This window comes from Micromonospora sp. NPDC049102 (genome assembly GCF_043197485.1).
In the GTDB taxonomy this organism is placed as follows: Bacteria; Actinomycetota; Actinomycetes; order Mycobacteriales; family Micromonosporaceae; genus Micromonospora.
The window spans coordinates 226,432-271,857 of the sequence record NZ_JBICTE010000005.1 but is presented as its reverse complement, the minus strand read 5'-3'; the positions used below and the strand labels follow the sequence as shown (position 1 = coordinate 271,857).

Here is a 45,426-nt window from a genome sequence, read left to right as displayed (position 1 = left end):
CCGCCGAGCACGAGCAACTACACGCGATGACCCATCCGGTCACCGCGTCCCTGAAAACCAGCTAACCAACTCTCCATCAAACCCGGGGCTTGACACCGCACCATCTCGTGGCACAGCAGTAGTAACCGCGACGAACTGCTGCGGCGGGTTCTGGAGCACGTCGGCGGCGAACCCGCGGTCATCACCTTCCGGGCGTGAGGTCTGTCAGGCCGAATGAGAAACAATAATCATCGCTAATGTTCCCTGCAGGGCTCCTGCCTGGCGGGCGACAGGTGGTGACATTGCCGTCCCCGGCTGCGGTGCTCGGTCGGGAGCCGACCGCACCCGACCGGCACCGACGGCCGGATGCCCCGGGTGTTCCCGATCTGCACGACGGCCGCAGGACCGAGAGCGGGGCACCCGGCCGCATCTAGATCACAAGGAGACGAGCTCATCGCGTCACCGCAACTCCGTCCAATCGCACGTCACGTGGGATCGTCTGGTTGGGCTGTTACGGATCAAAGTTCGACTGGCCCTCCTGCACTATCGAGGTGCCGAAGGATCTGGCCGTACCACGTGGTGGTCCTGTCTCGCCGTCCACCAGGCCGAAGCGAGCGATAGCCGGTCCATGCCGCAAGGTCGGCGATCTGGACCCACTGGCTTGTGCTGGCGTGCCGGAAGAAGGGGTCCTCGATGAGGGCGCGGCTGCCGTTGGCGAGTACGCGGTGTGCACGGTTGTAGCTGCTGTTCGTGCCGTCGCCGTCCACGACGACGGCGCCGAAGGCGGCAGCATCGTGGAGGTCGGCGTCAAGATTGGCAATCATGCAGCCGTATAGATCCTGCTTGTCGCGTTCGAAGTCGCGTCCTCGGGCGTTGGTGCGGCGGTAGACGCTGCCGAGCGTGATCCCGGGCAGGGCAGCTATCGCGGCAAGACCCTCCTGGATGATGTTCAGGCCTCTCCAAGCCGCCCTGCCGGCAGGATCTTGCGCCCAGGTCCCCCGGCCGCCTGCCAATTCGGTGGCATGCAGCCGGATGTCGGCGGGGATGCCGTGGCGACGGTAGACCGCACCACGGAACCGTAACCATCGTTCCGTCGCGCAAGCCCACTGCGCTGGGTCGATCCGGATCCAGCTGAACGTGGCCAGGCCATGGGCTTCGCTACCGGAGTCGTCGACGTAGTAGAAGGCGAAGTTGGTGCCGGTCATAGTCATGTAGGTGCGCTCCGAACAGGGTGACGTGACGGTGATTGGGAGCGGTCAGCATTCGGAGCTGCGGGTTTCGAGCCACGCGTCGATGTCGCGCCTGCGGTAGCGGCGGTACTTGCCCACCTTGTACGACTTGGGTCCTTTGCCCGTGTAGTTCATGTAGTACAGGGTCTGGGGCTGCACATTCAGGTATCGAGCTGCCTGCTCGTGGGACCACATGCCCGCCTGCTCTTCTCGCATCATCAACTCGCTTGCCTAATTGGCAAGTGAGCCAGGCTCACTTGCTGGATGGGGAAGTAGAATGACCAGCGAGCTTGCAACTTGTCAACTGGGCGAGTAAAACTTACGAACATGACAAGTGAGCAGCTCGGCGAGGAGGCCACCCCGGGCGAGGTGGTGCGTCTACGCCTCAAGGAGATCCGGAAGAAGCGCCGACTGAACCCGGACAAGGCTGCCAAGTTGTACGGCGATCCGGCGATGTCGACGACTGTGTTGATGAACATCGAGGCGGGACGCCGCCGGACTCCGGTTACCGTGGACGAGCTGATGCGCTTCGCCTACGCGCTGGACGTTCCGCCAGAGGCTTTGCTGGTTCCCGGTGCCGACCGACGGGTGCAGGTCGCACCCGGTGTGGTGGTCGACTCGATTCGGCTGCTGCGGTGGATGCGCGGCGAGGAAGCTCTCGACGGCACTGACGCGGCGCACTACGAGGCGACGGCGGCCGAATCAGTCGAGCCATCCGGACGCGGCATCCCACAACAGCTACGCGACGACTTCCTCACCAGAGCGCAGGCCGCGTTCGACGGCTTCTTCGCCGACAGCGACGAGATCCGCCGCAAGACCCGCCAGCAGGTCCGCGAGGTCCTGGGCGAAGTCCGCACCGCCGCCGCCAACGGTGTACCCGCTGAGGAACTGCTCACGATGATCGACGGCTTCCTCGACCGGCTGGAGTAACCACCCGGCACCCACCGCTTCACTGCTTCTGACAGACCACTCGTGACCTGCGGCCTGGTCACGAGCCGATAGCCCGTACCCGACAAATCCGCGGCGCGCCATTCGCGTCGAGGGCCGATACCGCACACCCCCTTCAGCCCGCAGCCACTCCGGCCGCCGGGGCGATACCCCCTGTCCTCAACCCGCCCGCCGTGCGCGAGCCGGGGCGATGACGTGCGCCTCGACGCCAGCAAGCCTGCACCGCACCAAGGAGCCCCTCTCATGGCACGAGCATGGATTAAGCCCAGCACCGATGGTCCCGGCTACACCTGCTTCTGGATGGATCCAGACCGCCGGCAACGGCAGAGGTCGTTCCGGCGCAAGGTAGACGCGGAAAACTTCCGCACCCGCAAAGAGCGCGAACTCGACACCGGCACATACCTGGAGACCGAGCGAGGCGCCGAAACCGTCGCGGCACTATTCGAGCGGTGGGCCACCACCCGGGGCCTGGAAAACTCCAGTGTCAGGCAGTACCGCAGCATGCTCAACCAGGCGGTCCGGCCATACTTTAAGGCCAGGACGACCGGGGTGCTCAAGCTCGCCGACATCCAGGCGTGGATCTTGTGGATGCGTGACACCAAGAAGTACCAGCCGCAGACCATCCAGACCCGGTTCGGGTACCTCAGCTCCGCACTGCAGTGGGCGGTCGACAATGACGAACTCGGCCGCAACCCGGCCAAGCGGGCCAAGCTCCCCGGTCGCCGCGCCAATGTGCGTCGCGTGGTGAAAGAGAAGATCGTCGTCCCGACACGCGTCGAGATCGAAGCGCTGATCGCTGCCTTCGACCCTCGATACACCGCGATGGCATGGCTGATGGCTGGCTGCGGGCTACGCGTCGCTGAGGCGATGGGTCTGTGTTGCGACCAGATCGACTTCCGCCGGGGGCTGCTGCACGTCAACCGGCAGATCACCGAGGACGGCGAGAGCGACAGCGGCAAGAACGCCGGCCTGCATCTCAAGATGTACACCAAGCACCGCGATGCCGAGTCCCCCGGCCGGGCCGTGCCGCTTCCCAAGGTCGTCGCCGCGGTCCTACGCGCACACCTGAAGAAGTTCGGCACCGTCGCGTGGCAGAGCAGCCAGGGTCAGGTCCACCTGCTCTTTCCCAACCACAGCCGCACCGGCCTGCTGTACCAGTACTACTTCCGCAACCAGATCTGGCAGCCGGCACTCACCGAGTCGAAGGTGTCGTTCACCAAAACCCACGCGCTTCGGCACTTCTTCGCCTCCTCGATGCTCGGCAACGGGGTGCCGATCACCGACCTCGCAGTCTGGTTGGGCCACAGCAATTCCAAGGTCACCGACGAGTACTACGGCCACCTCATGCCCGAAGCGCCCGAACGCGGCAGAACCGCCATCGACACCGCAATGGCCACCCCCGCCGACGAATAAGGCTGCCGTTCAGACGGACCAGCCGGGCGTCGTCACTTCGATACGTGATCCTCAGGACCACGGTGACCAGCCAACGACGGCGACCCGAACACAGCAGGACCTGCCGATCCACAAACGTGGGGCAGGTCCGCCTTCCGACCGTAGCACCCGCTGACCGCACCCAGGTCCCGCCCGGCAGCACCCGCGGTGATAGCGGCCTGCCTTCGCGCAGCTTCGTCGTTGACGTTGGCCTGCTCCCGGGCGGGAGGCCGTGGGTGCGGTTGCTGGCCCTCGATCCTGACCGGCCGCGGCTGGCCCCGCAAGGCCCACCGTCGCAGCCGCGTCTGCGCGTCGTACGGAGCGTGGGTGGGCCTGTGCGGGGCTACGCCGATCGGCCGGCCGGGCGGATCGGGCCAACACCGCCCACCCGGCCGTTCCCGCGCCGGGTAGGGCGTCCTCGTGTTCGGGAAGGACGTTCTCTGTAATGACGACCACTCTGTTGTCCCGACCCGTATCGGACGAACTCAGCATCGCCGGGGTCACAGCACCTGCGAACCCCGCGGGCCCTACCCTCCGGGCCCAGTACCTCGACCCTCGTGACCTGGTCGATAACCCGCGTAACCTGCGCACAGACGTCGGTGACCTGAGCGATCTGACTGCCTCGATGACGGTTGTAGGAGTCCTCTGCCCCTTGGTAGCCATCCCGGCCCCGGACCAGCCGAACACGTTTCAGTTGATCATCGGGCACCGCCGGAAGTACGCGGCGATCGAGCTCGGCATGGAGCAGGTGCCGGTGTGGGTCGCCTCCGACGAAGGTGCTGCGGCGCAGATCGTCGCGCAGCTCGCCGAGAACGGCCACCGGGTGGGGCTGACCCCCACCGAGGAGGCTGAGGCGTTCCACCAGCTGACGTTGCTGGACTGGTCGCCCGAGCAGATCGCCACCGTGCGGGCGATCCCGACGGCCAAGGTGAAGCAGACCTTGAAGCTGCGGGAGTTGCCACAGGCGGCGCGCGGAGCCGCCGACGCCGGCACCCTGACACTGGAAGACGCCTCCGCGCTCACCGAATTCACCGAGGATCCGGCTGCCCTGGATCGAATCCTGAAGGGCACCGGGTCGGGTTGGGGATTCCGGCACGCCATCGCCGCCGAGCGCTCGAAGCGGACCTTCGCGGCGGCGAAGGAGCGGGCGAAGGCGGAGTTGGTGCTCGCCGGGGTGAAGGTGACGTCCAAGCCGAAGGGCTACCCCTACAGCGGTACGGCCGTGGCCGCCACGCAACTCGCCGACGCCAACGGCAACCCGCTCGCCCCAGAGATGTTTCCCACGTTGGCGGGGCTCGCAGCGTTCGTTGAGAAGATCGGCGACCATGCCCAGACGACTTTCTACTGTGCGGAGCCGGACCGGTATGGCTACCAGCGCCTGAGCTACGGCAGTCGTCGGGGGGGCACGGAAGAGGAGCGTGCCCGCCGGGAGGCGGCCGAACAGGCCCGCGCGGAGTACCTCGCCGGTCTGACGGTCGCGGCAGAGGTACGGCAGGAGTTCTATCGCACCGGGTACGGGTCGACGCGGGCGGTGAAGCGGCTCTTCCTGGAGGCGCTTCGGGCCACCGTCGTAGAGGGGCTGCGGTTCCACGACGTCGATGGCCTGTACGCAACCCTTGGTGGCGTAGACGGCGCCGCCGCCGCGATGGCTCGGGAGGACAAGCTGCGCCGCTGCCTGGTGGCGCAGTGGATCTGCGTCCAGGAACGCAACCTCGGCTACGCGACCCGCGACGAGACGTGGGCGTTGGATAACGAGGCGGCAGTGGCGTGGCTCGACCAGCTCGTCGCCGATGGCTACACCCTCTCCGAGGCGGAGACGACGCTGCGAGAGTCGTTGGGCAGTGACCCGCAGGGCGATGTGCCCGACATCGAAGCTCCCGACGGTGCCACGGCTGCGGATTCTGGGGACCCCGACGTCGGCGATGCCGACGCGGAGACCGAGCAGGTCGACAGTGCTGCCGATGACCTGATCGCTGCGCCACAAGCCGCGCAGCAGCCCGAGCCCGAGGCTACAGCGCCAGAGCCAACGGGCTCCGAGGCCGACGACCTAGCCGACTCCGATGAGCTGACCGATGTCGAGAAGCAGACCTCCGACGACGAGCCCATCAGCGACGAGTCCTGATCTGACTTCCCTTATCGGCGGGGGTCCACGCACTGCGCGCGGGCCCCTGCCGACTTTCGTGCCGACCCGACTCACATCGGGTGGGGCCAACCACCCAATCAGCCGCCGATGTGTTCGATTGGAGCCCTGTGTCACCTAACGCTGACCTGCTGTCCGAGGTCGATGACCGTGAGCGCCGTCTGGCGCTGATCCGCCAGCAGGAGATCCTGCTGGCGTTCGAGGAGTACGGGCCCGGCTATCACCGAGTCACCGGCGACGGCTGCCGGTACGTCGCTGAGATCGTCAACGCCACCCCCGCCGAGTGGGAGTGGATCTACACCCACGCCCGAACCCATCCCGAGGTGCTGACCCAGGCGAGTCCGGGCCGCAACCCCGGGCAGTGGCGACAGCTACGCCGCGAGCAGGGCGAAGTGGCGTTCCGCGCCGCCGACGCCGCGTTCACCGCCGGCGACACCGCCGCCGCACTGGACCACCTCGACGAGGCCCGCGCGCTCGGCACCGTCGGGCCCGAGCAGTGGGAGCGACTACGCCTGGCCGTCACCACCGCCGCTGACGCCGGCCGCTGACCCTCCAATGAACTCCCCACCCAGACTCTCCTCGAAGGGACCCACCCCTCATGTCTTCGATGATCACTGTTCCGGCGCACCGCAACGTCGACCTCGACCAGCTCCGCCGCATGCTCACCGACCAGTCCAACCGGGCACTGGACGTCAAGGCCGGCGCCGGGCGAATGCGTGCCGTCGGCGGCAGCCTCGTCCTGGACGGCACCGAACCGCAGCTCGACCCTGACGGCGTGACGATGACCTCCGGCACCTACAGCGTCAACGACGTCGCCACCGCCGGCCTCGCCGATAAGCTCGGCATCCCCGTCGCGTACCTACGGCGCCTCGCCGCCGAACACCCCGGTCTCTTCGACGACAACGTCAACGGCTGGCTTGCCCGCGACCCCCGCAGCTTCCTCATCCGCTGCCTGCGCAACGACACCGGCGGCGGCATCGTGCGAGCGGTCCTGTCCGACCGGTACCACCGCATCGACAACCTCGACGTACTCTTCGCCGCACTCGACGGGATCCGCCGCGCGAACGTGCGAGTCCAGTTCGCCGGCTGCGACCTCACCGACCGGCGGATGTACCTGCGGGTCTACTCCCCCCAGGTGCAGATCGCCGCGCCCCGCCTGCTGGCCCGCTACCGGTCCCCGTTTGACGGGCGGGCCGGCTCCGAACTGCCGATCGTCTCAGCCGGATTCCTGATCTCGAACTCCGAGACCGGGGCGGGCGCGTTCAGCATCGCTCCGTGGGTGCGCTTCGAGGTCTGCCGCAACGGCATGGTCATCCGCCGAAACGCCCTGCGCCGTGCCCACATCGGCTCCCGCATGACCGGCTCAGACGGGGTCGTAACCGCCTCCGAGGAGACCACCCGCCGCACCCTCGACCTGATCACCTCCCGCACCACCGACGCGGTCACCGCCTTCCTCGACGCGGACTACATCGCCGAGGTTCTGCGCGAGCTCGACACCGCCGCCGGCACCCCCGTCACCGACCCCAACACCACCCTCAAATTCGTTGGCCAGCGGCTGCGCTACAGCGAGGAACAGCAACGCGACATCCTCGCCCACTTCATCGCTGGCGCCGATCCCACCGCCGGAGGGGTCATGCACGCCGTCACCTCCGTCGCCCAGACCCTCTCCGACGCTGACGCCGCCCACGGTCTCGAGGCCACGGCTGTCCAGGCCCTGCACCTCGCCGCCACCACCGCCTAATCCCACCCCGTTGCACCGGCGTGACCGGACCTTCTGCGAGTCCGGGTACGCCGCGCACCCGCGCAAGGACCACCCCTCATGACCCACTTACCTCCTCGTCCCGCATGCGATGACGCCGACCAGCGGGATATCAACCCGGTGGTGATCACGGCCTGGAAGGAGTTCCAACGCGCCGTTGGAGCGGCCGTAGCGTACGGGCCCGCCCCCGTCGACCAGATTCTCTTCGCCGCTGATAAACCCGCCCTACTCACCGTGGTCGGTGACGACGGAACCACCTACCAGTTGACCTACGACGACAGCCGAGCAAGCACGTGGGTCGCCGCCGTCCGGTCACCTGGCGGTGGCCGTCGTCCGGGGCACCCCACTCGACGTCCCCGCCGAGGAGCCCAGTGAGACCCTTCGACAGCCGCCGCAGTGCCGCCGGCGGGAGGGAGTGAGCGTCGACTTGGAGGCCGTCGCGCACCTGGCGAGCAACGATCGGAAGGGGCCCGCGGGGTTCTCGCCACCCAGCACGCGCAGGCCGCGAAGGGAACGAGGATCGCCGCCGCGTTACAGCGTCAGCTCCGAACAGCCGAGCGGCAGCAGCACCTCGCGTCCCAGAACCGCGCCGCAGAGCGCCGCGAGGCCGAAGAGAGCCACCAACCTGTCCACGCACAAAGGCCTCAAGATCCACACATGGCGGCATGGCACAAGGTCCAACTCTGCTTCACCCCGACCTATGCCTCCTGGGCAAACCCATCCAGGCCCAGCCCGGGCCGCTACGCACCTCCATCGAGGCCGGCAAACCACGCAACCGCGCCGCCCTGCCCCGGGAACTGCAGTCGTACCTGGAGGCCTTGTTCTTCGCCTGGGCTGGCGCAACGCCAACGCCCGCCACCCGCACAGCCTGACCCCAACACCACGAACGTTCGTAGCCACGGCACCAACAAGCCCAGCCGCGACGGCCCAGCAACTGTTGCGACAGCACATATTATATCCCGATGGCCGCGCCCACAGCAGAGCAAGTTCCGACCTGGCTTACAGCCGCAATCGCGGCTCTTGCGGTGATTCTAGGGGCGGCGGCAACCGCGATAGCGACCATCATCGCCGCAAACAAAAAGGTTCGCGAGGTTGAGATTACCTACCTCCAACGACTTCAAGAGAGTTACCTTGAGAACGCCCGCGCGTACACCAACAGCATATATGTGCCGATCGCAATAGCGATGACCAGGCTACTCTCCGCGTTCGATCAGTTCCGACTAAACCGCGACGCGGATAGCGAGGACTCGGCATCACTTCTGAGATTCAAGGATGGGATGTCTGAATTCGTTGCGGAGATTGAGACTTTGCAGGCGCGTGGGGCTGCTGCCTTCTTAACTACAGCTCTCGAGGATGAGCTAGAGGCCTTCGTGTCGTTCGTGAGGAATTCGCGAGCCGCCACCTCGCCCAAAAGGCAGGCTATCGTCAGATTAAGCATGTTCGGTGTCAGCACCCAAGGCGCATTGCATTCCGACGTGACCATCCGCCAGGCATACCTGTTCAGCCAAATCAACATTCTTCAATTAGCGCCGGCCCGAGTGCATGTTCTTAAAGATCAAATGTTGGCCGCAGATCCCACATCTGAGGATTTCGAGACTGCGCTGATAGCAGGAATCGGCACCCTGCGTTTGTTAATCAAGGAAGTAACTCTGGGCACTCAGGCACGTCGATAGATCTGGGCCCGGATTGCCGCCTACATGAATGCGCATTACTGCTTCAACGCCGCCTGAATTCTGGCCCGAATATCACACAAGGATGACAACAAGAACTGATCCTGCTCCGACAAATAGCGACCCACTTTGGGCCGATTCGACAATTCGTCAATCTCTTCCGACAGAATGCGCATGAGAATGTCGGCCGCCTCATCGTAGCCTTTAGCAAATTCTTCAGCGACAAGCCGGGCCCCTGCCCCTCGTGCCACATCGCCCATAAAATCAATAAATCTCGACACGCTGCCCTCCGTGCTCCCGGTTGCGTTGCGACATCGACCAAACGCTACCTGAGGACGGGTTCAAACGGTCGCACCACCGACTTGGCAGTTCGGTGGGACAGGATTCCCGTGTGTGCCATACGTTGACCTTGAGTGATCGTGAAATAGTTTCTCCTGGCCCGGCTGAGGGTTCGTAATACAAGGAGATCGGCTGGAAAGTCGCTCGGAGCCCATCGGGGGTCTCCCGGGAACTGGCTCAGGCACGGCGGCCGTGCGCGGCGGCTGCGGACGACGTGCCGCAGCGGGCTACGCGAGTCCGGATGACGCCGGCCCGGTTCAATCCGTACAGGTTTCTTGTCACGGGTGTCAGCTGCTCGCTGCCCGCTACCGGCGGCTAGACCGGCTCGCGCTAATGCGCGCCGCCGCCCGACACACCGCCGGGCCCCGCTTGAAGCGTTGGGTGCACAGCAGATCCTGGTCCCAGATCAGATGAACTGCGGCACCAGCGGAGAGCTGGCCGCGGCCCCGCTGACGCGCCTATCGCGGTGAGCACCACTGTCCGGGTCCTCGCCGGTGAGCGGCGACGCCCGAAGCCGTAGTAGAGCGGCATCCCCTGCCGTGGTCCGGGCGACCACAGTCAGTCTCGTTTTCTACCCGTACTCGATCAAGGAGTTTGTCGTGTCTCATGTCCCCACCTTCACGGTACGGTCGCAGGCGGAGCTGCTGGGCCTGGTGCCCTACCTGCTGGGCTACCACCCCGAGCAGAGTCTCGTCGCCCTGTTCATGAAGGCCAACCGGAGAGTCGCCGTCGCGGCCCGGGTCGACCTAGCTGCCCCGATGGCGCAGGTCGTCGACGCCTTCCGCGACGTCGCCGATCGTGCCGCGGTGCAGACCCTCGTCCTCGTCGGCTACGGCAACCGGGACGTCGCGCCGACGGTCACGGCCGCAAGTGACGCCCTTGCCGCGCACCTCACCGTCAGCCAGACGCTCATGGTGGTGCCGAGCCGCTACTTCTGCCTCGACTGCCCCTGCGACGCCACCGACGGTGTCAGCTTCGACGCGAAGGCGACCGCGACCGCCGCCCAGTCGACCGTCGAGGGCCTCGTCGCGCTACCGAGTCGCGACGCCCTGCTCGCGCTCACCAATCCCGACCCGGCACAACAGGCCGCCGTCGCCGCAGCCATTGCCGCCCTTCAGCACGCCTCCGACGGGCCGGCGACGCTGCAAGCACTGCTCGGCCGGGCCCGGAACGGCCACCGCCTCACCGTCGAGCAAGCCGCCCGCATGGCAATCTTGCTGACCGATCAGCACAACCGGGAAACGGTACGGCGGGCCACGTCGGGGGCAATGTGGGAGCGGGATCTGTGGCTGGATCTGACCCGTCGCGTCCCCGACGAGTACGTCACCGCCCCGGCAGGCCTCGCCGCCTGGTGCACGTGGCGACTCGGCGACGAGACCCTCGCTCTCGCCGCAGCCCGGCGGGCACTCACCGTCGACCCACAGGACCGGATAAGCCGCATCGTGGCGCTCGCCGCTGGCAGGCACATACCCGCCCGCGACCTAGCCTTCCTCGGAGCCTGCGACTTCGACGCCGCGCGCGCCGACTGACGCGTTCCCCGTCGCGCCTCCGCACAGCCAGCCCTCCGGGCCGAAGCAACCATGCCCCGACCTTGATCCATCCCGCCCGCACCACTGCCTCTGGAGTACCTCGTGACGCCGCAAGCTGCCCTGACCAACACCGGCCTGACGCAGCACCATCGCACCCCGACAGTCTCCGACGACGGCAATCTGCGTTCGCACCACACGACGAACGGACAGCAACACCTCGACACGGCGATCGTCGACGCGCTCACGGCATTCCTCAACCGTGAAGCCGAGCCATCCGGCGCAGACGCGTTGGAACTGATGAGCAGCCTCATCGACAGCAGCGGCCGGCCGCTGCTCGACGAAACCTGGGACGTCACCGCCGCAGTCACCGAGGACCGATACGGCGTCTCGACCGCCACGATCACCGCCGGACCCGTCACCATCACCGTCACCCCGGTCCCCGGCACCGCTGCGCCGCTCAGCGTCGCGATCGCCACCGAGAACGGCGAGTACGTCAGCCTCGACCTCACGGTCAACCAGCACCCCGTCCACCATCCCGCCGTCCTGGTGCCATCCCCGGCCTCGACAGATCCGTCGGACCCGAACCGCACCCATGACCACCTGAGGACCCTCCGATGATCACCCCGCCCCGAGCCCACGGGCCGACTACCGCACCGCAGGCACCGCAATCCGAGCCTGTTCTCAACGCGGCTCTTCGTTACGCCACCGCCGGCATCCCCGTGATGCCCCTGCACACTCCCCAGCGTGCGCGTGGCTGCAGCTGCCGGCGGGCCCACGCCTGTCCTTCACCCGGCAAACACCCCAGGCTGCGATTCGGGCTGCGAGAGGCGTCCACCGACCCCGCTCTCGTACGGCAATGGTGGACGAGGTGGCCCGACGCGAACGTCGGACTCGCCACCGGCACCCTGCTCGACGTCTGCGACATCGACACCACAGACGGACTTCGAACGGTCACGACGATCCTCGACAACGCCCGCCTGACGGGGCCCGTCGTGCGAACCGGGTCCGGATGGCATCTCTGGTTCGCCGCGACAGGGCATGCCAACCGCGTCGGCGTGGTGCCCGGAGTGGACTGGCGTGGACGCGGTGGTCTCATCGTTGCACCGCCGTCGCTGCACCCCACCGACCGCCGGTACACCTTCACTCAACAGTTCGGCCGTGTTCTGCCGGACTGCCCACCAGCCTTACGGCGACTGCTGTCACCACCGCCGGTGCCGGTGCTAGCTACCGCATCACCGGCTGCGGCTATCTCGACGCGGCTCGAAGACCCTGACCGGTACGGGCTCGCCGCTCTCAACGGTGAGATCGGCAGGATCCTCGCCGCACCCCGGCCGCTCATCCGCGGCGGACAGCGGATCACCGCTGGCGGCCGGAACACGGCCTTGCACCTCGCGGCATTCCGTCTCGGACAACTCGCCGCGCACGACGGGCTAGAAGCACAGGTGGTGTGGCCCCGGCTCGCGGAAGCCGCGCACACCGTCGGTCTGTCGGCGGCTGAGGCTCGCGCGACGATCGCCTCCGGCTGGCGAGCCGGACTCCACCGACCCCGCGCGATTGCCTGGCGCCGACGCCGCGCTGGCTCGTCGCCCATCGCCCGCAGGCCGTAGCCCTGAACGCTCGTGCTGCGACGTCTTCCGGAACGCCCATGAGCGGCAGGCAAGGCCGTGACGAGCACCAACCGGGACCCACGGTTGAGAGCTGACGTGCACGACTCCGATGCTGTGGCCTGGCGCGGAGGATGTCCCGGACAAGTCGGAGGTCAGCTCTCCCACAGGCGTCAGCAGAACAGGGATTCGATAGAGCTGAAGCAGGATTGTCGCCGCTTCAAAAGGGCCGTGAAGGGAATGTCGGCGACCTTGCGACGACCAGCTACCCGAGCAGCTAGCCCAGGTTGTATGGGGCGACCCCGACCGGAAGCCGTCTATGGAATCCGCAATGCATCAGTCGTGGCACCTGTTACACAGTGCCGCGCCGCGTGGCCGTTTGACTGCCCGCTCCGCCTCCCCCCGAGTTCGACCCTGTTGGAAATCGGCTGTCCCTGCGGGAACCGCCCATCGGACGGCTGGCAGTTAGTCGTCCCGCGAGGTCGGCAGCAGCGTGGACGACTTCGGCCCGCCGCGCGGCGGGACACTCCTTAAGTGCTCGCTCAGCCACACATTGGACTACTGCCGCATCGCGCCACCGTACGATCACCCAGCTGATCGACGCCACGACCGAAGCCGCGCCCAGAGAGATAGCGGCGATCAGTGGGCTACTCATCGGCGCTTCCTCATCTCCGGCCCGAAGAGGCCAACCTGGCCGCGACAGCCACCAGTTCGTCCGTTTCGCAAAAGCCAGCGCAGCGTGTCATGGCCGAAGCTTGTCGAGCAGCGTGCCGTCTTCCAGACGCCAGGCTGTCCAGCCGTTTGCCGGTGAGCCGGCGCACGCAGTAGCAGCGTCCGAGGGAGATCGGTAGCGGCAACCCTCAACCTCAAGCTCACCCGAGGCCAGTACGGTGGCGATGAACCGCTGACGGAGACGGGGCCGAAGCCAGTAAAGGTGTTCCCCAACCTTAAGGTCACCGCGTTCGGGGCTTGGTGGCACGACGGACTCGAAGTCGCCCGTGCCATCGGTGCCCCCGTCCACCCGCTGTACCGGCTGACACCGCGCGGCGAATTCCCGTGGAGCGGTGTCAGCCATTGCCGTCACCACCTGGCGGGCCTCACGCTGACCGCGTCGCTCCTGCCGGCTTCAACACCGAATCCATGCCGGCGGCTCGCGGTGTCAGGTCACCTGCTGCGGCGTCAGCCCGTCGGGAGTCGAACGCGATGTCGGGCCCGGCTGTCCCGGATGAGGCGCACTGGCGGTGCTGGTGTCCCGGGTGGCGGCCGGGTGTCCGCTGCTGAGGGACCCGAAGGTCAGCCCACCCGGGCCGGGGCCGCTAAGCCCTTCCAAAACATCTTGGCCCCTTGTCTCGCTCCGCTCGACGCCAAGATCTTTTGGCCGGTTGCTTGCAGCCCCGGCCCCCGGGCGGGCTCTGACCGGCCCCGTCAGCGCGGCACCCCGGCGCCCCGGTCACCCGACCGGCCCGCCCGCCGCACACCAAGCGACAGGGAGCACGGTCATGCTGTTCAACTTCACCTTCGAAGGCAACCTCGCCGACGAGCCCGAGCTGCGCGTCACCCCCTCCGGCAAGGCCGTCTGCAAGCTGCGGGTCGGCCACAACACCCGCCGCCGCAGCAACGGCGGTGAGTGGACCAACGGGCCGACGATGTGGGTCACGGTCACCTGCTGGGAGAGCCTCGCCGAACGGTGCGCCGAGCACCTGCGCAAGGGCGACACGGTCATCGTCGAGGCCCGAGACGACCTCTCCGTCTGGGCCTACCAGTCACCCAACAGCGAGAAGCCGGCCGGGCAGTTGCAGGTCACCGCCGGCAACGTCGCGGTCTCGATGCGGTTCGCCGGCGCCCAGTCCGCCCGCACCGCCAAGGCCGAGCAGGTCGAGGACCCCTGGGCTGCCGGCGACCGCGAGCTTGAGCCCGCCTTATAGCCCTCACCGCAGGCGGGGCCGGCCGCGCCGGCCGGCCCCGCCCATCATCCCTCACCCGACCTGACTGTCTGGAGCGTCGTCATGTCCCTGTTCACCTGCATCGTCGAGGGCCGGCTCACCGCCTCACCGCAGATCGGCCACACCCGCGACGGCCGCGAGTACGTCCAGTTCCCGATCGTGCACCGCGACCGTTACCGCGATCACAGCGGCAAGTGGGTCGACACCCGCGCCATGTTCTTCGAGGTCATGTGCTGGGGAGACCTCGCCGCCCGGGCCCGCAACCTCACCCGCGGCGACCAAGTCCTCGTCGAAGCCGGCCAACTCCTGCCCTATCTCAACGACTCCGACATACCCAGCCTCAAAGTCCAGGCCCGCAACCTGTCGGTCTCCATGCGGTTCACCGACGCCCACGCCGGCACTGCGGTCAAGGCCCGCCGCGGCGACATCGTCACCACCCCCGACGGCGAGCAATACGCCGCGCACCTCTACCCCGAGGTCACCACCGACGCACAGCTCCTGCACCGCTGACCACCACATCGGGCGGGCCGCTGACCACGGCCCGCCCGGGGATCAGTCCATCCGCCTGGTCGAACACCGAACACCCGCCCGACGCCCCGGAGAACCTGTGATGACCCCTCCAGCCGGCCACCACCTTGCCGACGCCTATCGGGAGCTGGTCCGCGGCTGCGCAACGATCACCCAGGTCGTCTACGCGACCCACCCCCAGCCGGGAGCTTGCCTACCCCTGCCCGCGATCAGCCTCCCGCAGGACTCCGACGACGTACGCCGCCAAATCGACATGCTCACCGGCAACCTCTTCGACGAGCACGCCCAAGCGGTGAACCAACAGTGGCTCACCGCCACCCGAACCTGCACCCACCTGACGACAGACAACGTCATCGCCATCAGGGAGCTCTACTACGGCTGGTACCAACTCCTCGGCGCCCTCAACGCCCGAATGCAGAGCCAGCCCAGCCTCGGCGACGTCGAAAGACGCGCCGCCAACCTCGCCTACACGCTGGTGACCTACCTCCGCGCCTACCCCACCGCACCGGTCAGGCACCTGCGCCTACGGCTCACCGGACGACGCGCCCGCCCGTAGGAGAGGCCGCACATCGCCAACCCGCCCTGACCCGCTTGGGTCTCGCCGGTGTCCGTGGTGCGCGCTGGCCAGTCCCCAGTGGTGACCGACCCGGCCACGTCCGGCAAGCGCCGACCCCAACATCTTGGCCGGCTCGCTGCGCTCCCCGGACCGCTGCGCTCCCAAGATCTCGCGGCCTTCCCGCTTGCCCGCCGCCGGCCGCGGCCGGTCCCTCACCGTCCTGTCAGCGCGGCACCCCGGGCCCACCCGGGCAGCAGCGCACCAACCCGAACCGTCAGGAGGACTCACCCATGAGCGCCACTGCCACTCCCACTGCCCCGCAGCACCGCTCCCCCACCACGGCGTCCGTCAGCCGCCGGCTCGTGCTGGTCGGGCAGAAGGACGCCTACGACCCGTACAGCGCCGCCGACGCCGCCGAGTACCGGACTGTCCTGCGCTACGGCGACCGCTGACACGCCACGCGCGGCGGGGCCGAACTGTCGAGTCCGGCCTCGCCGCGCCATCACAGCCCTCTGCCCACCGCGCCCGCTGCGCCGTAGTGAAGGCCGCGCCCGACCTCATACCGTCGACAATGCCGGCTCCTCCTGCGAGGCCATCTCCCTGGGCTCATCGACGACGGCAGGCTGGTCGCCCACGGGGGTCGGGTGGTCGCTGGCGCGGGCGAGGGCGGCGCGTACCCCAGCGACAGGAAGCTCGATCATGGCCGCGATCTCCGCGACCGGCTCACCAAGTTTCCGAAGCCGGGCGACGGCCGCATCGGCTTCCCGGTCCAGCCCTCCTGCCCTGCTCTGTCCGGCAGCGAGGATCCGCTGAGCCCGAAGGCTCGCCTCGTCCCGCACCTGACCCGCGCGTGTCACCCGGTCGAAGTAGACCCGCACCGCCTCCGTCACGTTCGCCTCGTGCGCCGCGAGCCGCGCGACCCGCGCCGCCCGGACCTCCGACGCCTTCCGCGCCGCCATCCGATTCACACCCGCACCAGAAATTCGCTTAGCCATGCCGAAACCCTAGCCACCTGCACCCATTACCAACAAGGCCAAGTCGCAATTTCAAGCCACGTCAATCCAACCACAAACAACCGAAAAGAAAAGCCATCAAAACCCCGACACAACACCGCCTCACCAGCTAAAACGCAGATCTACAGCTTCGAGAGAGAACGCCGACACACCTCTTGCAGATGCTCTTGCCATGGATCGCCTGCGGCGGGTAGCGTCCCCTCTCCCCCTCAAATAAACGGCGACAAAATCGCGCGAACGAAGGCGGATGGGGGGCTAATTCGACGCAAGGGAAGGGGTGTGGTCGCTCAGTGATGACGTTGCATAAGCTGTCGGTCGGCGACGGCTACACCTACCTCACTCGGCACGTCGTCGGCGGAGACCGGGACCGGCTTCCCGGGCAGGACGCGACCGACTACTACACCGCCCCCGGCAACCCTCCCGGCCGGTGGGGCGGCCGAGGTCTGACCCCGCTCGGTCTGGCCGGGCAGGTGTCCGAGGAGCAGATGCGGCACCTGTTTGGCCAGGGGATGCACCCCGACGCCGATGCCATCATCGCCCGGCATCTCGCTACCCGTGTTCGGCCCGTCATGGACGATGGGGAGGTCGAACGGCTCACGCAGGAGGCGATCCGTCAGGCCACCCTCGGGCGCCGGTTCCCCGTCTACGCGACACTGCAGGACTTCGACACCCGTGTCGAGCAACGGCTCGACGTGGTGCGCGCCGAGACGGGCCGGGAGCCGACACAGGCCGAGACAGGCACGGTACGCGCCGAGGAGGCCCGCCGGGCCCGCGGTGCCGTCGCCGGCTACGACCTCGTCTTCACCCCCGTGAAGAGCCTCGTCCTGCTGTGGGCCCTCGACGAACGCGAGTGGGTCCGCGACACGGTGAAGGCGATCCACGAGCAGGCCCGCGACTCCGCGCTACAGCTGTTGGAGAAGCATGCGGCGTTTACCCGCAGCGGCGATACCGGGCAGGCGCAGCTGGACACCCGCGGCCTGGTCTACGCCATGTTCGACCACTACGACTCCCGCGACGGCGACCCGAACCTGCACACGCATGTCGCGATCAGCAACAAGATCCAGGGCGCGGATGGCAAGTGGCGCAGCCTTGACGGCGGCCCGTTGCACCGCGTCGCGGTCGCCGCGTCCGAGCACTACAACTCCACCGTCGAGACCCTCGCCATCCAACACCTCGGGGTGCAGTTCGCGGTCCGCCCTGACACCATGGGCAAGCGGCATCCGGTCCGTGAGGTAGCCGGTGTTCCGCGCGACGTGATCGGGGCATTCTCATCGCGGCGGTCGCAGATCGAGGCCCGCTACGAGCAGTTGGTCGTCGACTTCCGTCGCGCCCACGGCCGCGACCCCGACAACCAGGCCGCGTTCCGCCTCGCGGGCCAGGCCAACCTCGACACCCGCGGACCCAAACCCGCTCCCCGTTCCCTCGCCGCGCTGCGCGAGGAATGGACGACCCGACTGCACGCCGAACACGGCCAATCGGCCGCGCGATCCCTTGCCCAGGTAGTCACCGCCACCGGCCCCACCCACAGACACGAGACAGTTTCCACAACGTTATCCACAGACCAGATCGAGGCCCTCGCCGCTCTGGCCGTGCGGCAGGCGGAGGGATCCCGGTCGACGTGGACCGTGTGGAACCTACGCGCCGAAGCCGACCGGCTGCTGCGCGAACCACCCACCACCGTCGCCCCTCGCGGGCTGCGCTTCACCGATCGCCACGATCGCGCGGAGGTGCTGCAGCAGGTCGTCCACCAGGCCGTCACCGCGCTCTGCGTACCCGTGACATTCGAGCCGGACCTGGTCGAGCCGGCCGGGCTTCGCCGCGAGGACGGAACGTCGGTGTTCGTGCAGCACGGCGCCGCCCGCTACACCAGCCAGGCGATCCTCGACGCGGAACAACGCCTCCTCGACGCCGCCCGCACCCCCACGGTCCTGGGCTACGCGGCCCCCGCCGTGCAGGCGATGCTCGATGGTTACGAGGCCACCACCGGCACCACGCTCGGTGCCGGGCAGCGGGCCATGGTCGTCGCGTTCGCCACCAACGCGCGGATGATCGCCGTTGGGCTCGGCCCCGCTGGCGCCGGAAAGACCACCACCATGCGAGCGTACCAACACGTCGTCGCCGCCCACGGCCAGCGACTCATCCCCCTGGCCACCTCCGCCGCCGCGTCCGCCGTCCTCAGCGCCGACCTCGGCGTCCCCGCCGAAAACCTCCACAAGTTCGTCCACGAACACACCACCCACCGGCACGCCGACAGCACCTCCCCCACTGGGAAAGACTTCTTCCGGGTACGGCCCGGCGACGTCATCCTCGTCGACGAAGCCGGCCTCGCCGGCACCCACAACCTCGACGCCCTACGCGACATCGCCACCCGCCACGGCGCCCTCGTACGCCTGCTCGGAGACCACCGGCAACTCGCCGCCGTCGAGTCCGGCGGCGCACTGCGCCTGCTCGCAACGGAAGCCGGTGCCGTCGAACTCACCGCCCTGCACCGCTTCACCACCCCAGCCGAAGCCGACGCCACCCGCCGCCTCCGCGACGGCGACACCACCGCCCTCGACCACTACCAACGCAACTGCCGGATCCGCGGCGGCTCCTACGAGGCCATGGTCGAACAGGCCTACACCGCCTGGCACACCGACATGTCCGCAGGCTTGACCACCCTGATGTCGTCGTCCACCAGCGCCGGCGTCACCGCCCTGTCCGCCCGCGCCCGCGCCGACCGCGTCACCGCCGGTCAGGTCGAGCCTGACGGCGTCAACCTGCACGACGGCAACCGCGCCGGCTGCGGGGACTGGATCGTCACCCGCCTCAACAGCCGCACCATGACCAGCAACCGGGGCAAGGACTGGGTCCGCAACGGCGACGCCTGGACCGTCACCCACCGCCGCCCCGACGGGGCTCTCACCGTCAAACACCAGCAGCACGGCGGCACTCTCACCCTCCCCGCCGCCTATGTCGCCGCGCACGTCGAACTGCTCTACGCCACCACGGTCCACCGCGCCCAGGGCGCCACCGTCGACACCGCCCACGCCCTCATCACCGACGACATGGCCCGCGAACACCTCTACGTCGCCGCCACCCGCGCCCGCCAACACACCACCCTCTACGCCGTCACCCACCGCATCCTGCCCCTCGACGAGGACGCCCGCCTCGACCGCGCCGGCTACGACCCACACGCCCGCGCCGCCCGGGAAGTCCTCGAAACCGTCCTCGCCACCGAAGGCGCGCAAACCTCCGCCACCGAAGCCATCACCCACGCCGCCGACCAGGCCCGCAGCCTCGCCACCCTGGTTCCCCGACTGCGCTACGCGGGCGAACTCGCCGACAACCAGCGCCTGCACACCCTCGTCTCCGACGCCCTTGGCCCGGACGCCGGCGCGGTGCACCGTGACGCCGCCTGGCCTCGCGTCGTCCGCGCGCTGCGCACCGCCGAGAGCAACGGCTGGGACCTGCCCCAAGTCCTCGCCAACACCGCCCGCCGCGGCACCCTCGCCGCCGCCGAATCCCCCGCGCAACTTCTCACCTGGCGGATCAAAGAGAACCTGGACGGCCGCAACCCGAGCCCCGCCCTCACCCAACCCAGCGTCGACGACACCGCGCGGTACGCCGCTCTCCTGCGACCGATCCTGCGTACGGCCGAGCCCCTCGATCCCATCGACGCAACCCGCCCACCGCGGCTTCTCGCAAACGAACCCATCTCACACGATGGAGACCATCGACAGCTGATCGCCACCGTTCTCGGCGACCGAAAGGCCGACCGGGCTGCCGGCGAGCCCGCCTGGCCAGCCCTCAATGCCGCGATCCGCCGCGCCGAACACGACGGACACGACGCCCTTACCGCCGTCGCCACGGCCGCCCTCGCTCGACCCCTGCACGACGCTCGGTCCCTCTCCGAAGTCCTCGCCTGGCGACTCAACAAGCACCTCGACACCACCCCACCACCCGTCGAAGCCGGCACCACCGACGGCTGGCGCACCCTCGCCTGGACCCTCAAGTCCGCCGAAACCCACGGCCACCCCGCCGAACAACTCCTCACCGCCGCCCGCCCCGGCAGCGACCTCGACAGCTTCCGCCACCAACTCCACAGCCTCACCCGCCCCGCTCCCGAGGCCGGGCCGGTTCCCTGGCTTGACGCCACTCCGCGTACCGCCGACACCGCCTTGACGGCCTACCTCGAAGACGCCACCCGGCTCATCCAGAAGCGGGTCAACGAGGTCACCGACCGCACCCTCAACGAGCAACCCGCCTGGCTCCACGGACTCGGACTCCCGAGCGACGCCACCAAGCCGAACGAGCACGTGACGTGGAGGGCACACGTAGCCACCGTCGCGGCCTACCGCGACCAGTACCAGATCACCGGCGACGACCCCGACCAACCCATCGGCCCTTACGTTCCCCAGCACCACGCCGGGCACCGGGCATACCTCCACGCCGCCGACGCCGTCCTTGCCGCCCGGCACCCGCACGCCACCCCCGCGGACCCCGCCACCGCGAGAATCGCACGCGACATCTACCTCGCCCTACCCGACGAACAGCGGGCACACATCGCCGCCCGAATCGCCGACGACTTGGGCAGAGACTGGCTCGGCCCCCGCGACGGCGACCCGGACAGCATCCTCACCACACCCACGTACGCAACGCATCTCAACGCTCAACTCATCGCCGAGGGCTACTGCATCTCAGCAGCCACGCCCGACCCCGCGCGGTCTGCCACACCGCCTGAGCAGCGCGTCGGCATACAGCACACCGTGCCCGAGCCACCTCTTGAACAGGTCCGGAGCCAGCCGGACGTTCAGGTGTCCTGGTAGGCCGAGCGCAGACGTCGAGGTACGCGGGGCGCCCGCATTCCTGCCTGGTGCGCGGCGTGGACGCCGTACCCGGAGTCCTCGATCGCGACGGCCGACGTCAGATGCCAGCGAGGCGCTGGGCGAGTTCCTCGGGTGTGATGGTTTCGATGCCCAGCGCTCGGGCCTTGTCGAGCTTGCTGCCGGCCTTCTCTCCAGCGACGATGAGGTGGGTGCGGGCAGAGACGCTTGAGGATGCGCGTCCCCCCGCCCTGGCGATCAGCTCGGTCATCTCGGTTCGGGATAGGTCCGAGAGAGGGCCGGTCATCGCACCGGTTACCACCACGGTCAGCCCCGCCAAGGGCAACTCGCTCTTCGCCTCCTGGGCGGACGCCTCCGCATCGCCCTCAGCATCTGTGGGAGCAGTGGGAACGAAGCCGGGCTGGTCCAGATTCACACCTGCGGCGACGAGCTTGTCGATGACCGGGGCGAGGTCGGCCAGTTCCTCGACGATCACTGGGGCCTTCTCATTGCCGATGCCGTTGACCTGCTCGAGAGCGACGGCGTTGGCGTCTCGGATGGCCTGCATGGAGCCGAAGTGCGCGGCGATGCGCAGCGACATGGAACGGCCGGTGCCCAGGACGCCAAGGGCGCAGAAGACGCGATTCAAGGGCTTGGTCTTGGCCGTCTCGATCGCGGCCAGGAGGTTGTCGGCGCTCTTGGCCCCCATGCGGTCCAGGGTGAGTAGCTGATCGCGGGTGAGGGTGAACAGGTCGGCGAAGTCCTCGATCAGGCCCTTGTCGACGAGTTGCACGATGATTTTCTCGCCGAGGCCGTCGATGTCGAGCGCGTCGCGGGCGACGGCGTACCGGATTGCCTCTTTCTGGCCGCAGGAGCGTCCCCGCGCGCAGCGCCAGCGCTCCTGGCTGCGGTCGATGCCGGAGCCGCAGCGCGGGCAGAGTTCGGGGAAGTCGATGGGCTGCTCGGTGCCGGTGCGGAGGCCGGCGACCGCGCCTTCGACGCGGGGGATGACTTCGCCGGCGCGGTAGACGATGACGTGGTCTCCGAGCATCAGGCCGCGGCGGTTGATGTCGGCCGGGTTGTGCAGCGTGGCGTAGGTGATGGTGGTCCCGGCGACGTCCACGGGGTCGAGGACGGCCCGTGGGGCGATCACACCGGTGCGGCCCACGCTCCACTCCACGGCGCGCAGCACGGTGATCTTCTGGGCGGCCGGGAACTTGAAGGCGGTGGCCCAGTGCGGGGTGCGAGAGCCCATCCCGGCCCGGATCTGGTCGGCAGGGCTGTCGGCCTTGATCACGGCACCATCGAGTTCGATGTCGAGTCCTGCGCGCAGGGCGCCGATCTCGCGCACCCGGTTCACCACCTGGTCAAGGGTTGCGTAGGTCCGGGTGGCGAGCGGGGTGTCGGTCATCGTCCCCAGCCCGAGATCGGCGAGGCGGGCGATGAGTTCAGTGTGAGTGAGCGCGGCGAGGCCGGGATCGTCGGTGTGCTCGGGGTGGGTCAGTGCGGCGTAGGCCAGGAAGGTCTGCCCAATTCGGTAGGCCCGGTCCTTGGCGCGCAGCGAGCCCGAGGAGGCGTTGCGGCGGTTGGCGAAGGCTGTGGCGCCGTGCGTGATCCGCAGCTCGTTCGCAGCGGCGAACTGCTCCTCAGTCATGAGGACTTCGCCCCGCACTTCGATCGTGACCGGTTCGGTCAGGGTCATGGGCAGGCCGATGATGTCCCCGATCGCGTGGGACACGTCCTCCCCGGTCGTCCCGTCGCCGCGGGTGACGAGTTGAACCAGCCGGCCCTGGCGGTAGCGGGCTGCCAGGGCCACGCCGTCGAGCTTGGGTTCCACCGCCCAGCCTGTCACTGCGGCTCCGCCCAGCCGCCGCTCCAGCGAGATGGCCCACGCCGTCAGGTCCTCGTCGGAAAAGACGTTGCCCAGGCTGAGCATCGGAACGGGGTGCGCGACGTCGCCAGTTGTCACGCCTGCCGCGACCTGCTGGGACGGGGAGTCGACCGCGATCTGTCCGGGGTGCGCGTCCTCCCACGCGGTGATGCCGCGTAACAGCCGATCGTAGGTCTCGTCGTCCAAGTCTGATTCGCCGGAGCCGTAGTAGGCATCGGCGGCCTTCCGCGCCTGCGCGACGGCTTCAAGGTAGGCGGCCTCGTCAGCGAGGTCGACAGCGAACGCCGCTACGGAAGGTGTCGTCATGCTGCCTATTCTGCGGACTGCCCCTGACAGCATGTCGGTAGCGCTGGTGGGATTCATCCGCGGTGTCGCGTCGGCGCCGTCGGGCGGGTTTCTGTCCGCTGCTCCGGTAGGCGGAGGCGGCTGAGCGGGGGCGGCTTGTCAGTTCCGGGTCGTGCCGGGGAGAGCCCGAGCGTGCGATAGAACGTGTCGTTCTCGAAGCGTCGGTGTGGGTCGAACGTGCGGAGAGCCTGCCGGAACCGGTGGAAGCCGCCGGTGTTGGAGGCAGGCAACAGCTCCGGAGTGAAGTACTTGCCCCAGTGCGGCCTACCGCCCAGGCCGTAGAGCAGGCGCTGGATGTCGTCGAACAATGGACGCGCTGCGGTGACCGACCCGGTGGCGCTCATATAGGACACGAAGCCGAAGTAGGTGGCTGGGGCTGCCTGCGTGGGACTCAGGTGGCCGTGGGCTGGGCCGGTGGTGCGCAGGATGACGGGGTAGTGCAGCTTGTAGGGAGAGCCGCGCAGGAGTTCCTTGAGACCGGCGTACGCCGCAGGGACGACGTCCAGGGCAACGGCGATCTCCATGTTCAGCTGCGGGGCCGGGATGCCGTTCTTGAAGATCCCGTGGAGTGTCCCCGTGGAGCCCGTCGCGCTGAGGAACTTCTCCAGCGTCTGGGCCGCCGGCGTCCGGCCCCGGCCGTCGCCGATGTCGGCCATCAGTTGGCAGCGGGTGCGGGTCACGATGTGGTCCAGGTCAGCCCCGGTTTGGGTCTCGCATCCTGTGGGTGTCCAGTTGTCGTCGTGGACGATCCAGGTGTGCGTGACCTGGTGCTCGGTGAACCACCAACTCTTAGCGGCCACGGATTCGCGGTTCCAGGCGGCGTAGCGCTCGGGCAGGCTGTCCTCGGCCACGGTGAAACGGGCGCAGTGCAACTCCTGTGCCGGTCGGCCACGAAGTTCCAGGCCGACGACCACGCCGAGGCACCCGAGGTTGAGCACGGCCGCGTCAAACTCGGCGTCAGCGGGGGTGAGCCGGTGCAGGGTGCCGCTCCCGTCCATGAGCTCGACAGCGGCTACGCAGTCGGAGAAAGTGCCCCCGGACAGCCCCTGTGCGTGGGTGCCGGTGGCGAGCGCGCCGGCGACCGTCTGGCTTGTGATCACGGGCGGGCATGCGGCCGGCTCCAAACCGCGGCGGCCGAAAGCCCGCCACACGTCTTCGAGGAGCGTGTCTCCCGTGACGTACAGGTTCTCGCCACGCAGCTCGCCGGCTCCCCGACCGGGCAGGTCGAGGAGGATGCCGCGAGTTCCGTCTGGGCACCGCAGCTGAGCGGGGTAGGTGAACCTGGATCCGAGGACGCGCACTGTTCCTTCCTCGCGCGTCAGCATCGACTCCAGCTGTTCCAGGGATGTGATGCGCGTCCAACCGCCCTCGGCGGCGATGGCGACGTTGCCGCCCCAGTTGGTGAGAGTCATTGAAGGAGTCCTCAGCTGTCTCGGTCTGTGCTCGGGGCGGAAAGCGCCCGTCGCGCCTGGCGCCGAATGGCTCTACTCGGCCACGCCGTTGTGCCCCCGAAGCGCGGGCCCGCAGTTGACGGTCAGGCGCAGCGCGGGCCCGGCGGGGGGCGCGCGCTGCGCCCTGGCACTCCGCCTCTCAGGCGGGGCCGAACATGTGCTGAGTGGGCGGGTGCGGGTGGGGGCATGAGGTGAACCCGGGGCCGAAGCAGCAGGCATGGGCCGTCGTCCAGGTCTCAAGATCGGTGGATGATCGCCCCAGGAGCTGCGCGGCCGTCCGGGTGGCCGGGGCGTCCCCCTCGGTGCCGATGCGGCCCCACAGGCCGAGGACCTGCGCTGCGGCAGGGCGGCGCATCCCGTACTTGGCCAGGCTCGTCACGAAATGCTCGTCTGTCTGCCGCACGAACCTGATCGGCCGCCCGCATGCCTCGCTCAGGGCCGAGGCCCACTGGGCACAGGTCGCCTGCGAGTGGTGGCTCATCAGGGAGCCGCTCAGATCCACCGAGTCGGGAGACAGGATCTTGCGGCAGAACAGATCGGCGGCGTCCTCGCAGCTGATGTAGGAGAACGGGGTGTCCGCGTCGACGGGGAAGGTGAACGACCGCGTCTCGGCGATCGACTGGCACTGGTAGAGAATGTTCTCCAGGAACATGGGCAGCTGGACGACGTCGAACGCGATCCCGGATTGCTCCAGGAGTACTTCCAGCGCTGCTGCTTCGTCGGCCATCGCGCACTGCTCCGGGGCGAACTGGATGCCCAGGCAGACGATCCTCTGCACACCGGCCCTCTGCGCCGCCTGCAGGTACATGCCACCGATGTCGAGTCGCCGGTCGATGGGAGGCACCATCAGCATGGTCTCCGTGCCGGCCAGCGCTTCGACCAGCGAGGCGGGCTGGGTCGGCTCCCAGTCCCGGAGTTGAACCTCGATGCCGCGCACGGCCCGCCCAGCGATCCGGGCTTCGGGAATGGCCAGGCGTAGCGTCACCTGCTGCGCGTCGGAGGCGAGTCGGCGCAGCGTGTAGTGACCGACCTTGAAGAAGTTCCGGGTCGCCCCGAGCACGGTGACGACCTGCGGCAAGTCCGCCATCACGCACCCCAACTCTCGTTGCTCGTCGTGTCCTTGTACAGGTCCACCGGGTTGACCGTGTTGGCGTGGTAGCCGAGCAGCCGACGGCTCTGGGAGGAGAGATGGCCGGCCGCGGTGGCGGGGTCGCAGGTGTGGTCGTACGGGCGCAGCCACGCTTGCCCGAAGCGGATGATCGCGCTGCGTCGCTCCTGGGTCCGGTTGGGCAGCACGGCATGCCACATGGTGTTGCCGAAGACGACCGCGTCGCCTGGTTCCGCGTGGATGCTCAGGGCGCCTTCGGGAAGCGAGCCCCGGGCGAGGGCGTCGTTCGCCGCCTTCCAGTAGGCGTCGTCCATGTGGTTGGCCGGCCACCGGTGTGAACCGGGAATGAGGACGAGGTTGCCGCTGTCCCTGAGTCGTGTTTCGGTGAAGAACACCTGGGCCTTGAGGTGCAGCGGTCCGTTGAGTTCGTCGTACGGACGCTCCAGGTAGGGCCCGGAGTCGCGGTGCCACGGCTCGTGGGCCTCCTGGTAGATCCCTCGCCGCAGCACCTCAGTGCCCAGGACCTGGAGCGACCCGTTGAGGATCCGGTGGGGTACGGACATCAGGGCGCCGCACTCGAAGAGCAGCTGGTACTCGGCGATGAGGTTCGCGGCGTCACGCACGTGGGTCAGGGCCGGGTTCGCGTTGAACGAACGGTGCGTCAGGTCGGGGCCGCGGTCATCGGTAAGCCTGCGGACGGCCGCGTCCAGCGTGCTGACGACGCTGTCCGGAACGGCCTGCTTGAGGAGCACGAAGCCCTGCTCGGTGAACTGGGCGACGACGTCGATCGGTGAAGTGATCATGGTTGGCTGCCTTCTGCCTTGGTCTTGGACGGCTGTGGGGCGTTGAGGGCCGTGCGCAGTCGTTGTGCGACCTCGTGCTTGTGGGCCGGATCGGCCAGCCGAGGGAAGACGACGATCGAATCGCCGTCGTAGCGCGGCACGACGTGGACGTGGAAGTGAAAAACGGTCTGATGGGCGGCCTGACCGGTGGCGTGGACCAGATTGATGCCGGACGCGCCGCACGAGTCCCGCAACGCGTTCGCCACCTGCTTCGCGGTTGCCATGACGTGCTGGAATGGCACTTCCGGGATGTCGAGTAGGTCCTGGAAGTGCTGCTTGGGAACAACGAGGACGTGCCCGTAGGTCGCCGGGAGATGGTCCAGGAAACACAGGGTGTCCGCTGTCTCGGCTATGACGTGCGCTTCCACGTCGCCGGACGCAATGCCGCAGAACACGCAGGAGGACACCGCGTCGCCGATCGAGTCTTGTGCCGGGTAACGAGATAGCCACTGCGGATCGAAGGTCAATGACATGGCGTACGCGGTCTCCTCGGGAGGCGCTGTGCGCGAGTCGGATGGGCAGCCGGGCGTGGCGACATGGCCAGGAGGGGGCCGATGCTGCGGGTCGATGCTGGCTGGTGAGGCGATGCTCAATTGACACTCCTGACGATCGAGGGGTGGCTTCGCAGGGCGGGGTGGTCGCTGTGGAACGGCGGCGTGCCCGGCCGGGCGGTGCGCTGTCTGAGCACCGTCGGCTCCGGCGGCGCTGCACCTGGGCGGCGCTAGGGGGCACGGCGCACCAGTCGGGTCAGGGGTTGGTAGCCGTGATCGGTGAGCACGGCCGTCAGGGAACGCCGGTACGGCACCTGCCGCAGGATTCCGTCGGCCAGCAGCACGTTGAAGGTGTCGCGAACCGTGCCGTCCAGGGCGGTGTCCACCGCTGCGGCCAACTCCCGCACCGTCCACGCACGGGTCGGATCGGCGAGCAGCGCCCTGTAGATACGGCACCGGTTGTCCGCCGCCGCACCTCCACCCGGATGCGTCACCTCTACCGCCCCGACTCATCGATTCCGGCAGAGTGCCCGTGGCCTTGGTCAACGCAGCCGGCACGCATGCGAGCGAGTTCTTGACGCAGGCGCAGGCCGTCGCGGTGGCCCGGGTGCGCGGCGCGGTGGACCGTGACGGTCCGGGTGAGGAGTTGACGAGCGTGTAAGCAGTGCCCGTCCTGGTAGAGGACGAGGGCGAGGGTCGCTTGGGCGGCGAGGGTGGGCAGCGCCTGGGGGCCTTCGGCCTTGCTGTGGTGGCGGATGAGGTCGCTGTAGCAGTTCGCGGCTTCGGTGAGGTTGCCGGTCCGGCGGTGTGCGGTGGCGAGGACCCGGAGGGCGGCATGCGCCTCCGGTGAGGTGACACCAAGTAGGCGACGCAGGGAGCGGTACGCCCACTCCGCCCAGGGCGGCGCGGTGCAGGCCTCACCGTGGTCGAGGGTGAGTTCCGCGAGTAACGCGGCGGCGTTCGCGGAGGCGACGTCCAGGGCGCAGATGTCGTCGGTGGGATCGGTGAGCAGCAGCCCGGTGTGCAGGACCTGGATGGCGCGTGCGTGATCTCCGTGATCAGCGCGGGCACGAGCGTAAGTGAGGCGCTGCGCCATGGACATCCGAGGTCCGACGAGCTGGCGCGGGTTGGCCCGCCACGTGATGCGCAGATCGCCGGGATCGGCGCCGACCGCGACACGGTGCAGGCCACCAGGGGCGTACGCGGCAGCAGAATCGACTTTGCCGGGGGGCACTAGGTGCGGGGCGCGGTGCAGCACCGCCTCAGCGATCGCGTCGCGCAAGGCCTGGGCTGAGACGGGTGCCCGGCCGCAGGCCGGCATGCACAGGTAGACCGGTGGGCATCCGGGGAGCTGCACCAGGATCATCGGATGGTTACAGCTGTGGCAGGCCAGCAGCCCTGGCGGTACCGGGGCGGCCGGCACCGCTCGTGCCCGCGCCACCCATTCGTCGATGGTGGCCGGTGACAGCCCGCGCTCTCGAGCCACATCTTTGATCGCCGGTGGCAGGCCGTGCTCGACGGCACGCTTCAACGTCGCGGCCACCGCATCGGCAACAAACGCCGGCGTCCACGAGGCAAGCGGCGGGGTCCTCGACGGCATGGCGCACTCTTTCTTCCTGCTCGTGGGTATGCCCGACGGTGGTTCGTGGGATGTCATGCGGCTGGGCGGGTCGACGAGTCCCAGTTCGGTTCGACGCGCGGATGCAAAGGTGGTGGCGGCGGTTCGTCATTCGATGCGCCGGGGGGTTCCCACCACCGATGAGACGAGTGGGTGTGGGTGAGATAGAGGAAGTAGTTCTCGACGTGCCAGCCGGTGGGCGTACGGCGGGCATATTCGTAGGCGAGGACCGCGCCGGTGCTGGGGTGCAGGATCAGGAGATCGCGGTCGTTGTTGCCGGTGGCGGTGATGCCGATGCCGCTGCGACCGGCACGGTCGATCACCCGCGAGTAGTAGGTAATCGGCTGGGTGTCGCGCAGAACGGCGATCGTGGTGGCGCGTTCGACGCGCCGTGGGCTGTACCAGTTGGCGAGCGAGGCAATTCCCCGCAGCACCGCCTGGGGCTCGGCGATGTCGCCATAGCGGCGGTTTATCCCGTCGCGCACTGCCCCGCTGTCGGTGAACGCACTACCCGGTTCGACGAAGAGGATTTCGCCGGGTAACCACCAGTCCTTGGTCACCTCGACATACCCGCGGGGGTAACTGGTGAGCAGCTGCGCGCCCGACCGGTCATCGGCGCGCCAGCGGATGATGTCCCGCACCATGATTGGGTCGCTGCGCCAGAGGCGAAGGTGGATCACGTCGTACGTGCCCGCCGTGAGATCGCAGCTGCTGGCGGAGACCTGGCCGATCAGCTGATGTAGTCGTGTCGCGGGCGGGTGGGGGTACCACAGCCGGGTCGGCCCCGCGATCCGCGTGCTATCGACCACCTGTTGCAGCTGGGCGGTGGACGCGTTGCGTGGTGTCGTGCACGGCCCTGCGTCGGGACGGGCTGATCCGGCAGGTCGGATGGCACAGCCCGGCAGCGGACTACCGGCCAACAGCAGAACCGCGATCTTGACAGCGGTGTGGCCAAGCAGCGTGCGAGGTCGCAGGGCGCCTGCGAACCGGGAAGCCGGCGTCCGGGTGTCGGCCAGCGGTCCCGTTGTCGCACTGACCGGCCGGAGGCACCTCGGGCGGTCGGCGTCGATGCTTGTCATGGCCACCTCGCCTGGGTGCAGACGGCGCGATGGTTCGAGCTGGTGGGCGTCCCCGCGGTGTCGGTGATGCGGGCGCGGAGAGGATCGCCGCTGGGCAAGTACCTGTTGGCGATGGTCGTGGCGGCGGCGAGGCAGCGGTGGGCAACGTCGGGCCATCCGCAGTCGCGGTAGAGGAACGCGAGTTCGGTGAGCGTGGTCAGGCTGACTGGTGCGTCGGGGCCGTGCCGGTGCGCGGCGGTGGTGTAGACGTCGGCGAGGTCCCGGATCGCCTGGTCACAACAGCCGACGCGGTGGCGTGCCCGGTCCAGGCCTGCGCGGGCGTACAGGGTCCGCTCGTGGCTGGCGCCGAGGTGCGCGGTGGCGAGGTCGACCAGGTCGCGGTAGGCGGCCACGGCCTGGTCGGCGTGCCCGTTCACGGCGGCCAGGGGTGCCAGCAGCGCCGCCGCATCGAGTTGTTCGGCAGGTGGGGTGGCACGGTGGGCGAGCGTGCGGGCGTAGACGGCCCATTGGTAGGCGTCCGTGAGGTCGCCGAGCGTCTGCCGCGCCACGGCGTGGTCGATCGCCCTACGCGCGGGCGTGTGGTGTGGCCCGCACGCCGTTTCAAGTACCCGGGGCCTCGGCGTCCGCGTCGGCATGTCCGTTCAAGCTCCTATTCATGTTCGGTCTTGGGGAAAGGGCTGGTGTGGCCGACGGCGACAGTGGGGGCTTATCGCCGTCGGCCACGTCGGTCGCCGCGGCCCTTCCCTTTCATAGGCGGGCGACCGGCTTGTGCGCCCCAGCGCGGCTCAGCGAGACTGGCAGGCGATAGCGCGCGACGGTGATGCGAAGACGCGGCGTGATGGCTGAGCTGTCGCCTCCGCGTAGGCATCCGGCTCACTGGGGGGCGACGGGCCTCGCGAGCGTCGGGGCGACGGCGGTGGGGTTGGTGGCGTTGAGTTGCCCCGATTCGTGAGCTGGGCGTGGGGCGCGGTGCATCAAGGTCACCGTCGGCCCGTCGGGGAGGGTGAGCGCCGGTCGGGGAAGGTATCCGTGTCGGAGGTACAGGTCCTGGGTGTCGGGAAGGGTCTCGGTCCAGGCGGGCAGGTTGATGCGGTCGAGGCGGGCTTCGTGGTGGGTGAGCATCGCCGCGCCGAGGCCACGCCGCTGGGCGTCAGGGCGCACGGCGAGGATCGCCAGGTGGTGGTGCGGGTCGGTGGGCCGCTGGTTGGTGAGCAGTTGGTCGAGAATGTCGAAGCGCTGCGCGTGGGTGCCGGCGGCGGTGTCGATGCGGCTCCGGTAGTTCGCTGGTGGCGCGATGGGCCGGTAACGGTGAAAGGCGACGGCGGTAGCGCTCAGGTCGTCAGTGATCTGGATGTCGCCGTGGAACATGGCGTGCTCTACCCAGATCGCCGCGACGTCAGCCAGGACGCGGCGGCGCGCGGCCGGGTCGGGCACCAGCCACTGGGCGAGTGCGGTGGGGTAAACGGCATCGGCGATAAGTGCGGCGACCGGGCCTTTGTCCACCCATCGGGCAGAACGGATGCGCGGAATGACGTCCATGGATTCTCCAAGCACGGCGGGCAGATGGATAGCTGCCGGTGGTGTCCGGGGTCAGCGGTATGCGGCGGTGGCGAGATCCCCCACTGCGGCGTCGACCGTCGCGGTGATGTCGCGTACCGGCTGGTGGTGCTGTTCGGCGATGGTGCGTAGCTGTGCGGCGAGCACGGTGGTGTCGTCGGCGAGGTAGAGATGGTTGAGCAGCCCGAGGGTCGTGACCAGCCCGGCGAGAGCGGCGGTGTGGTTGTCAGGCTGGTTGCGGCCGGTGGCGATGTAGTGCAGCCGGGCGCGAGCGACGACCGGCCACTTGACGTCCAGGAGCAGGTAGCGGTCGGTGCGGGCGAGCCCACCGAAGCGGCGGCGCTGCTGGTGGCGCAGGATCCCACCGGCGACCAGGCCAGCGCGGGTGCGCTCGTACAGGCCGTCGGCGAACCCTCGCACCCAGCCGCGCAGGGATGGGGCCGGGCGCGCGTATCGGATCGAGGAGAGCGCGCTGTCGGCGATCAAGTCGCCGACCGGCTCGTGCAGGCGCAGCCATAACCGCCGCTCTGCGCCCGGCTGGCCGTCGCCCTCTCCGGGGTCGAACGCGACGCGACCGGCGAGGAACAGGTCGATCAAGACCGCGCCGGCGAGGCCGAGGGCAAGGGCCTGACGGTGGATATGCAGCTGGCCGGTGTCGTCGTCGTGCCCGAGCAGGAACAGGTCATCGCGCAGCGGCAGGCGCGGGATCGACGCGGTCATCGGCGGGGCTCCTACCGCAGCCCGGCGGCCCGTTGCCGCAGCCGGGCGTGCACGCCGTCGTGGACGGACTGCGGCTGCGGGAGCAGCCCCTTGTCCACCGCGGCGAGGACCGTGTAGTTGGGATCGCAGACGTTCCCAATCGGTGCCCGGCCTGCCTGCGACACCAACTGGTAGGCATCGATTTCGTCCAGCTCGGTGAGCTGACTCGTCCAGGCGACGAGGTCGCGGTGAGCGATCCGGTAGGCGTCTTCCAATGGCCGGGCGCAACCGATCGACATGATCTCCCGATCGGTCTCCAAGCGGGGCCACACCGCCGGAACGCCCTTGATGACCTCGATAACCAGGGTGGTGGTCGTGGCAATTTCCACCCCGACCCCGCAGGCCTCCCCCTCGCCCTGGCGGGCGTGTCCGTCGCCGAGGGCGAGCATCGCCCCGTGCACGTTCACACCCAGGTACAGGGTCGATCCGGCGCGCAGCTCAGCGGTATCCAGGTTCCCACCGTGGATGTCGGGGACGATCGTGGAGCGGGCCTCGAACCCGCCGGGCGCCACCCCGATAGTGCCGATCATCGGGTCAAGCGGCAGGTCGATGGAGTGGTCGCTGGCCGTCGCGTGGAAGCGGACCGTGCCGGCCTGCCGGTCGATGTCGTACACCCACACCCGCTCCTGCAGCGGCGGCTGCAGGGTGGCGGTGTGGGACGTACCGGTCAGCGCCCCGAAGTGCGGGAACGTCGAGGAGACGCCCCAGTCGCGGGCGGGGGTGATGGCGGCGAGGTGGACGGCGAGGGTGTCGCCGGGTTCGGCGTCCTCGACGAAGAACGGCCCGGACACCGGGTTCAGGTACGGCATCCGGCACACCTGCGACGGCAGGTCCGCCGGCCCGCGGACGAGGCCGCCAAAGCAATCCTCGGTGTACACCTGCAGGATGTCGCCGGAGCGGACGTGGGCCACCGGCATCCGGCCGCCGAAGGTGTAGGCGAGTTCGTCGCGGGCGGGACGGTACGTGATCGTGTCCATGGCGGTCACACCCGTTCCACGTGGCGGGCCTGCGGCTGCGCGGGCGCCAAACCCGACAGCGCGGGCCGGCGGCCAGCCAGGTACAGGCCAGCGAGCACGACCACGCCGAGGGCGAGCCACGCCAGACCGAGGCGCTGCGCGGCGATGTTCGCGTTGACCACCACATAGGCGAGGATCGCGAACCCGATCCCGGGCATCACCAGGTGCGCCCACCAGTTCCCGCTGCGCTGGCGGATGAGGTGGTGCACGACCACGGAGACGTGCAGGACCAGGAACGCGACCATCGCCCCGAAGTTGATCAGCGACGACAGCAGCGTGATCCCGTCCGCGCGGGTGGCCATGTACAGGCCGAGCACCAGGGACACGGCGCCGGTGAGCAGGGTCGCGTTGATCGGCACGTTCCGGCGGATCGACACCTTCGCCAAGAAGGCGGGCAGTTGCCGGTCCCGCGCCATCGCGTACAACAGCCGGGACGTGGCGACCTGGGCGACCATCGAGTTCGGCAGCCCCCACGCGATCGCGGTTGCTACCGCGCACAGGGTCGCCAGCCAGCCTCCGCCAGCCACCTGCGCGGCGTCGTAGAAGGCGGTGCCGTTCGGATCCCCGTCGCTGAGCAGCGAGGCCGGCTCGGGGACGAGCATCGCGGCCAGCCAGGTCTGGGCGATGAACAGCACCCCGGCCAGGATGAGGACGGCGGCCATGGCCCTGCCGATCTGCCGGGAACCGCCCTTGGTCTCCTCGGCCAGCATGGAGATGCCGTCGAAGCCGAGGAAGGACAGCACCGCGATCGACACCGCACCGGCGACAAGCGACCAGGTGAACGTGTCGGAGTTGTAGAACGCGTCCCAACTGAACCTGCCCCTACCCGAGGCAAGAGCCCAACCGGCGACAGCGAGAAAGACCGCCAGGACGACCAACTCGCCGACCAGCATCACCCGGGTCACCATCGCGGTCATCCGCATCCCGACAGAGTTGACGACCGTGTTGACCGCGACGAACCCGAGCAGCCACAACCAGACCGGCACCGCCGGGACGGTCGCGTGCATCGCCACCGACGCCACCAGGTACAGCAGACCCGGCACGAGGACGTAGTCGAGCAGGATCACCCAGCCGGCCAGGAACCCGACCGGCGCGCTGATGCCCCGGCCGGCGTAGTTGTAGACGCTTCCCGACATCGGGAACGCCCTGACCATCTGCGCGTAGCAGAACGCGGTGAACACCAACGCCACCACACCGACCGCGTACGCCAGGGCCACCATCCCGCCGGAGCCGGCGTACACGCTGCCGAAGATCGCCATCGGCGCGATCGGCACCATGTACACCAACCCATACGCGACCAAGTCCCGGAACCGGAGTTGGCGGCTCAGTTCCTGTCGATATCCATATCGGGAGAGGTCATTCTGAAAACTCATCACACTCCTCAAATGTCTGCGTCCTGTCCAATCTCGCGACTCGCAACTGACTCGTCAGCGAAGGTAACTGCTTCGTCGGACCTGAACCGCTGCTAATGATTTCGACCAGCAAGCGGACAGGTATCTCAGCAACGAGATTTGCTCACCGAGACAGATGAGTCGATAGCGCTGATGCGGACACACGGTGTTGTCCGCATGCAACTGTCCGCGTAGCGTTCGACCACGTACGGTCAGACCCTTCCGGCTGCGGCAGTGACGGACAGACAGCACTCAGGAGTACCGGTGGCGCAAACTCCACGACGGCTGACCCCGCACCGATCGGCGCTGCATGGATTCGGGGCCGCGCTTCGGCAGTGGCGCGAGTGCCGCGGGCTGTCCCAGCGCGCTCTAGGCAGGCTGGTGCACGTCAGTGGGGATCTCGTCGGCAAGGTGGAGAAGGCCGAACGCTGGCCGTCCGCCCGCTTCGTCGAGTCATGTGAGGGCGCACTGCAGACGGGTGGTGAGCTGGTCCGCTTTCTGTCAGACCTCGAGAGTGGGCGTCGCCTCACCAGCGTCGGCTACCGCTTGGTCGACGGTGCGGAGGGCCAACTCCGGGCCTCCATCGATCATCCCGACAGGCCCTACCTGCTCCGCTCGTGGCACGAGCAGCTCGCCGGTCTGGCCATTGCCGGAAACCGCACCGGATACGCCGGGATGGCGTCCACCGCCCATGCGCAGATCAGCATCGCGGCCGCGGTCGGGCGGCGGAGCCGTTCAGGCGATCGCCGAGAGATACTCATCGCGCAGGCACTGTGGGCGGAGTTTCTCAGCTGGATCGACGAGCAGGGCGACGCCGCCGAGGCTGACGCCTGGCTGCGACGCGCCCAGCAGCAGGCCGTCGAAGCCAACGCGCCGGCGCTCGCCAGCTACGTCCTGATGAGGCAGAGCCAACGCGCCCTCGAACGCTTCGATCCACGTAATGCCATTGCCTTGGCGCAGCGGGCGCTGGAGGAGGTCCGGCTACCAGGCCGTATCCGCGCTCTACTGCTGATCCGCCAGGCCCAGGCCTACGCGATGGGAGGTGACCAGAACGCCTGTGCAGCCAGCATCGACAAGGCGCGCAGGGTCGCCGGCAGCGCCGAATGGGGCTCGGAACTGCCGATCGATGTCGGCGTCCACTGCGACGCGGTGTACGTGGCTGCCCACGAAGCGCAATGCCGTCTGCTCCTCGGCCAACCGGCGGCTGCTGCCGATCTCTACGAGCAACTCCTGCGCCACTGGCCAGCTCAGTGGCGCGTCGACGAGGCCCTTTGGCGATCGTCCCTGTCCACCGCCTACCTCAACAGTGGCGACGTCGAGCGCGCGGCGACGGAGGCCGCCAACGCCCTGACCTTGGCCACTGGTACCTCCTCCGCGCGGGCTCTGCGCTGGTTGAACCCGACGGCGGTGGCCCTGCGCCAGCAGACAGCCATCCCCGAGGCCGCGACCTTCGTGCTCGCCTATCGGCAGGCGACCCTCGAAGCGTGCAACCATTAGCCCGTGGATCTCATCACCACGGCAACGAGCACCGACGAGTCCGAACGAGCAGCGTCCGTCGCGGTCCTCCCAGTCGGGAGTTTCGAACAGCACGGCGCCCATCTCCCGCTGCTGACGGACACCATCGTGGCCTGTGCGATCGCGAAGGCAGTCGCCGAACGCTACGGCCTCTTTCTGCTGCCGCCCGTGACGATCTCCTGCTCCCACGAGCACGCCGCGTGGCGTGGAACGGTCAGTATCAGCGCCACCACCCTCGCCGCCGTGGTCGGTGACATCGCTGACTCCCTACGTGAATCGGGCGTCGATCGGCTCGCCGTGATCAACGGACACGGCGGGAACTACGCCCTTGCCAACATCGTTCAGGAAGCCAACGTCGCCGGACCGAGGATGACTCTGTTCCCCGCTCGGGCCGACTGGGACGACGCTCGCGTTGCCGCCGGCCTGCACAGCACAGCCCACCAGGACATGCACGCTGGCGAGCTCGAAGTTTCGCTGCTTCTGCACGTTGCGCCGGAAGTGGTACGTGATGGCTTCCAGCATGCCGACCACCTAGCGGACGACCGACGTCACCTCCTCACGCGGGGCATGAGTGGCTACACCACCAGCGGCGTCATTGGTCTGCCGTCCCACGCCACCGCGGCCAAGGGCAAAGCCGTACTCGAAGACCTTGTTCGCTCATTCGCCGACCACTACGGCCTCCTGCCGAGACCCTAGGCAGGATCAGGAATGATGCTGGACGAGGCTTTCGTTCGCATCGACATTGCCCCTGGGAGAGCGCTCGGGCGGACGCGGTTGACGAGCCCGCCGTCGTCCGGCCCGCGTGGAAGTTGTCCGAGGAGGACCTGTGAGGCTGGGCGACAGGATCGCTGAAGTGTCGGTGGACGACGCCGTCCGCGCCTCAGTGAGTTATGACCAGCTGCGTACCGGTGATGACGGCCTGTACTGGCTGGAGACTCGCCCCGACGCCGGCGGGGGCACGACGGTGACACGGTGGCGGCCCGGCGAGGGCAAACGTGACATCAGTCCGAAGGGCTTCGATGTCGCCAGCGGCGTTCACGCGTACGGAGGCGGATCGTTCGCTGTCGCCGAGGAGACGTTGTGGTGCGTCGGCCGAGATGGCCTCTACCGGAGCCGCCGTCACGGCGACGAACTCGAATTGGTCAGCCATGGATCCCTCGGTGACCTGACGATCGGCGACGGTGAGTTGCTGGCTGTGCGGGAGTCGGAGCAGGGTGACCAACTCGTCGCGGTGTCGCTCACCGGTGATCCGCAGATGCGAACTCTCGTCTCGACCCGGGGGTTTCTCGGCGCGCCTCGGCCGGGTCCGGGTTCGTTGGCCTGGACCGCGTGGAGCGAGCACGACATGCCCTGGGACGCGTGTGAGGTGTGGGCCGCCGCCTACTCACCGCACGGTGGGGTCGAGGACCCAGTGAGGCTCGCCGGGGGCCCTGATGAGTCTGCGGTGGAGCCGCGGTGGGGACCCGACGGGGCGTTGTACTTCGTGTCGGACCGCAATGGCTGGTGGAACCTCTACCGGTGGAACGGGCTCAAGGTGGAGGCGGTGGCGCCGATCGCGGGCGAGTGCGCCGCGGAGCCATGGGAGCTGGGTTACGCGTCTTACGGCTTCCTCGACGACGGTCGGATCGTCGTGGCGGTGCAGGAGGGGCCGCGACACCGCCTCGTCATCATCGAGCCCGACGGCACTATCCGCCCGATCGGCCTCCCGTACACGTCGATCAAACCGTACCTGGCCGTGCAAGGGACGACGGTGGCGTTGATCGGATCATCGCCGACCGCGGCCCCGCAGGTCGCGCTGATCGACCTGGCTGACGCCGATCCCCAGGTGGAGGTGCTTGCCAGGTCGGAGCACGCCGGACTCGACGGGGCGCGAGTATCGGCGCCGACCGAGCTTCGCGTTCCAGTGGCCAATGGTCGGGAGGTGCTTGCCCTGGTGTATCCGCCGACGAGCGCAGCTGCGGACTGGCGGGCACCGGTGATCGTGCGGGCCCATCCTGGGCCTACCGCCTCCTGCCTGCTGCGCCTGGACTGGCAGGCGCAGTTCATCACCAGTCGCGGGTTCGCCGTCGTGGATGTCGACTATCTGGGTAGCACCGGGTACGGCCGGGTGTTCCGGGAATCGCTGTACGGCCGGTGGGGTCTGGACGATGTCGATGACTGCGCGGCGGTGGCGGTGCACCTGTTGTCGGCGGGGCAGGCGGTGCCAGGGCAGGTGTTCATCCGTGGTGCCAGCGCCGGCGGATACACGGCGTTGCACGCGGTGGCCCAGGACGGCCCGTTCACCGCCGCCACCGCCGTGTCGGCGATCGTGGATCCCGAGCGGTGGGCGAAGACGGTGCCCCGGTTCCAGCGCGCGCACGCGGTGCGGCTACGAGGTGGCGCTGGTCGGGTCCGAGCCGCCGATGTCCAACGGCCAGTGCTGCTCATTCACGGCACCGCCGACGAGGTGGCCGTGGTCGAAGATGTGCGCGAACTCGCCGAGGAGCTAACCTCTCGCGGCATGGCGCCCGAGGTGCTGCTTCTTGCTGATGTCGGCCACTATGTGGCGTCGTCCCGTCGAGCGGGCGCGGCGCTGGAGGCGGAGTTGGCTCACTACCGCTCGGTGATGGCGGATGCAGCCAACGATCGACAGGGGTTACACAGCCGCCAGCGGTAGTCGGTGACGCACGTACTCGCCGAACTCGCGGACCTCGGGCTCACACCGATAGGGCTCGAGGTCGACCTGTACCTCGACGATGCGCTGCAGGCAGCGGTGTGAGGTGGTTCGTGCGGCGTAGTCGACTGCCTCGCGTGCGGCGGCGCAGGCTTCGTCGATGCGGCCGGCGGCGGCCAGCGACGAGGCCAGGAGCGCGGTGTCGATGGCGAGTCGCCGGACATGGGTGGGACTCAGCGCGGTGAGGGCCTCGCCCAGGTGCTGCTGGGTGTGCTGCGGTCGGCCCAGGTCGTGGAAGCAGTGGGCGATCTCGTCGGCGAGGTACGCCGCGTCGAAGTACCGGATCCACGGAGGCTCGTCCTCGGGCTTGCTACGGGCCAGTTGCTTCTCCGCGATGTCGAAGTGGGTCAGGCAATCGCGTTCGCGTCCGAGGCGGGCGTGCGTGCGTGCCACCACCGCGTGCAGTGCGGCTGCCACAGCGGGAGTCGCCTGGGTCTCGCTCCCTCTCACCGCCGTCAGCGCCATCCTGCGTGCCGGCTCGGGGTGCCCGCAGTGCAGCGCGAGGTGACCGATGTTCACGGCGAGCAGGTAGCTGCCGTACGGGCGGTCCTCGGCAGCTTCCGTCAGACGCAGAGCGCGAAGGTAACGGCGCTGGGCGAGGCCGTGGGCGCCAGTGTCAACCGCCTGGTACCCGCAGAGCTCGAAGAATCCCGCCGCCAGCGTGTAGAGATGGCGACCAACAGCGTCAGAGGTGGGGGTATTCGCCAACAGCCGGTTCAGCTCGCCCTCGACGTACCGCTGCACCTGCGCGTGGACTCGTCCGGCGCCGTGGGTGTGGTCCAACTGCCGGAACATCGCCAGAGCGGTCTCCGCCGAATGAAGATCCTCTTCGTCAACATGGTCAGGCGAGCCGGGTCGTCCGGCCACGGGCGGCCGGGGTCCCGCCGCAGCGTTCAGCCAGTCAAGGGCGGCGCTGTCCAGGACACCGGGTTGGAACGGAACCCGAGCGACCATCTCAACCAGCCCCAACGTTCCTGTCGGGCGATTGGACAGCGCGCTGCTGAGGCCGCCGCCGGCCGGTGAGGGGGTGCTCGGCTTGCCGTCGCTGGTCCGGTTACTGCCGAGCAGCGGTAGCAGGCGCATCAGGGAGCCGCCGGTCACCAGCGCCTTGTCGCAGGCCTCGACGAACTCGCGGGAGGGAAACCGGTCGGCTGTTTCCACCCGACGCACGAGATCGGCACTAAAGCGGATCATGGTTCCGAGCCGCGCCTGCGAGAGGTTGGCGCGCTCGCGCAGTCGGCGCAGTTCGGCGCCGAAGAAATGGCGCTCGGACAGGGATGGCTGGAGCGCTCGCGGGGTCTGGCCCATGACACCGCCTTTCGGGCTGCGCGTCGCCGATGGCATTGAGCAGCGTGGACATCGCGCACATAGGGTCACCCAGTGTCCAGCGCGGCGCAACCAGGATCGCCGGGAACTGCGCTACATGACCGTCGACCCAGAAGGCGCGCCGCATGCGGACAGTGCCTTCGTCCGCATGCTCGGCATTCACAACGGCAACTTTGAGGGCGAGTGTGAGGAGAACGGGGCGCGACCACTCGTCAGATCAGCCCTGGTTCTCCACGACCCTGGGAGGTGCCAGTGGAGCACGAAGTCCGCGTCAACATGCTCGTGCCAACTGCGATCGTCACCCAGATGACCCCCGACCAGGCCGCCGGTCACCGCTGCCTCCTCGGGCGCTGCGGTGAACCGGAAGAGGTGGCGGACACGATCATGTTCCTGCTCTCACCGAAGGCGTCGTACACCACCGGCAGCACGCTGCAGGTCCACCGAGGACTGGGACTGCGATGACGACTACCCACGGCGGCATCACCGAGATCGATTACGCAGCCATGATCCGCGCCCTGAACCAGGTCCACTACGCGGGCGAGACGTCGTTCTACAACAACGCAAGGCTGCGCCCCTGCGAGGAGGCGCTCTATCACCGGCTCGGTGCGGGGGCGCGAATCCTCGATGTGGGATGCGGTGCCGGTCGCGTCACCCAAGCGATAACCGTATTGGGCGGCGACATCGTCGGCGTCGACATCAACGAGGTGGCTCTGGCAGTTGCCCGGGCCGCGTGCCCGAACGGCACCTTCGTGCACGGCAGCATGAACGCCCTGCCACTACCAGCGGACCGTTTCGACCAGGTGTGGTGCCTGCGCTTCTCCTTCAACGCGCTGGCAACCGAGGCCGAACGGGTTGAGACCCTGCACGAGATGTGGCGGGTGTGTGCCCCGGGAGGCACCGTCCTGGTGGAGACGTTCAACTGGTACTACGCCGGCCGGCTCGGGCTTGTGTGTATCGCCAATCTGCTGGACCTGGCCGCCCGCGCCGCGCGATGGCGGGGGCAGCGCCGCACCGGCTCGCGGCCCCTGCCAGCGCGCGACATCATCTACCTCGCCAACAAGACCAGCGGAGCGGCACCCGGCTACGCCCACCTCACCACCGCCCACGAGCTGTACCTCCTCGCGGCGATATGCGGGATCCGGCAGTACGCGACCGTGACGTCGGAGGAGGGTGTCCTGTCGGCCCCCGCGCCCCCGGTACGCGGCAGACACCGCCGGTACTCGATGTGGCTCGTCCTCCGCAAGCCCGGGGAGCGGTCATGAGCTTGTTGAGAGTCGGCGACCACGCGCTGGAGATCCGGATCGCTGAGTCGGCACCACGCTGCCTACGGCGGTTCGTCGCCCGACTCGCTGACACGGAACTGCCGACCATGCCGGCCGGGCAGGTCATGCAGGTACGTGACGGGCACCGAACCCGGCTGACCGTCGACGTCAGTAGAGGTGAGGTCCTCCTGGAACTGGCCGCAGAGCTGGCGGGCGATCCACCCACGTTGGAGATCGGAGTGCTCCAGGCCGCGGCACGCTCCTTGGCCGTCATGGGGGACGGCGAGCTGACGCTCCTGCACGGGAGTGCGGTGACCATAGACGGCGGACGGTCGGCCATCGCGGTGCTGGACGGCGGACGCGGGCAGGGCAAGACATCACTCGCGCTGGGCGTCGCCGCTCACGGAGGCAGCCTCCTGGTCGATGAGTTCGCCTTCACCGCTTTCCCCTGCCGTCAGCCCTGCGTGGTGCCGATGCCCACCCTGCCCTGGCACGTACGCGCCGACATGGCGCCGCTGCTGGCACCTCACGCCACCGAACGGCTCCTCTACCCGGTGGATCTTCCCACCCCCACCACGGCCGGACACCGCCCGCTGCCGCTGAGCCTCATCGTCATTCCGGATCAGGGTCTTGCGGCGGGTGAACTGCGCGAGACGCCTACTCCCGCAGCCCGGGATCTGCTGCGCGCGGCGGTGACCGACCACGAGGCGAAGCTACGCGACCCGACTCTTGACCACGTCTCGATCTTCTCCTCGGCTGACGAGGTCACCATCAGCCGCAGTCTTCCCGCATTCAACTTCGGGGAGATGGCGCTCGACGCGCTTGCCGCTGTACCGGTCATCCGCGTCGGCGTCGGCATCGGCAAGCCAGACGATTTGCCCACCAGTGTTGCCGCGGTGATCCGTCGGACAAGAGGAGATTCGTGATACGGCAGCCGGCCGCGCCACCGATGCTCCTCCTCGCCGGCACCAGCGAGGCCGGAAAGTCGAGCGCGGGCGAGTACCTGGCCGCCCTCGGCTCCCGCCGCGTCAAGATCAGGACGGTCCTCGTGCAACTCAGCTCAGGCCGGCAGGCCTACCACGAGGGCGTGGAGACGCGGGAAGGCTTCGGGTACGACGAGTTCGTCGCGAAACTCCTCGCACTAACCGACCGCGGCGAGGCCCCCTTGGCAGTCGAGAGCTTCATCGATGCCGCTTTGGCTGTGACTGTGAAGCGAACGTGGCCAGCACCATGCTCGATCATCTTCATCACCGCACCAGAACTCGTCCGCGTCAGACGCCTCGCGCGGGCCCGAGGGCTGACCGCCGACGAGGCCCGACGCATCATCCGACGCAAAGACGAGCGGAAACGCGTCCACGAACAGCTTCCGGCCTGGCGCGCGATTGCCGATCACTGGATCGACAACACTGCCAACATCATCACCTTCAGGGCTCGTCTCCGGGACGCGTTCCAGACCATGCAGACATCCTCAGGAGGCATCCAGCCATGACTCGTCGATACACCTCCGCCGGTGCCGTCGTCGCGACCGACGACCTCAGCTCTCCACAAGTCCTGCTCCTCGATCAGGTCCGAAAGACCGGTGAACGACAGACCGTCGCGCCGAAAGGCCGACTGGAGCCAGGCGAGGCACCACTCCTCGCAGCCAAGAGGGAGGTGGCCGAGGAAGCCGGCCTCACCGACACGCACTACAGCGCGTATCTCGGGCAGGAGGCTTACACGTTCACCGACAACGACGGCACGCCAGCGGCGAAGATCGTCGACTGGTTCCTCTTCTCGACGTCCACCATCACCACAACGCCGGCCCGTGACGAAGGCTTCGTCCAGGCCCGCTGGCTCGAGGCTCCCGCCGCCCGGCAGGCCGCCAGCCATCCCCAGTTCCAGCAGGTGCTGGATCGCGCCCTTGCCGTCATCACCTGGCGTGCCGCTAATCCCCTGCCGTTCAGCCGAAAGCTCAGTTACCTGGTCAACCAGGTGGCGGCAGAGGCCGAGGCCGTCATCGCCGGGCATCCGGATGCCGGGGTGGGGCTGTGCGGATCGGCCGCACGAGGAGACTTCATCGAGGGCTGGAGCGACGTCGACTTCATCGCTTGGAACCTGCCCCCCACCTCGTCCGCCGCCACGTCGCTCCACGAGATCGTCAGTGAAGCGGCCCGACGCCACGGTTCTCGAGCGTCGCTGCACCTCGCCGACAGCCACGGGGGCGACGCCCGTCGCCTCGGTCCGCTCTACGACATGAAGATGCGGGAGGTGCTGCGTCGTGTAGGGCTCGACACCGCCGTGATCGCAGGTGCCACCGCCCCTACACCGGCCGCCACCTCAGAACTGACCGATCTCGCTGGTGATGTTGGCGTACTGCACGAGTTTGCCGTCGCCCGTCTGGCCGCCAGCCACCACACAGAATCGGAGCGCGAGGACACCGCACGCCGGGTGTTGTCGGTGCTGTCGAGCGCCGGTCGGCTGCTTGTCGCACATCGAGCGCCAGAGGTCGGCCTGCGGCTTCCCGAGGTGATCGAGGCGCTGCGCGACTGGCCGGGCACCGAACTCAGATCGCTCCTTGAAGACTACGACGCCTACCGCCGTGCAGGCGCAGACGACGCAGCACAGGCCAATCGGCTCGCTGTACGGGTGCCAGGTGCGCTCGTGGCCGTGAGGAGCATGCTCGAAGAATCGGCATCCCTATGATCATTTTCGTCGACGGGATCGACGGCAGCGGGAAGACCACTCTCATCGGACACCTTGCCGCCGCCCTGAACCGCAGCGGCGCCGAAGCAGTCGTCTCCAGCCCACTGTGGCGTTATCTCCCCACGATCGCCGCAGCGGAACAGTTCGCCTCCTGGGTCGTCAGTACCACTGGTCTGGACGTCGCAGAAGCGCTCATCACGGCAATGATTGATCGCCTCGACGACCTCCGCGACCTGAGCGTCGCACAAGACCACGTGCACCTGGTTGATCGCGGGCCGAAGACCGTCTACGCGTCCGCCCGCGCCCACGCTTACGAACGACGCACGGCAATCGAACCACTTCGGGAACGTCTGGCCACCTCGGTCCGAGCGCTCACCGACCTCCACCCGTGCGTGGCGATCGAACTTGGGGACGGCGTGGAAGCGCTCCGGACGGCCCTTCCGCGCCTCACATCGTCTCAGACCGTGACGCCCGGATACCTGGGGTATTTGCAAGCATTGGCCACAGAGATGCATACCTTCGGCGACTGGCCGGGCCTGCCAACGCAGCGACTTGACATTTCCATGTCGACCGAATCCAACTGCGCGGCGATCCTCGAGTCTCTCCGCCTCCCGAGTCCCAGGAACGGCCGCGCCGACGTAGGAGCAGGAGTGTCCGCAAACAGACGGGACTGGCGGACATGAAGCCAGCGCAAGGCCCGCTGTGATCGACCGCGCCGTGCCGCCATCACTCGACACTTGGGTTTTCCATCCGGCGTCGAGATCGTCACGCTGCGGCAGATCCTCGACGAACGCGTCGACCAAGCCGCCGCCGAGGTCCTGCGCCCGCGATCAACGCGGCCCACCGCCTCCTCGACCTCGTCGAGACCGATACCGGCGACGGGCTGACACGGGGCGGTCAGCCCCTA

General features: G+C 68.3%; 42 protein-coding genes. 23 read left to right on the top strand and 19 right to left on the bottom strand.

Features of this window, described 5'->3' with window-relative positions; translation table 11 throughout:
- Window positions 1–497: 497 nt before the first annotated feature.
- Both ACGFH9_RS08755 and ACGFH9_RS08750 read right to left on the bottom strand, forming a co-directional pair.
- The gene (locus ACGFH9_RS08755) at window positions 498–1,184 is read right to left on the bottom strand and encodes a DUF3800 domain-containing protein (protein WP_393217003.1); all 687 of its coding nucleotides are present in this window, start codon (window positions 1,182–1,184) and stop codon (window positions 498–500) included.
- A 51-nt stretch (window positions 1,185–1,235) separates the two neighbouring features.
- Complete coding sequence (locus ACGFH9_RS08750) at window positions 1,236–1,424, bottom strand: helix-turn-helix transcriptional regulator (RefSeq protein WP_393217002.1); 189 nt, start codon at window positions 1,422–1,424, stop codon at window positions 1,236–1,238.
- Between the two features lie 111 nt (window positions 1,425–1,535).
- Here ACGFH9_RS08750 and ACGFH9_RS08745 point away from each other — a divergent pair, with 111 nt between their 5' ends.
- The 6 genes from ACGFH9_RS08745 (at window position 1,536) to ACGFH9_RS08720 (ending at window position 9,159) form a co-directional block, all read left to right on the top strand.
- Window positions 1,536–2,138 carry a helix-turn-helix domain-containing protein gene (locus tag ACGFH9_RS08745; RefSeq protein WP_393217001.1) on the top strand — a complete coding sequence of 201 codons (603 nt, stop codon included), beginning with the start codon at window positions 1,536–1,538 and terminating at the stop codon, window positions 2,136–2,138.
- Between the two features lie 261 nt (window positions 2,139–2,399).
- Window positions 2,400–3,569 carry a tyrosine-type recombinase/integrase gene (locus ACGFH9_RS08740; RefSeq protein WP_393217000.1) on the top strand — a complete coding sequence of 390 codons (1,170 nt, stop codon included), beginning with the start codon at window positions 2,400–2,402 and terminating at the stop codon, window positions 3,567–3,569.
- 463 nt (window positions 3,570–4,032) lie between these two features.
- Window positions 4,033–5,709: a ParB/RepB/Spo0J family partition protein gene (locus tag ACGFH9_RS08735; protein ID WP_393216999.1), complete on the top strand. Its 1,677-nt coding sequence runs from the start codon at window positions 4,033–4,035 to the stop codon at window positions 5,707–5,709.
- Between the two features lie 128 nt (window positions 5,710–5,837).
- Window positions 5,838–6,275, top strand: a complete 438-nt coding sequence (locus ACGFH9_RS08730) for a hypothetical protein (protein ID WP_393216998.1) — start codon at window positions 5,838–5,840, stop codon at window positions 6,273–6,275.
- A gap of 59 nt (window positions 6,276–6,334) precedes the next feature.
- Window positions 6,335–7,468, top strand: a complete 1,134-nt coding sequence (locus tag ACGFH9_RS08725; RefSeq protein ID WP_393216997.1) for a DUF932 domain-containing protein — start codon at window positions 6,335–6,337, stop codon at window positions 7,466–7,468.
- A 980-nt stretch (window positions 7,469–8,448) separates the two neighbouring features.
- Complete coding sequence (locus ACGFH9_RS08720; RefSeq protein WP_393216996.1) at window positions 8,449–9,159, top strand: hypothetical protein; 711 nt, start codon at window positions 8,449–8,451, stop codon at window positions 9,157–9,159.
- Window positions 9,160–9,194: 35 nt separating this feature from the next.
- Here ACGFH9_RS08720 and ACGFH9_RS08715 read toward each other — a convergent pair whose 3' ends face one another.
- The gene (locus tag ACGFH9_RS08715; RefSeq protein WP_393216995.1) at window positions 9,195–9,437 is read right to left on the bottom strand and encodes a hypothetical protein; all 243 of its coding nucleotides are present in this window, start codon (window positions 9,435–9,437) and stop codon (window positions 9,195–9,197) included.
- Window positions 9,438–10,094: 657 nt separating this feature from the next.
- Here ACGFH9_RS08715 and ACGFH9_RS08710 point away from each other — a divergent pair.
- The 3 genes from ACGFH9_RS08710 to ACGFH9_RS08700 all read left to right on the top strand — a co-directional run bounded on the left by ACGFH9_RS08710 (window position 10,095) and on the right by ACGFH9_RS08700 (window position 12,631).
- Window positions 10,095–11,024, top strand: coding sequence for a DUF4192 domain-containing protein (locus ACGFH9_RS08710; RefSeq protein WP_393216994.1), 930 nt, complete (start codon window positions 10,095–10,097; stop codon window positions 11,022–11,024).
- Between the two features lie 102 nt (window positions 11,025–11,126).
- Window positions 11,127–11,642: a hypothetical protein gene (locus ACGFH9_RS08705; RefSeq protein ID WP_393216993.1), complete on the top strand. Its 516-nt coding sequence runs from the start codon at window positions 11,127–11,129 to the stop codon at window positions 11,640–11,642.
- On the top strand, window positions 11,639–12,631 hold the full coding sequence (locus tag ACGFH9_RS08700) for a bifunctional DNA primase/polymerase (RefSeq protein WP_393216992.1): 993 nt from the start codon (window positions 11,639–11,641) through the stop codon (window positions 12,629–12,631). The genes ACGFH9_RS08705 and ACGFH9_RS08700 overlap by 4 nt, the downstream gene beginning before the upstream one ends.
- A gap of 739 nt (window positions 12,632–13,370) precedes the next feature.
- On the opposite strand, the gene ACGFH9_RS08695 is transcribed toward ACGFH9_RS08700, so the two are convergent.
- On the bottom strand, window positions 13,371–13,703 hold the full coding sequence (locus ACGFH9_RS08695; protein ID WP_393216991.1) for a hypothetical protein: 333 nt from the start codon (window positions 13,701–13,703) through the stop codon (window positions 13,371–13,373).
- A 424-nt stretch (window positions 13,704–14,127) separates the two neighbouring features.
- Here ACGFH9_RS08695 and ACGFH9_RS08690 point away from each other — a divergent pair, with 424 nt between their 5' ends.
- The 4 genes from ACGFH9_RS08690 (at window position 14,128) to ACGFH9_RS08675 (ending at window position 16,107) form a co-directional block, all read left to right on the top strand.
- Entirely contained in the window at window positions 14,128–14,553 is a 426-nt protein-coding gene (locus ACGFH9_RS08690) for a single-stranded DNA-binding protein (protein ID WP_393216990.1), read from the top strand.
- 81 nt (window positions 14,554–14,634) lie between these two features.
- Window positions 14,635–15,081 carry a single-stranded DNA-binding protein gene (locus tag ACGFH9_RS08685; protein WP_393216989.1) on the top strand — a complete coding sequence of 149 codons (447 nt, stop codon included), beginning with the start codon at window positions 14,635–14,637 and terminating at the stop codon, window positions 15,079–15,081.
- Between the two features lie 100 nt (window positions 15,082–15,181).
- On the top strand, window positions 15,182–15,655 hold the full coding sequence (locus ACGFH9_RS08680) for a hypothetical protein (RefSeq protein ID WP_393216988.1): 474 nt from the start codon (window positions 15,182–15,184) through the stop codon (window positions 15,653–15,655).
- Window positions 15,656–15,945: 290 nt separating this feature from the next.
- Window positions 15,946–16,107 (top strand): hypothetical protein, encoded by a 162-nt coding sequence (locus ACGFH9_RS08675; protein WP_393216987.1) that lies wholly within the window; start codon window positions 15,946–15,948, stop codon window positions 16,105–16,107.
- A 105-nt stretch (window positions 16,108–16,212) separates the two neighbouring features.
- Here the strand turns inward: ACGFH9_RS08675 and ACGFH9_RS08670 are convergent, their stop codons facing one another.
- Entirely contained in the window at window positions 16,213–16,650 is a 438-nt protein-coding gene (locus tag ACGFH9_RS08670) for a hypothetical protein (protein ID WP_393216986.1), read from the bottom strand.
- Between the two features lie 311 nt (window positions 16,651–16,961).
- Between ACGFH9_RS08670 and mobF the strand changes: the two genes are divergently transcribed.
- Window positions 16,962–21,476: a MobF family relaxase gene (mobF, locus tag ACGFH9_RS08665; RefSeq protein ID WP_393216985.1), complete on the top strand. Its 4,515-nt coding sequence runs from the start codon at window positions 16,962–16,964 to the stop codon at window positions 21,474–21,476.
- Between the two features lie 97 nt (window positions 21,477–21,573).
- Here mobF and ligA read toward each other — a convergent pair whose 3' ends face one another.
- The 13 genes from ligA to ACGFH9_RS08600 form a co-directional block, all read right to left on the bottom strand.
- A complete protein-coding gene (gene ligA / locus ACGFH9_RS08660; RefSeq protein ID WP_393216984.1) occupies window positions 21,574–23,670 on the bottom strand; it encodes an NAD-dependent DNA ligase LigA in 2,097 nt (698 codons plus the stop codon).
- A gap of 53 nt (window positions 23,671–23,723) precedes the next feature.
- A complete protein-coding gene (locus ACGFH9_RS08655; RefSeq protein ID WP_393216983.1) occupies window positions 23,724–25,121 on the bottom strand; it encodes a D-arabinono-1,4-lactone oxidase in 1,398 nt (465 codons plus the stop codon).
- A gap of 178 nt (window positions 25,122–25,299) precedes the next feature.
- A complete protein-coding gene (locus ACGFH9_RS08650) occupies window positions 25,300–26,247 on the bottom strand; it encodes a hypothetical protein (RefSeq protein WP_393216982.1) in 948 nt (315 codons plus the stop codon).
- Window positions 26,247–27,071 (bottom strand): phytanoyl-CoA dioxygenase family protein, encoded by an 825-nt coding sequence (locus tag ACGFH9_RS08645; protein ID WP_393216981.1) that lies wholly within the window; start codon window positions 27,069–27,071, stop codon window positions 26,247–26,249. Before ACGFH9_RS08645 ends, ACGFH9_RS08650 begins: the two co-directional genes overlap by 1 nt.
- A complete protein-coding gene (locus ACGFH9_RS08640; protein ID WP_393216980.1) occupies window positions 27,068–27,583 on the bottom strand; it encodes an HIT family protein in 516 nt (171 codons plus the stop codon). Before ACGFH9_RS08640 ends, ACGFH9_RS08645 begins: the two co-directional genes overlap by 4 nt.
- A gap of 248 nt (window positions 27,584–27,831) precedes the next feature.
- Window positions 27,832–28,095, bottom strand: coding sequence for a hypothetical protein (locus ACGFH9_RS08635; protein WP_393216979.1), 264 nt, complete (start codon window positions 28,093–28,095; stop codon window positions 27,832–27,834).
- A 2-nt stretch (window positions 28,096–28,097) separates the two neighbouring features.
- Window positions 28,098–29,201 carry a hypothetical protein gene (locus tag ACGFH9_RS08630; protein ID WP_393216978.1) on the bottom strand — a complete coding sequence of 368 codons (1,104 nt, stop codon included), beginning with the start codon at window positions 29,199–29,201 and terminating at the stop codon, window positions 28,098–28,100.
- 53 nt (window positions 29,202–29,254) lie between these two features.
- Complete coding sequence (locus ACGFH9_RS08625; protein ID WP_393216977.1) at window positions 29,255–30,028, bottom strand: hypothetical protein; 774 nt, start codon at window positions 30,026–30,028, stop codon at window positions 29,255–29,257.
- Window positions 30,029–30,294: 266 nt separating this feature from the next.
- On the bottom strand, window positions 30,295–30,846 hold the full coding sequence (locus ACGFH9_RS08620; protein ID WP_393216976.1) for a hypothetical protein: 552 nt from the start codon (window positions 30,844–30,846) through the stop codon (window positions 30,295–30,297).
- A 325-nt stretch (window positions 30,847–31,171) separates the two neighbouring features.
- Window positions 31,172–31,837, bottom strand: coding sequence for a GNAT family N-acetyltransferase (locus ACGFH9_RS08615; protein ID WP_357129792.1), 666 nt, complete (start codon window positions 31,835–31,837; stop codon window positions 31,172–31,174).
- 51 nt (window positions 31,838–31,888) lie between these two features.
- Entirely contained in the window at window positions 31,889–32,575 is a 687-nt protein-coding gene (locus ACGFH9_RS08610; RefSeq protein WP_357129789.1) for a GPP34 family phosphoprotein, read from the bottom strand.
- A gap of 11 nt (window positions 32,576–32,586) precedes the next feature.
- Window positions 32,587–33,600, bottom strand: a complete 1,014-nt coding sequence (locus ACGFH9_RS08605; protein ID WP_393216975.1) for an acetamidase/formamidase family protein — start codon at window positions 33,598–33,600, stop codon at window positions 32,587–32,589.
- Window positions 33,597–35,003, bottom strand: a complete 1,407-nt coding sequence (locus ACGFH9_RS08600; RefSeq protein ID WP_393216974.1) for an APC family permease — start codon at window positions 35,001–35,003, stop codon at window positions 33,597–33,599. The genes ACGFH9_RS08605 and ACGFH9_RS08600 overlap by 4 nt, the downstream gene beginning before the upstream one ends.
- 282 nt (window positions 35,004–35,285) lie before the next feature.
- Between ACGFH9_RS08600 and ACGFH9_RS08595 the strand changes: the two genes are divergently transcribed.
- The 3 genes from ACGFH9_RS08595 (at window position 35,286) to ACGFH9_RS08585 (ending at window position 39,192) form a co-directional block, all read left to right on the top strand.
- Window positions 35,286–36,518 carry a helix-turn-helix domain-containing protein gene (locus ACGFH9_RS08595; protein WP_393216973.1) on the top strand — a complete coding sequence of 411 codons (1,233 nt, stop codon included), beginning with the start codon at window positions 35,286–35,288 and terminating at the stop codon, window positions 36,516–36,518.
- Window positions 36,519–36,521: 3 nt separating this feature from the next.
- Window positions 36,522–37,232, top strand: coding sequence for a creatininase family protein (locus tag ACGFH9_RS08590; RefSeq protein ID WP_357129778.1), 711 nt, complete (start codon window positions 36,522–36,524; stop codon window positions 37,230–37,232).
- Between the two features lie 157 nt (window positions 37,233–37,389).
- Entirely contained in the window at window positions 37,390–39,192 is a 1,803-nt protein-coding gene (locus ACGFH9_RS08585) for a prolyl oligopeptidase family serine peptidase (protein ID WP_393216972.1), read from the top strand.
- Here the strand turns inward: ACGFH9_RS08585 and ACGFH9_RS08580 are convergent.
- Window positions 39,172–40,557, bottom strand: coding sequence for a helix-turn-helix domain-containing protein (locus ACGFH9_RS08580; protein WP_393216971.1), 1,386 nt, complete (start codon window positions 40,555–40,557; stop codon window positions 39,172–39,174). The genes ACGFH9_RS08585 and ACGFH9_RS08580 overlap by 21 nt on opposite strands.
- A gap of 270 nt (window positions 40,558–40,827) precedes the next feature.
- On the opposite strand from ACGFH9_RS08580, the gene ACGFH9_RS08575 reads away from it, so the two are divergent.
- The 6 genes from ACGFH9_RS08575 to ACGFH9_RS08550 are packed head-to-tail and all read left to right on the top strand — an operon-like array spanning window position 40,828 to window position 45,202.
- Window positions 40,828–41,037: an SDR family oxidoreductase gene (locus ACGFH9_RS08575; RefSeq protein ID WP_393216970.1), complete on the top strand. Its 210-nt coding sequence runs from the start codon at window positions 40,828–40,830 to the stop codon at window positions 41,035–41,037.
- Window positions 41,034–41,837, top strand: coding sequence for a class I SAM-dependent methyltransferase (locus tag ACGFH9_RS08570; protein ID WP_393216969.1), 804 nt, complete (start codon window positions 41,034–41,036; stop codon window positions 41,835–41,837). The genes ACGFH9_RS08575 and ACGFH9_RS08570 overlap by 4 nt, the downstream gene beginning before the upstream one ends.
- The gene (locus ACGFH9_RS08565; RefSeq protein WP_393216968.1) at window positions 41,834–42,763 is read left to right on the top strand and encodes a hypothetical protein; all 930 of its coding nucleotides are present in this window, start codon (window positions 41,834–41,836) and stop codon (window positions 42,761–42,763) included. Before ACGFH9_RS08570 ends, ACGFH9_RS08565 begins: the two co-directional genes overlap by 4 nt.
- Window positions 42,760–43,326 (top strand): hypothetical protein, encoded by a 567-nt coding sequence (locus ACGFH9_RS08560; RefSeq protein WP_393216967.1) that lies wholly within the window; start codon window positions 42,760–42,762, stop codon window positions 43,324–43,326. The genes ACGFH9_RS08565 and ACGFH9_RS08560 overlap by 4 nt, the downstream gene beginning before the upstream one ends.
- Window positions 43,323–44,519, top strand: coding sequence for an NUDIX domain-containing protein (locus tag ACGFH9_RS08555; protein ID WP_393216966.1), 1,197 nt, complete (start codon window positions 43,323–43,325; stop codon window positions 44,517–44,519). Before ACGFH9_RS08560 ends, ACGFH9_RS08555 begins: the two co-directional genes overlap by 4 nt.
- Window positions 44,516–45,202, top strand: a complete 687-nt coding sequence (locus tag ACGFH9_RS08550; RefSeq protein WP_393216964.1) for a hypothetical protein — start codon at window positions 44,516–44,518, stop codon at window positions 45,200–45,202. The genes ACGFH9_RS08555 and ACGFH9_RS08550 overlap by 4 nt, the downstream gene beginning before the upstream one ends.
- The last annotated feature ends 224 nt before the right edge of the window (window positions 45,203–45,426 follow it).

Bases quoted from the DNA above. Each gene is read 5' to 3' on its own strand.
- ACGFH9_RS08755 (WP_393217003.1), bottom strand. From the start codon at position 1,184: ATGACCGGCACCAACTTCGCCTTCTACTACGTCGACGACTCCGGTAGC.
- ACGFH9_RS08750 (WP_393217002.1), bottom strand. From the start codon at position 1,424: ATGCGAGAAGAGCAGGCGGGCATGTGGTCCCACGAGCAGGCAGCTCGA.
- ACGFH9_RS08745 (WP_393217001.1), top strand. From the start codon at position 1,536: ATGACAAGTGAGCAGCTCGGCGAGGAGGCCACCCCGGGCGAGGTGGTG.
- ACGFH9_RS08740 (WP_393217000.1), top strand. From the start codon at position 2,400: ATGGCACGAGCATGGATTAAGCCCAGCACCGATGGTCCCGGCTACACC.
- ACGFH9_RS08735 (WP_393216999.1), top strand. From the start codon at position 4,033: ATGACGACCACTCTGTTGTCCCGACCCGTATCGGACGAACTCAGCATC.
- ACGFH9_RS08725 (WP_393216997.1), top strand. From the start codon at position 6,335: ATGATCACTGTTCCGGCGCACCGCAACGTCGACCTCGACCAGCTCCGC.
- ACGFH9_RS08720 (WP_393216996.1), top strand. From the start codon at position 8,449: ATGGCCGCGCCCACAGCAGAGCAAGTTCCGACCTGGCTTACAGCCGCA.
- ACGFH9_RS08700 (WP_393216992.1), top strand. From the start codon at position 11,639: ATGATCACCCCGCCCCGAGCCCACGGGCCGACTACCGCACCGCAGGCA.
- ACGFH9_RS08695 (WP_393216991.1), bottom strand. From the start codon at position 13,703: ATGGCTGACACCGCTCCACGGGAATTCGCCGCGCGGTGTCAGCCGGTA.
- ACGFH9_RS08690 (WP_393216990.1), top strand. From the start codon at position 14,128: ATGCTGTTCAACTTCACCTTCGAAGGCAACCTCGCCGACGAGCCCGAG.
- ACGFH9_RS08685 (WP_393216989.1), top strand. From the start codon at position 14,635: ATGTCCCTGTTCACCTGCATCGTCGAGGGCCGGCTCACCGCCTCACCG.
- ACGFH9_RS08680 (WP_393216988.1), top strand. From the start codon at position 15,182: ATGACCCCTCCAGCCGGCCACCACCTTGCCGACGCCTATCGGGAGCTG.
- ACGFH9_RS08675 (WP_393216987.1), top strand. From the start codon at position 15,946: ATGAGCGCCACTGCCACTCCCACTGCCCCGCAGCACCGCTCCCCCACC.
- ACGFH9_RS08670 (WP_393216986.1), bottom strand. From the start codon at position 16,650: ATGGCTAAGCGAATTTCTGGTGCGGGTGTGAATCGGATGGCGGCGCGG.
- mobF (WP_393216985.1), top strand. From the start codon at position 16,962: ATGACGTTGCATAAGCTGTCGGTCGGCGACGGCTACACCTACCTCACT.
- ligA (WP_393216984.1), bottom strand. From the start codon at position 23,670: ATGACGACACCTTCCGTAGCGGCGTTCGCTGTCGACCTCGCTGACGAG.
- ACGFH9_RS08655 (WP_393216983.1), bottom strand. From the start codon at position 25,121: ATGACTCTCACCAACTGGGGCGGCAACGTCGCCATCGCCGCCGAGGGC.
- ACGFH9_RS08650 (WP_393216982.1), bottom strand. From the start codon at position 26,247: ATGGCGGACTTGCCGCAGGTCGTCACCGTGCTCGGGGCGACCCGGAAC.
- ACGFH9_RS08645 (WP_393216981.1), bottom strand. From the start codon at position 27,071: ATGATCACTTCACCGATCGACGTCGTCGCCCAGTTCACCGAGCAGGGC.
- ACGFH9_RS08640 (WP_393216980.1), bottom strand. From the start codon at position 27,583: ATGTCATTGACCTTCGATCCGCAGTGGCTATCTCGTTACCCGGCACAA.
- ACGFH9_RS08630 (WP_393216978.1), bottom strand. From the start codon at position 29,201: ATGCCGTCGAGGACCCCGCCGCTTGCCTCGTGGACGCCGGCGTTTGTT.
- ACGFH9_RS08615 (WP_357129792.1), bottom strand. From the start codon at position 31,837: ATGGACGTCATTCCGCGCATCCGTTCTGCCCGATGGGTGGACAAAGGC.
- ACGFH9_RS08610 (WP_357129789.1), bottom strand. From the start codon at position 32,575: ATGACCGCGTCGATCCCGCGCCTGCCGCTGCGCGATGACCTGTTCCTG.
- ACGFH9_RS08600 (WP_393216974.1), bottom strand. From the start codon at position 35,003: ATGAGTTTTCAGAATGACCTCTCCCGATATGGATATCGACAGGAACTG.
- ACGFH9_RS08580 (WP_393216971.1), bottom strand. From the start codon at position 40,557: ATGGGCCAGACCCCGCGAGCGCTCCAGCCATCCCTGTCCGAGCGCCAT.
- ACGFH9_RS08570 (WP_393216969.1), top strand. From the start codon at position 41,034: ATGACGACTACCCACGGCGGCATCACCGAGATCGATTACGCAGCCATG.
- ACGFH9_RS08565 (WP_393216968.1), top strand. From the start codon at position 41,834: ATGAGCTTGTTGAGAGTCGGCGACCACGCGCTGGAGATCCGGATCGCT.
- ACGFH9_RS08555 (WP_393216966.1), top strand. From the start codon at position 43,323: ATGACTCGTCGATACACCTCCGCCGGTGCCGTCGTCGCGACCGACGAC.
- ACGFH9_RS08550 (WP_393216964.1), top strand. From the start codon at position 44,516: ATGATCATTTTCGTCGACGGGATCGACGGCAGCGGGAAGACCACTCTC.